This window comes from Nocardiopsis endophytica, assembly GCF_027706725.1.
Lineage (GTDB): Bacteria > Actinomycetota > Actinomycetes > Streptosporangiales > Streptosporangiaceae > Nocardiopsis_A > Nocardiopsis_A endophytica.
Genome location: NZ_JAQFWQ010000021.1, coordinates 1 through 57,671, shown reverse-complemented (window position 1 = coordinate 57,671; position 57,671 = coordinate 1). Strand labels below are relative to the sequence as shown.

The following is a 57,671-nucleotide window of genomic DNA, read 5'->3' as shown; positions in this document are numbered from 1 at the left end:
GCGGGCTGCGCCGTGGGCCGCGGCCGGCGCGCTCGCGGGTCTGGTGGCCTGGCGCTCGGTGGCATCGTGGCGGCGGCCCGACCGGGGGCTGCGCACCGCGCCGGCCGATTCCCCCGGTGCCGACGCGACCGGGCGGGGGCTCGTCGTCGTGGTCAACGCGGGCGCGGGCGGCGGTCCGGCCTCGGCCCTGGTCGGCCCCTCACCGGTCGACCGGATCCGCGAGCTCCTGCCCGCCGCCGAGATCCTCCGGCCCGAGACGATGGACGGCCTGGACGACCTGCTGGAGGAGGCCGCCGGGCGGTGCCGGGTGCTGGGCGTGTTCGGGGGAGACGGCACCGTTCGGGCCGGGGCTGCCGCCGCGCTCCGGCACAGCCGTCCGCTGCTCCCGCTGCCGGGCGGGACGCTGAACAACTTCGCCGCCACCCTCGGCCTGGTGACCGTGGACGACGCCGTGCGCGCCTACCGGCGGCAACGGGTGGGCGGGGTGGACATCGGGGAGGTGGACGGCCGGATCTTCCTGAACACGGCCTCGTTCGGTGTCCAGGCCCGCCTCTTCGACCTGCGTGAACAGCTCCGCCCCCGGTTGGGCAGGTGGCTGTCGATGGCGGTGGCCGCCTGGCGCGCGATGCACGAGGCCGAACCCGTGGACATCGCCGTCGACGGGCGCACGTACCACGCCTGGTGGGTGTTCGTCGGCAACGGGCGCCACCGCACCCACGCGCTGCTGCCGACACGCCGCGAACGGCTGGACGACGGCGTCCTCGACGTGCGCGTCCTGCGCGCGCGGCGCCCGTTCCGGCGGCTGCGCGGCGGGCTCGCCCTCGTCCTCGGCGACTGGGGGCCGACGAGCGGATACAAGCACTGGCGCACCCCCCGGATCACCATCACCGCCGATACCGCCGAACTGCGGGTGGCCTGCGACGGGGAGACCGCGCCCGCCCCGGCCGTGCTCCTCTTCCACAAGCACCGCCGCCGCCTGGCCGTCTTCCACACCCGCGATGCCCCTGCCCCCCGCCCCACCGCCCGGCGGCGGGCCTGATGCCGGGCCGTCCTCGCTCCGCCTGCCCGGGAGCGACGTTTCCCTGCAGGGCGTGCGGGTAGCCGGAGGCCATGTCCGCTCAGCGCGCGCCCATTCTCGACCAGACTGCGATGCTGCTGGTCAAGGGATATGCCTGGCTTCCGGACCTGCGCCGGAAGGCGCCGGGGCCGCTGGCCCGCACACGGCTCTTCGGCCGGCAGGCCGTGGGGATGTGCGGCCCCGAGGCGGTCCGCTTCCTCTACGACGAGGGAAAGGTCCGCAGGAGGGGCACGGCGCCCGAGCCGATCGTGTCCACGCTCTTCGGCCACGGGTCCGTCCACGGTCTGGACGGGGAACGGCACCGCGCCCGCAAGGAGCTGTTCTCCGCGACCGCCCGTCCGCCCGAGGCGGTGGCGGCCTTGACCGAGTCGGTCGTCTCCGCCTGGGACGAGGCCGCTGCGACGTGGGCCGACCGGTCTCCCGTGGTGCTGTTCCGCGAGGCGGCGAACGCCATCGCGTCCGGCGTCGCGCGCTGGGCGGGCATCCCCCTCTCCTCGGCCGATACGGACCGGCTGGCCTCCGACATGGTGGCCCTGGTCGACGGTTTCGGGACGCCGGGCCCACGCCACTGGCGGGCGAGGATCGCGCGCGTGGCGTGGGAGGGGCGGCTGGCGCGGCTGGTCAAGGAGGTGCGGTCGGGCTCGGCCGGCGTCCCCCAGTGGTCGGTGGTCGACACGGTCGCCCGCCACCGTGAGGACGGTGAACCGCTCCACCCCCGCGTCGCCGCGGTAGAGATCCTGAACATCGTCCGCCCGACCACCGCCGCGTGCTGGCTCGTCGCCTTCGCCGCGCACGCCTTCTCCCTCTGGCCGGACCAGAAGGCCCGCGTACGGGAGGGCGAGGAGGAGGCGCGCTCCTTCGCCCAGGAGGTCCGGCGCTTCTACCCCTTCGCGCCGTTCGTCGGGGGCACGGTGCGCGCGGACACCGAGTGGAAGGGCGAGCCCGTCCCCGGCGGGGCGCTCGTCCTGGTGGACATCTACGGCCAGCACCACTCGCCGGAGCTGTGGAAGGCGCCCTATATCTTCGACCCGACGCGCTTCACCGGGCCGCCGGTGGAGGAGGGCGTTTTCATCCCTCAGGGAGGCGGCGACGTCGCCGAGGGGCACCGCTGCCCGGGTGAGGATGTCGTGCTGTCGGTCCTGACCGCGCTGTCCCGGCGTCTCGCCGAGCTGGACTACACGACCCCGGCGCAGGACTGGACGATCCCGCTGGGCCGCATCCCCACACACCCGAAGGACGGCGCGGTCATCGACGCCTCCGGGCCGCGCAGGGGGTCGGGCTCGGGCCCGTGAGGGGTGCGGGCTCAGCCCTGCGCCTCCGGGGTCCGCACCGCGGTGAACAGGAGCGGGGTGCGCACGCCGAGCCCGGCCGAGATGTCCGCGACGGCCTCGGCGAGCCAGCCGACCGCCTCGACCGACCATTCGGCGAGCCCGCCCCGCAGGGCGATGCCGTGGAGGGGCGGTCCGTTCCAGAACCCGTCGTCGAACGGCGGGGCGGGAACGGCCTCCTGCCCGACGGCCTCTGAGGAGCGGCACAGGAACACGTCCTGGTCCAACCTCCCGATGCGCTCGGCCAGCTCTCCTCCGGCCTCCACGATCGACCGGTCCCGCCCGGCGCTGACGACGACCTCGGCCTCCACCCTGGAGCCCGGAGCGCGCGCGGCGAACCATCCGGCCGTCACCGCCGCCGGGACCCGGGCACGGGCGGGCCGGGCCGACGCGTCGATCCCCTGCACCGGCAGCAGGACCTGGACGGCCGACAGGACCGCCCTCCCGGCCCGGGCCGTCGCGTCCCCGGCGCAGCGCAGGAACGGCTGCACCGGGAGCGGCCGGTCCGCGGCGACCGGGCCCGCCTCGACCTGGAACCAGGAGACGAGCCCGGCGCCGGGGGCCGCCAGGGGGTGCTCCCATCCGGCGTCGTTCATGGCCCACAGGCCGGGTGCGCTCGGGGCGCGGTCCGAGGGGCCGCCCACGGCACCGGCCGACGTGTCGTCCATCCACCCCATGGCGAGCGAGCGGTCGCGGAACAGGGCGTAAGCGTCCTGTTCGGCCTCCGGCCCGTGCCAGGGGTGCCAGGCCAGCTCTCCGTAGAGGGCGGCGAACATGGTGCCCGCGGTCTCCGGGCCGGCGGGCACCGTGCCCGGCCGCGCCGCCGTGGTGTCGTCCGGCACGCCAGAGCCTCCCTGATCGCCTGTCGGCCGCCGCGTCGTCCGTGCGGCCCCGCCCTCGGAGCGCTACCCGGCGGGAGCCCTAGAACACTCGGCAGTCCACGTTGGCCTGCCGGTGCGGCCATTCGCCGGTGTCCCACTCGTCGACGACGTCGACGTCCACGTGGTTGCGCCAGGAGGTGCGGGCGGTGTTGTCGCAGTCGTGGCGCGCCACCGTCCGGTTGGCGCTGCCGCCGCCCGGCTTGAGCCGCTCGGTGGACGAGCACGCCTTCTGCCGCCAGCTGTTGTCCGTGTACCACTCGTAGAGGCAGTTGTACACGTCGGCGCGGTCATTGCTGCAGTCCCCCTTGTTCCACCACCCGTGGCCGGAGACCACGACGCCGGTGCTGGACCGGTGGGGGTTGTCCCGTCCGCTGTCGGGCGTGCAGGGGAACTGCCTCGTCTGGGCCCCGTCGCCGGTCTCCGAGGGTTCGGGCCCCTCGGGCATGGGGATCTCACGGCCTTCGCCGTCCAGGTAGACGGCGCTGTCCTCGGCCTCGGGGGGAGCGACGCCCGGAACGGCCTCCTCCGGCGAGGCGAAGCCGTCGGAGGGGGACGACGCGGCGGCCGGTCCGCCCGCCATCCCGGTCGCGCCCACGGCGAGCACCAGGGCCGCACCTACGAGAAGGAACCGATTCGCCTTCATGTTCCCGCGACACCTCTTTTCGATCACATCGTCTTTCCTCTTTCACACTCAGGGGCCGACCGTTTCCGTCCGGAGGGGCGAGCCGACCGGAACCATCGTAGGCAGCTGTCCGCGAATGGCCGATGGCCCGACGGCGGCCGATTGCACCCGGTGGCCGCATCCGGTCATCGCACCTGGTAGATGCGATCGCATTCACTGGAACTCTCCGCAGCGCACGGCATCGCGCTTTCCATCTCGGCCATTGTTCCGGGCGCTTTGCGACAAATACGGAATACATGGCGAATACCTCGTTCCGGATCTCCTCCGGTTCGCGAGGGACATCCGGATACCGCCCGGCGTCCGCGCCCCTGGGCCGGGGGAGCCGGCGGCCGGGGCGACCGGGCCGCGCCTCGGCCGCGCGCGCCCCGCGCCGCTCCTACGATTGGCCCATGCCCCGCACCTCTCCCGAGCACCTGGAAGCGCGCCGACGGCAGATCCTCGACGCCGCCCGCCGCTGCTTCACCAGGGACGGCTTCCACGCGACCTCGATGCAGCACCTCTTCGCCGAGGCGGGGCTGTCCCCCGGGGCGGTCTACCGCTACTTCGACGGCAAGGACGCCATCGTCGCCGCGATCGCCGCCGAGGCCCTGTCCGAGGTGTCGGCCGCGTTCGCGGAGCACGGCGACGGGGAGCCCCCCGGCCTGGACGGCATCCTGGACCTCGTCCTCCGGGCGGACCGGCCGCCGCTGTCCGGCAGCCGCGAGTCGGCGGCGCTGCTCGTGCAGATCTGGGCCGAGGCGCTCCGCTCCCCCGCGCTCGCCGAGCACCTGGCGCAGGTGCGCGACGGCGCCCGGGAGGTCCTCGCCGGCCTGGTGGAACGCCACCGGGAACGCGGGACCCTGCCGCCCGGCGCCTCCGCCGCGCAGGTCGCCGACGTCCTGTTCGCCCTGGTCGACGGCTACCTCGTGCAGCGGGCCGTCTACGGCGACCCCGACCCGGGGGCGTTCCGGGCCGGGGTCCGCGCGCTGATGGCGGGCCCCGCCGCGCAGGGCTGACCCGGCGGCGGGGGCGCCGCCCCGGAGCACGCCGACGGGGATCGGACGGAGATCAGACAGAGAACGCCGCGTTCCCTCTTGACGCCGCGCGGCCCACATGGTCCCCTTAAAAAGAACGAACGTTCGCTTTCTTTACTGACCGGAGACGAGGAGACCCCATGCCGCGCACGTCCGAGACCCCCGACCTTCCGCAGGCGCTCACCGGGATCGGCGGGACCGCCCTGGGCGTGGCGCTCCTGCGCGCCCAGGAGAGCAGGCGCCCGGACCGCCTCTTCGACGACCCCTTCGCCGAGCGCTTCCTCGCCGCGGTGCCCGACGGCGGCTCCCCGTGGGCCGCCGACCGCACCTCCGGCGCGTCCTCCCCCTTCACCGCGTTCCACCGCCTCGTCGCCGACCAGGTCGCCGTCCGCACACGCTTCCTGGACGACGCCCTCCTGGCCGCCGCCCGGGACGGGCGCACCCAGGTGGTGCTCCTGGCCTCGGGCATGGACACCCGCGCCTACCGCCTCGACTGGCCCGCCGGGACCACCGTGTACGAGCTGGACTCCGCCGACGTCCTCACCTTCAAGCGGACCGTCCTGACCGAGCAGGGGGCCGCACCGCGGTGCAGGTGCGTCGAGGTTTCGGCGGACCTCAGACAGGACTGGCCGGAGGCCCTCGCGGGGGCGGGCTTCGACCCCGGGCGTCCGACGGCGTGGCTGGCCGAAGGACTGCTCTACGCGCTCCCCTCCGAGGGCGCGGACCTGCTCCTGGAGCGCATCACCGCGAACTCCGCCCCCGGCGGCTTCCTGGCCTTCGACCACGCCGAGGACACCGACGCCCTCCGGGCCGCGAGGGCACAGGTGGCCCCGGAACTGGTGGCGCTGTGGCAGGGCGGCCCCGGAGAGCCGGGGCCCTGGCTCGCGGAGCACGGGTGGGCGCCCGAGGTCGAGGACGTCGCCGAGGCGGCGCGGGGGTTCGGCCGCCCCGCGCCCCCGGCCTTCGACCCCGACCGCCCCGGGAGCGCCCGCGGCTGGCTGTGCACGGCCCGCCTCACGGCCTGAACGCCCCTCGGTGCCACCGGCCCCGGTGCCGCCTCCCCAGGGGCGACCGGCCCCGCGTCAGGTGGTGTTCCGCCGGATGGTGCGGCTTCCGCCGGTCGTGACCGCCCTCGGCGGGCGGCCGGAGGCCTCCGAGCGGAAGGGAGGTCACGGCCCAATGCCGCGAAGACGGGGCGGCGCGCCCCAGGGCCGTCACCAGCGGGCCGACCCGGGCGGATGGAAGTCACACCGCTCCAAGCGGAACGGCCCCGCGTCAGGCCCCGCGCCGCGGCGCGGGGCCGGTCGACTCGCGCCAGACCACCCGGTTGAGCGGCTCGTCCTCCTCCACCTCGGGGTCGGTCCCGCGCACCGCGGCGATCAGGCGCTCCATGGCGCGGGTGCCGAGCCGCTCCAGGTCGACGGCCACCGTCGTCAGGGCCGGGGACAGGTAGGCGGCCACCGGGGCGTCGTCCCAGCCGGTCACGCTGAGGTCGCCGGGCACGCTCCAGCCGCGCTCCAGGGCTCCGCGCACCGCGCCAGCGGCGACCGCGTCGTTGCCCGCGATGACGGCGGTGACGCCGGAGTCCTCGGGCAGGTCCAGCACCGCCGCGCGCCCGGACTCGGCCGACCAGTCGCCGTCGGCCACGCCGTGCGACTCCAGGCCCAGCCGCTCGACGATCTCCAGGTAGGCCCGCCTGCGCCCGCGCGCCGAGGCGTACCCCCGGTCCCCCGCCACGTGCAGGAACCGCCGGTGGCCGCCGGCCGCGAGCCCCGCCACCAGGTCGGCCACCGGCGACCCGTCGGCCAGCTCCCCGATGCCCCGCATGCGGTCGTCGTAGCCCGCGGAGACGACCACGGCCGCCTCCGCGTCCGGCGGCGGGCCGTCGCCGAGCTCGGCCGGGGCCAGCGACAGGACGCCCTCGACCTGCCCGGACCCGGCCAGGTCGGCCAGGCGCCCGGCCCGCTCCCGCGCGCCGCCCTCCACGCTGAGCACCTCGACCGCGTACCCGGCCGCGCGGGCGGCGCCGATGGCGCCGACCAGCGTCCGGCCCGGGCTGGCGTCGCCCACGCTGGGCAGCAGGATCGCCAGGCGCCCGGTGCGGCGGGTGCGCATCGAGCGCGCGATGAGGTTGGGCCGGTAGCCCAGCTCCCTGATCGCGGCGTCCACGCGCTCCCGGGTGGAGGCCTTGAGCCCCTCCCCCGCGAAGCGCAGGTGGCGCGAGACGGTCTGGTGGGAGACACCGGCCGCGCGGGCCACCTCCTTCATGGTCGGCCTGCGGTGCGGTGCGCCGGACGCGCCCATCGAGCCCCCCGATCCCGGTGCGGACCCCGCCTTGACGGGTTTTGTGAACGATCACTATCGTAGCGGCGACACTCGATGGTGAACGTTCACCTTTTTCGGCCGACCCTCCGAGGAGGCCCCCGTGTCCCGACCCCGTCCACCGATCCGCGCGGCCGTCGTCGGGTGCGGCGCCATCGCCCGCGGACGGCACCTGCCCGCACTCGCCTCGCTGTCCGGCCGGGTGGAGGCGGTGGCCCTCGTCGAGCCGGACGAGGAGCTGCTGGCCGCCACCGCCGCCGAGTGGGGCGTCCCCGGGCGCTACGCCGCCCTGGAGGCCATGCTCGCCGCCGAGGCCCCCGACATCGTCCTGGTCTGCACCCCGCCCGCCGCGCACCGGGAGGCGGCCGCCGCGAGCCTGGACGCCGGCGCCTGGGTGTGGTGCGAGAAGCCGCCCGCGCTCTCCCTCGCCGAGTACGACGAGGTGATGCGGCACGAGGGCGCCGACGGCCCGTTCGCCGCCTACGTGTTCCAGCACCGGTTCGGCTCGGGCGCCGAGCACCTGCGGCGGCACATCGCCGACGGCACCCTCGGCCGCCCCCTGGTGGGGGTGTGCAACACGCTCTGGTACCGCTCCCCCGACTACTTCGAGAAGCCGTGGCGCGGCCGGTGGGAGACCGAGGGCGGCGGCCCGACCATGGGCCACGGCATCCACCAGATGGACCTGGCGCTGTCCCTGCTCGGGGACTGGACGGAGGTGACGGCGGTGATGTCCACCTCGGCGCGGGCGACCCGGACCGAGGACGTGGCGATGGCGATCGTCCGGTGCGCGTCCGGCGCGACGCTCTCGGTCGTCAACAGCCTGCTCTCCCCCCGGGAGACGAGCTATCTGCGCTTCGACTTCGAGCACGCCACGGTGGAGCTGGAGCACCTGTACGGCTACGGCAACGGGCACTGGCGGTGGACGCCCGCGCCCCGGCCCGGAGGGGCGGCGCCCGCGCCCTGGCCGCCGGAGGAGGACGTGCCCAGCTCGCACCGGGCGCAGCTGGAGTCGCTGCTGGACGCGATGGAGCGCGGGGAGCGGCCCCGCGCCAGCGGCCGGGACGGGCGGCGGGTCCTGGAGCTGATCGCCGGGATGTACTGGTCGGCGCTGGGCGGCGGCACGGTCCGCCGTTCGCAGGTCGGCCCTGAAAGCGCTTTCTACCACGCGATGCACGGAGGCGACCCCGCCGCGGCCGCCTCCGCACTGGAGGTGCGCCACGGTGTCTGAGCAGCCGACGGTCGCCCGGGACGGCGACGCCCTGTCCGTCACCGCCGCGGGGACCGAGATCGCCCGCTACGTACTCGCCCCCGGCGCTCCGGCCGAGGAGGCGCCCAAGCCCTACCTGCACCCGCTGCGCACCCTGGGCGGCGCCCCGGTCACGGCGGTGCGCCCCTGGGACCACCGCTGGCACAAGGGCCTGCAGATGACCTGGTCGCACGTGTCGGGGCAGAACTTCTGGGGCGGCCCGACGTACGTGCACGGCCAGGGCTACGTGTGGCTCGACAACCTCGGCACCATCGCCCACGACCGGTTCGAGGAGATCGGAGAGGGCGGGGGCGAGGCGGCGTTCACCGAGCACCTGTCCTGGACCGCCGCGACCGGTCGGCGGTGGATCGAGGAGGTGCGCACGCACCGCTTCCACGGCGTGGACCCGGAGCGCGGGACGTGGGCGCTGGACTTCTCGACGACACTGGCCAACGTCCGGGGCGCGGCGCTGGAACTGGGCAGCCCCACCACGCACGGCCGCAAGGCCGCCGGCTACACGGGCCTGTTCTGGCGCGGGCCGCGTGCCTGGACCGGGTGCAAGGTGTACAGCGAGGCGGGGCACCGCGGGGACGCGGTGATGGGGACCCGTTCGGAATGGATCGCCTTCGCCGGGCGCCACGACGAGACCGACGGCGGCGCCACCGTCCTCGCCTACGCCGGGACGACGAGCGGGGCGGTCCCGATCACCTGGTTCGCGCGCTCGGAGGCCTTCCCGGCGTTCTGCCCCTCCCCCGCCTTCGACGAGCCGCTGTGGCTGGAGCCGGGAGGAACCCTGGAGCTGTGGCACCGGATCGTCGTCGCCGACCGGGAGTGCGGCGCCGAGGAGGCCCATCGGCTCGCCGAGGAGTACGCGCCATGAGCACGCCGTCGTTCCCCGGGGCGGTCGCCGCCAGCATGCTGGAGGTCTACGACTGGCAGGCGGAGGACGGGCTGCACGGGGGCACGCCCCACGTGCACACCGCCTCCTCGGAGGCCTATGTCGTCGTCGCGGGACGCGGGGAGGTGCACACGCTCACCCCTGAGGGCGCGCGGGTCGACGCCTTGGAGCCCGGAACCCTGCTGTGGTTCACCCCGGGGACCGTGCACCGGCTGGTGAACTCCGGCGGCCTGGAGATCGTCGTCCTCATGCAGAACTCGGGGCTGCCCGAGGCCGGAGACGCGGTGTTCACGTTCCCCGCCCGAATCCTGGCCGATCGCGACGCCTACGACGCGGCGGCGCGGCTGTCCCAGGACACCCCTGCGGAGGAGCGCGCCGCCACCGCCAGGGCGCGCAGGGACCTCGCCGTGGAGGGCTACCTGGAACTGCGCGCTGCGGTGCGCCGGGAGGGCGGGGAGGCGCTGCGCCGGTTCCACCGACTGGCCGCGGACCTGGTGCGGCCCCGGGTGGCCGAGTGGGAGCGGATCTGGCACGAGGGCGCGGAGCGCGAGGCCGAGCGGACACGGCGCCAGTTGGCGTCCCTCGCCGAGGGCGACCCCGGGCTCATGGAGGACGCGACCGTGGTGCGCACCGAGCCGCTGCCCGGACCCCGCCACTTCGGAATGTGCGGGAGGCTGCACAAATGGCGTCCGAGGCGGGACGAGGGATAGGGCCAGGCCCCTTCCTCCGCCGTGGCGTGCGTGCTCTGTAGGCGTCCGGCTCCGCGGGTGGGTTCTCGTTTGCGCTGCAACACTGTCCTTCGAAAGCGGTGCAACGTGCCGGGCAAGCGGCTGACGATCACAGGGCGCGAGGAGATCACGATCCTGCTCGAACAGGGGGGAGACCGACGCCCGGATCGCCGAGCGCCTGGGCCGCGACCGCACTCCGGCCGGGGCCCTCAACGACCTCCTCGTTGCAACAACCGATCGACACCGCCGCGGCGGTGCGGCCTCGCGCCCGAATCGCCCGATTCGGCTCGGTCTTCGCCGTTCGGTATAACCGGAGGTGAAGCCCCCCGAACAAGGAAGACCGGCGCATGCCCGACGCACCCCCCGCACGAATCGCGCCGCTGAAGGCCGACGACCCCGCCGCGATCGGGGCCTTCCGCCTCATGGGGCGGCTCGGCGCGGGCGGCATGGGCGTCGTCTACATGGGCCGCGACCGCTCCGGGCTCCCGGCCGCCGTCAAGACGGTGCGGGCCGAGTACGCGGCCGACCCCGGCTACCGCTCCCGCTTCGCGCGCGAGGTCGCCCTCGCCCGGCGGGTCCGCGGCCGCTGCGTCGCTCCGCTGCTGGACGCCGACACCGACGCCGCGACGCCCTGGCTCGCCGTCTCCTACGTCTCCGGCCCCACGCTGCGCACCTACCTGGCCGAGCACGGCCCGCTGGCCGGCGGCGCCCTGGTCGCGTTCGCCGCCGGACTGGCCGAGGCGCTGGCCGCGATCCACCGCGAGGGCATCGTCCACCGCGACCTCAAGCCGGACAACATCATCCTCGCCCCGGACGGGCCCAAGGTCCTCGACTTCGGCATCGCCCAGGCCCTCGACGAGTCCTCCATGACCCACACCGACATGGTCGTGGGCACCCCGGGCTGGATCAGCCCCGAGCGGTACGACGGCGAGCGCGCCGGGCCCGAGTCCGACATGTTCTGCTGGGGCGAACTGGTCGCCTATGCCGCGAGCGGCCGCCCGCCCTACGGGGCGGGGCCGGTCGAGGTACTGCGCTACCGCACCGTGAACGAGGAGCCCGACGGCGCGGCCGACGAGCTGCCGGACGTACTCGCCGGGCCGGTGGCCGCCGCGCTGAGCCGGGACCCGTCCGCGCGCCCCGGCGCGCTCGCCGTGCTGGCCGCCGTCACCGGCGAGGAGCGCGTCCCCGGCGACGGGGACGGTGAGGACGGCGCCCGGGAGCACGCCACCCGGCTGGCCACCCGGGTCATCGACGCCGACTGGTCGGTCCCGGTCGCCGACGATTCCGCCCACCTGCCCAGCTCCCCGCTGCGCACCACGGGCGGCATCCGCCCCATCTCCTTCGCCGGCGAGGCCGTGCACGCCCCCGCCGACCTGGCCGCCCTGTTCGTCCGGCACCCCGACCGCGCCGAGGACTGGCTGCGCCGCGACGGGGCGGCCCGGCTGCGGGCGTGGCTGGAGGAGACCGGCGACACCGCCTACGACCGCGACCACCTCACCGGCATCCTCAGCGCCGAGCAGGCCGCCGTCGCCGCCACTGCGTTCGCCGCCGCCTTCCGCCCCGACGAGGGCCCCGTCCACCGGGGCCGCGACGCGAGCATCGAGGGCCTGCGCGCCCTGGCCGCCGGAGGGCCGGAGGGCCACGGGCGGCTCGCCGAGATCGTCATCAATGAGATCTCCCTGATCACCGCCGCCCACCGGTGCGGCCACGACGGGTGCGGGCGGCGCTGCGCCCGCCTGGAGAACGTCGGCCTGCGGGCCCGCGCCGTCATCGACCGCGCGCTGCTCAAGGCCGACGCCCTGGGCATGGCCGCCGGACCGGCCGAGCGCAACCGCGCCGTGGCCCTGGCCGTGTGCGCCATCGACGACTCCGCACGGGCCGACGCCCCCGCGGACCTGCGGGCCGATGTGCGCCGCGAGGCGCTGCGCGGCTGGTCCGGCCTGGTCCTGCCGTGGTGGAGGGGGCTGCTGGCCGAGGCGGCGGCCGCCGACCCCGGCAGCGACGAGGGGCTGGCGCTGCTGGTCGCGGTCCGGCTGCTGGCCCCGGCCGCGCGCCGCACCGCGGGCGCCGAATGGCGCCGCCGCGCCGACCCGCGTCCGGTGCTGCGCGAGCGCCTGCGCAGCGGTGCCGTGCGGGCGTTCCTCCAGGTGCTGGTCTTCTGGTGGCTGATGCTGGCCCTGCAGGCCGTTGTGCACGGCCTCACCGCGGACGAGCCCGCCGCCGCGCCCCCCGTGGAGGCGGAGACGGCGTTCGGCGGGGCCTTCTCCCTCCAGCTGCAGGTCTGGACGGTGGCCGCCGCTGCCGCCCTGGTGGTCGCCCTGGCTCCGCCCTGGCGGCGGCTGGGCGCGTTCTTCTTCGGGACCGCCCTTGTGACCCTGGTGCACATCGCCACGGTGTTCCTGGACGGGTTCCCGGTACCGCCGCCGCCCGTGGTATCCGAGCCGCTGGTCGCGGCGGCCGACGAGGCGGGCGCCTTCCCCACCGCCCTGGGCGCCGTGGTCCTCCTGGGCGGGGCGGCCGCGCTGGCCCTCTTCATCTGGACCCTGGTGGCCCTGGCGGCCTCACGCCCCTGGACCGTCCCGGTCCCGCTCCTGCCCAACGCCCGCCCTGGCGTGCGCACCGCCGCGGCCGTGGCCGGTCTGACCGCGCTCGTGTGGCTGGGGACGTGGTCGCTCTACCTGCTCGTCGCCGGGTGGTCGGTGGCCGTGGGCGACGCCCGCCCGTCCGAGTTCCGCATGCCGGACGCCATGGCGCTGTTCACGCTGCTGCCGTTCGCCGCGGCGGCGGTGGCCGGGCTCGCCTACGCGCTATGGCGGTGGACCGGCGGCCACCTGCTCTGGATCGGCGCCACGGCGGCGGTACTGGTCCTGCCCGAGGCGCTCCCCCTTGAGGACATGCCCGCCTTCCCGTGGGCCGGGTCCCTGACCGGGCACCTCGTCTCCACCGACCCCGAGGGCGGGGCGTGGACGTCGATGCTGGTGCTGTTCCCCGTCGTCTATGTCGCGGGGACCTGGCTCAGCGAGCGCCTGCGCCATCGCCGGGCCCGCCCCGGCGGGTACGCGGCGCCCCACCCTCAGGGCGGCCACCCGCCGCACACCTGGCACGGGACCGGGCCGGTCCCGGCGGGGCCGGTCGGCCACCCGGCGGGGCCGCCGGCGGGCTTCGCGGGACACCCCATGGGCCCGACGGCGGGGGCGCCCGCGGGGCCGCCCTCCGGGCCGCCGCCGATGGGCGCCGCCTACGGCCCGCCCCCGACCCGCGTCGGCCCGCCCGCGTACACGGGACCCTTCGCAGGACCGCCGACGCACGGTGGGCCGCCGACTCCCGGTGGACCGCCTCAGGGAGTGCCGCCGACCCGGGTGGCGCCCCCTGGCGCCCCCGGTGCCGCGACCGGTGGCCCCCTGCCCGGCGGCGTGGCGCCGACGCGCCTGGAAGGGACCCGTGTGGAGGAGACCCGCGCGGCACCGCCCACGGGCGCGGAGGGGCCCACACAGGTGGCGCCGCCGACCGGTGGACGGCCGGAGGGGAACGCGCCCTCCCCGTCCGACGAGGCGGCGACAGAGGTGGCGCCCCGGCCCACGCAGGGCCCACAGACCCCACAGGACCCACGGAGCTGACCCGGTGACGGGGTGCGGCGCCTACCGCCGGAGTTCCGGTCCGCCGCCGTCGCCCGGAGCGGCCCGCCCCCGGCCCCGGCCCGCATGCCCTCGGCGATCGAGCCGTTCGACCGGTGATCCAATGAATCACCTCTGACCAGGTGCGATGGCGACACGCTCCGGTTACCCGGCGCTGCAATCCCCCTTTCGACAACCTATTGTGATCAACCGGACGCATTGCGTAGGGTTCCGATGTCCTCGGTGACCGCGACCCGCTCTGAGCGGCCGCCCTCCCCCACCGCGGCCGGGTGCCCCCGGCCGCGCACGCAAAGGAGCGGATCACCCCATGCACACGAGGAACCGCCGACCCCGCGCCCTGCGCCGCACCGCCGCCGTCACCACGGCCGCCGCTGCCGCGCTCGCCCTGCTCGCCCCGCCCGCCGCGGCCGAGGGCCCCGACGAGCGGAGCGGGGCCCGCTCCGGCGAGGGCGCCTCCGCCCAGCAGGCCTGGCTCTACGACCCGGCGGTCGTGCCCAACCCGCGGACGTCGCTGGCCTACAGCTTCAGCCGGGGAACGGCCCAGATCCGGTTCGGCACCTACAACGGCACCCAGTACGGGTGGGGCCGCGCGCTCAACGCCAACGGGAACCACTGGATCCGGTTCGAGGTCGACAACAACGGCGACCGGAGGTGGGACCTGTACAACGCCTGGCGGGTCGGGGCGCGCATCTACACGCGCGGCTACCCGACGTCGTCCTCCTCGGCGCGCGCTTTCCGCGCCTGCATCGTGGTGAACCCGGGCGACGGCTGCGTCAGCGGCGGCAACGGCACCTATTGGTGGTGAGGCCCCGCCGCGCGCCGGGCCCCAGGGGTCCCGGCGCGCGGCGGCGCGCAGTGACGCGCGATAGGCGGGTGCACTCGGCGTTGATCTCGGGAGAAACGACGCTTCCGGGCCGCTTTTAGGGGCGCATTTCCCGAGATCAACGACGCGGGGGCGGGCGTTGCGGGGCGCGCGCCCCGCAACGGCCGTCCGATTCCGCGTCAGACCTCCACGTACCAGTACCTGACCGGCTGCTCGCCGTTCACCGTTCCGGGGCCGGTGACCTCGACGATGGCGGGCCCCTCGAACCCCTTGGGCGTCTCGAAGCCGACCATGCCGTCCCACTCCTGGCCCGCAGTGATCCGCTGGGGGGCGGGAGGGGCGTCGTCCGGGGTGAAGAGGTCGGCCTCCTTCATGTCGTCGCCGTAGAAGACGCGGAACCCGGCTTCGGCGAACTCCCAGGACCGGGCCTTGTAGGGGCTCTCGACCTTGTAGTCGACCACGAACGCGTCGGTGTCATCCGTGCTGGCGTCGTTGTTCCAGGTGGGGGTGCCGATTCCCATCACCAGGGGCGTCCCGTGCAGGGCGAGCATGCGTCCGCTCGGGGACACGGCCCGCCAGACATCGGTGGCCTCGATCAGCCCGTCGATGTCGTCGGCGCCGTTCGCCTCGCGTCCGGGAACGTCGTCGCCCAGTGGGCCCGTGACGGTGTCCGAGGTCAAAGTGAGGAGCCAGTAGCCGTAGAAGCCAGGGAACTCCTCGTCGTTGCGGAAGTCGTCCGGTCCCGGACCGGTCCCGGGGCCGCGTACTTCGAGGACGGCGGCCTCGTAGTCGTAGGCGGTGGGCACCGCGTAGGTGCGCCGGATCTCGGCCGACGAACCGGGATCGAGACTGGTCGGCCACAGGTCCGAGGACTCGTCCAGAAGCGGGATCTCGGTCATCAGATCGCCCGCTCCCGCCTTGTCCGACATGTGGATCAGGTCGAGCTCCCGGTCGGTGGTGTTGGAGAGCTTGAACGTGAGGGCATAGGCGGTGAATCCGTCCTCCAGTCCCGGGTGAGTGGCGTACATGTCCGGAGTGACGGCCGAGGAGTCCAGCGCGAGGGGCTCGACCGCTTGGACCTCCACCGTGAGGTCGCCGTCCAGGAACTCATGGGCGTCCCCGGGCGTGCGAAGGTCGGCGGCCTCGCTGCTCTCCATTGACGACAGGGTGTAGTCCCCGCCGTTCCAGTCGGGGGAGACACCGAAGTCGGCGACGCTCCTGGGGCCTTCCAAGGTGCCGCCGCCACCGCGGGGTACGGCGCCGGGGATGCCCATCCGGAAGGGGATATCGGTGAAGAACCAGACCCCGGCGGCGCCGCCGACCAGCACGAGGACCAGCGGGACGGCGATCAGCGTGACGATGAGCCCGCCGGACCCCTTCTTCTTTTTCGGGCCGCCGTGCGGTGGGCCGCCGGGAGGGCCGGGCGGCGGGCCACCGGGGCCGCCGGGCGCACCTGGGGGCGGGCCGCCCGCCGCGGATCCCTGGGGGCCGCCGTAGGGAGCGCCGTCGTGCGGAGGGCCGTACGGGCCGCCCTGCGCAGGCCCGCCGGGGCCGGGCACGCCTGGTGGACCGGGTGGGCCGGGCGGCGGATGGGGGCCGCCGGGCGGAGGCCCCGGCGGCGCTCCGGGTCCGGCCCCGGGCGGCGGCGCGTGACCGGGAGAAGGGTTCGGAGGCGACTGCTCGGGGGACGGTTGAGGCGGCGGGGGCGGATCTCCTGGCGGTGGCTGCTGGCCGCGCTGGCCGGGCTGCGGCCCGGACGGCGGCCCCGGCGGCTGGTGTGGACCGGTCGGGTGCACGTGGCCTTCTCTCATCGTGATGGGGGTAGGGGCGTCACGGCGTCCCTGAACAGCGAATTCTCACCGGCCGCGCGACCGCGCCTCAACTCGCTTCGACCCAGATGGAAATTCGCAGGTGGGAACGTACACCGCCGACGCACGGCCCCGGCGATCACGGGCCCCGATGGCCTGTCCCCGCGCCCTCTCCCCGGCCCCCGGATCCGCGCCTCACACGAAACCGTCGCCGAGGGGGCTGCGCGCCCAGAACAGAGCGTGCGCCGATTCCCCTTCGGGGACGATTCGCCGGTCCGTCACCGTCAACCCCGCCTCGGCGATCCATTCGGCGTAGGTGTCGGAGTCGGCGTGGCTCCACCACATGGGCGCGGGGCCGCCGAGCCAGCCGTCCTCGGTGCCCGTCCAGGCCTGTTGGCCGACGGTGGCGAGCAGGCGCCCTCCCGGCCGCAGCCAGCGGGCGATGCGGAGGAGGAGGCGCCGCTGGTCCCGCAGCGGCATGTGGATGAGCGAGTAGAGGCAGACGACCGCGTCGAATCCGCGGTCGGGGAAGGCGACCCGCGCCGCGTCCGCCCGGATGAAGTAGGCGCCGGGGACCAGGCTGCGGGCGCGGTCGATCTGGACGTCGCTGATGTCGACCCCGGTGACCGCGTGCCCGGCCCTGTCCAGCGCGCGGGCGACGGGGACCCCGCAGCCGCAGCCCAGGTCCAACACGGTCGCGCGGCGTGGAAGGCGGGCGTCGAGGTCGGCGATCCAGTCGGCGTAGACGTGGTCCTCGTCCGCGCGGCGGTAGAGCATCGAGACGGCGTTGTAGCCGTGCCGCACGACGTCCTTGGGATCAGGGGGAAGCGGCGGATCGTGTCGTTCCATGCAGGGGAGCATCGCCGCCGCACCGGGACCGGTGCCACTGGTTTTCCGGCCCGAACGGCACATGCCCCGAGGGCGGGTGTCCGGCTACGTTTCCTGCATGCGGCTCGCTCCGATCGATGTCGGCGACGTCGCGGCGGCCGTCGCCGCCGCCGTGGCGCTCGCCGCGCTCGCGATCAGCTGGTGGAACGCGGCCAGCGCCGGCGGATCGCGGCGGGCCGCCGAGGCCTCCGCGAAGCACGCGGCCCGGGCGGCCCAGGCCGCGGACGTCTCCGCCGAAGCGGCCCGGCGCACCGCCCGGGCCGATGAGACCATGGCCCGGCTCGCGCAGGAGGAGGCGGACCGCTACGTGGTGCCGTGGCGCATCGAGCACGACCAGGGATCCCGCTACCGGCTGGTCCACGACGACGACACCGGCACGGCCCTGGATGTCAGCGTCGAGGGCGAATGCGTGCACGGGGAGTCGAGGGAGGCCCTGGGGCCGCGGGAGACGATGACGTTCCGGTTCGTACCCACCATGGGCGGGAGCCGCGACGTGATCATCCGATGGCGGCGGCCCTCAGACGATGACGGAGAGCTACGCGCCCACGCCACCCAGCCGCCCGCACCGCGATGATGGGGCCCGCGCGGTGGACTCCGCTCGACGCTCGATAGCCCGGTAAGGAGGACCTGCGGACTCTTCTCTTGCTCCAGCATTTTCGCTGGTCAAGAGCGGGGCGACACGCGAGATTGGTATGTCACGCACCCGACTAGCCCAGTGCGATCGCGCATGTTCTTCTCTGGCTATCCGGCCCCGCAGCGGACATCATGCCATAGGCCGTCCAATGGCTCCATTCAGTGTGTTCGCGCCTCGCCTCCGAGGGTGCGGAAGGTGCGGTCGGCATAGACCAGCGGCCTGGCCGGGCGGTTCCGGTGGGCCTCGTGCACCTCTACGGTCGCGATCAGGCTCGAACCCGCCTCTACCAAGCCCAGGAGCGACCCGCTCAGCCAGGAAACCGTACCGCTCAGCACCGGCTCGCCCGTGGGAAGCTCCCGCCAGGGACACCCGGCGAACCGATCGGCGCCGTGGGCGGCGAACCGCCGGGCCAGCTCCGCCTGGTCCTCGGCCAGCAGGTTCACCGCGACGCGGGGCACGGTCCGCACCAGCGCGTGGGCGGACGTGCCGCTCGCCACCGAGAAGGCGAGCACCGGCGGGTCCGCCGACACCGAGATCACCGACGTGGCCGTGAAGCCCGCCGGTCCTGCCCGGGTGCGGAAGGTGACCACCGCCACGCCCGCCGGGTGATGCCGGAACACGCGCTTGAACCGGTCGGCGTCCGCCTTCCCGCCTCCATTCGGCCGGGCATCCGGACCCTGGCCCGGCAGCGCTGTGGTCTGCGGCGGTGCCGTCCACGTCCGTTCGCTCATCCGCTCGCCTCCGTTCCGGGTCCAAAGGCACCCTGGAGCCCCGTCCCGCCCGCCGCCCGGTCCGCCGATGCTGGGGCCCCTTCCAGGACCAGGCGGAGCGCCTCCCCCATGTCCGGCCCGAACTCGGCGGGGAAGGCGTGCCCGAGCCCCGGACGGTGCCACATCCGTACGTCGACGCCGCGGCCGCGTGCCCAGTCCGCGTAGCCGTCGATCCCGGCCTGCGAGCCGTCCTCTCCGTCGCCGAGGACCAGGACCCGCGGCGCGGGCCGCGAGGCGTCCGCCTCGGCGTCCGGGTACGGCCCCTGCGCGGGCAGGACCGGGGCGACCGCCACCGCACCGGCGACCGCTCCGGAGCGCCGCACGGCGACCCGGCTTGCGAGCCCCGCACCCGCGCCGAGCCCGACCACCGCCAGGGGCGCCTGCGGCACCGCGCCGCGTGCCTCGTCCACGCCTTCGGACACCGTGCGCACCGCCTCCTCCCCGCCGCGCCACACGGCCACGTCCGGCGCGATGAGGGCGCCCGACCGCACGGCGAGGACGGCGACGCCGGGCAGCTCCCGCCATAGCCGGGCCAGGAGGCCGATGGGCAGGGGGCCGTTGCCGTGCAGGGCGACGACGGCGGCCTGCGGCCGTTCGGGCCGCTGAAGCCAGACGCGGCGCGGCCTCGCCGCCGCGGCGACCGGCGCGTACCGCCGCGCCACGCGTTCGCGCAGCTCCGGCGCGCCGGGCAGCTCCCATACCGGGCGCAGGGAGGCATCGTCCAGCAGGGCGTCGGCCCACCAGCCACCGTCCTGCTCGCTGCGGTCCAACATCGCCAGCGCCGCCTGCGGGTCGCCCTCCAGACTGCGACAGCCCGCAGCGACGTAGTCGCACCAGCCCTGCACCTCGGGCGCCGCTTCGGCCAGGCGGGCGGCCAGCCGCGCGGCCGCGCCGGTCCGGCCTGCGGTGGTCGCGCTCCTGATCCGGCAGACCAGCACGTCCGGACGGCCGCTCGGGCGGTGCGCGGGACCGTGTCCCCGGCTCGTCCCGGGGGCGCTCGACCCGTTCACGGCCGCATCGCCATCCCCCGGAAAACCCCGTCGGGGTCGTGCCGCCGCAGGATCGCGTCGATCCGGTCGGTCGCGCCGTAGGCGTCGGCCCGCCGGGCGGCGAAGCCCTCCAGGTCGGCGCAGAAGTTGCCGTAGACGCCCGTGGCCCCTTCGCTGCGCACGGAGCGCTCCAGTGCCTCGCACCAGGCGGTGCACGCCTCGTCGTCACGGGGATCGTCCCACTCCGCCTGGGCGGTGAGGAGGAAGCGCGCGCGCCGGTGGGCGAAGGCGGTGGCGTCGTCGTCGGCCTCGGCCGCGGCCCCACCCATGCTGCGCAGGGTCACGGACGCCCCTGGCGGGCGGCCCCCGCCGAAGGCGGCGGCAATGGTGCGCACCGTCGCCGGGCCGAGCGCGTCGAGGAACGCCCCGAAGGAGTGGGCGCGCAGGGTGCTGCGCCACGGCTGGGCGGGTTCCTGGACCGGGTGGTCGCCACTGAGGTCGGCCACGGGTTCGCCCAGGCGCCGGAACGGCTCCAGGACGGGGCCGGCCTCGTGGGGCGGCCCGGCGTAGGCCGCTCCGACGGCCACCAGCCACCGCCCGCGCAGGGCGGGCGGGAGGCCGGCTGAGTCGGGGAGACGGCGGAGGGTGGCCTGCGGGCTCACCTGGTCGGGGCTCGCCCCCACGGCGCGGGCGAAGGCTTCGAGCACGTCGACGGCGTCCGAGAGCGGGTAGAAGGCCTGGGCGGTGGCGATCTCGGGGGCGACGGGGCGGGTGTCGAACTCGATCTCGGTCACCACCCCGATGCCGCGCCCGGCCCCGCGGGCGAGCCAGAACAGGTCAGGGTCCCGGTCGGGGCCCACGTCGCGGCGGCGCCCCTCGGGGTCCACCAGCCCGACCCGCACCACCCGGTCGCAGGTGAGCCCCCAGGCCCGGGTGAACACGCCGATGCCGCCGCCGAGCGCGACGCCCACTACGCCCGTCGAAGGCGCGTTGCCGGTCGGGACGGCCCGTCCGTACGGGACGGTGGCCGCCGCGACGTCGCGCCAGGTGGCCCCGGCGCCAGCGGTGACCCGGCCGGTGCCCGGGTCCAGCACGACCCGGTCGAGGCCGCGCATGTCGACGACCACGCCGTCGGTGCGGACCGCGCCGCCCGCGACGTGGTGGCCGCCGCCGCGGACGGAGGGCTCCAGGCCCGCCTCGCGCGCCGCCAGCACGGCGCGGGCGGCCTCATCGGCCGTGGCGGGGCGCACCACCGCGGCGGGCTCGGCGGCGGTCCGGGTGTTCCACAGCCGCAGGGCATCCCGATAGGCGGGGTCGCCAGGGCGGTGGACCCGGTCGGCGAGCGGTGCGAGGAGCCGCGCCGCCGCGCGGCCGTCCAGCCCGTCACGGCCGCCGGAGGCGCCGCGGGCGGCTGGTGCGGCGGTGGGGGCGGGTGCGGTGTGGGCCCGGCCCGCAGGGGAGGCTGCTCCGGTCATCTGCCGCCCCGCCTACCGGCGCACCGACAGCGCCAGGCCGGACGCCCAGTCCACCATGACGGTGGCGAGCCGCTCGTCCTCATGGATGGTGCTGCGGAACTCCCCCACCAGCCGCGGGTGCTCGTCCACCCACTTGGGCTGAGGCAGCAGGTCGTCGGCGAGGAGGATGCCGCCGGGGGCGAGGAGTCCGACGGTCAGGTCCCGCTCGTAGAACTTGGGGTGCCCGGCGTCGGCGAAGATGAGGTCGTACCCGGCGCCGGCATTGGCGCGCATCCACTCCCGGGTGTCGGCGCAGTGCACCTCGACGCGTTCGTCTCCGGCCAGGATGCCGCTGGCGAACGCGCACGCCTCCTCGTGGACCTCCACGGTGTCCAGACGGGCGTCGGGGGTCATGCCGTCGAGGATCCACGCGGCGCCGACGCCCACACCGGTACCCAGTTCCAGGATGCGGCCGCCGGGCTTGCTCGCGGCGAGCACCCGCAGCAGCGCCCCGGTCTCGCGGGAACTGGACAGCTCGTAGTCCTCGCGCCGGGCGCACTCCTCGGCCTCGATCACCCGGGGCGGAACGATCCCGGCCATGTCGCTGTGCACTGCCTGTGTCACGAGATCACGCCTTCCATCCAGTGCAGCATCGCGGGGTAGACAGCGCGAGCGGCGCTGTCGGTGTGGATCCCGTGGCCCTCGCCCGGCAGGCGGAGGAGGTCCGCGCCGTCGTGGTGGCGGTAGTGCTCCAGGGACGCGACGGGGATCCTGTCGTCCTTCTCTCCGTGGGCGATGAAGTGGGGGGTGCCGAGGCGGCGCGGACGGTCACCGAGCCGCTCCCCGAAGGCGAACGCGGCGAACTCGCGGACGGGGCCGTAGCGGCTGTCGGCGACGTCGCAGGGGCTGACGAACCCGGCCAGCACCACGGCGCCGACGGCCTCGGGCAGCGTTCCGGCGCAGGCCGAGGCGATCGACCCGCCGTAGCTCATGCCCAGGGAGACCACCGGCCCGGCGGCGAGCGCGCGGGCGGCGGCGCAGGCGTCGGCGACGTCGTCGACGCCGTACCGGAAGGCGGAGCGGGGCCGGAAGCGCGCCTCGCGCAGCCCGCTGGAGCGCACGTTCACCTTGACCACCCGCCACCCTGCGGCGGACAGCACGTCCACCAGCGGGGCGTACTCGGACCACACCGGCTCGTGCGGCCCGCCGGGGAACACCAGGCAGGTCGCCCGCGGAGCAGTCGGCGGGTCGTGCACCACACAGGGCACGGGCTGGCCCGCGTTGTCCACGACCTCGGTGCGCACCTGGGCCCGTTCGGGGTCGGCGCCGGGGGCGGGTGCGTCAAGGGGAAAGAGGTTGCGAGGCACCCACGGGGTGGAGGCGGCGTAGGCGACGTCCCCGTCGGGGGAGGCGGCGAGCGAGCGGACGGTGCCCAGCGCACCCGCCTCCCACACCGGCTCGCACTCCCCGGTCGCCCAGTTCCACACGACAGGCTCCAGGCGGGGCCACCGCTCGCGCACGAGGACGGCCCGGTGCTCATCGATCCAGGCCGCGACGGGCTGCAGCACCTCGCGTAGGGAGTGCGGTCCCGCGCTCGTGCCGTCGGCGGTGCGGAAGACGTGCGTCTGGAAGTCGGAGCGGTTGCGGACCACGACCAGCGCGTGCGCGCGGCCGGGCGAGCAGGAGATGAGGCTGACGGTGCAGCCGGGCGGCAGGGGCACCGACCACCGTCCGGCACCGGTGCCGCCGCGCAGCCGCCCGTCGGCCACGGACAGCAAGGCCCCGTTCGGGCCGAGGGCCGAGGCGTGCCGGTGGACGGGGTCGTGCACGGCCAGGTCGGCTCCGTTCCAGTCGGCGACGGTGCCCAGCTCCACTCCGCCGCGCAGCGTGGACCACCCGTCGGGGCCCAGGGCGATCTGCTCGCCGCCGTCCTCGGACGGATCGTGGAGCAGGCAACTCAGTGCGTCGCCAGAGTCGCCGGTCATAGGGCGGCGGGCCCAGCCCGGGGGTGCGGCCACGGTCTCCCAGGCCCCGCCGGGCACGGCGGCGGCCAGGTCACGGCCGCCCCACGCGGTGGCCGAGACGACCCAGCGGCCGCGCCACCAGGCCACCGAGTTCGGGGGGTGGTCGATGAGGGCTTCGGTGAAGGGCCGGGGCAGGCCCTCCACCACGGCCCCGGAGCGCCGGGGCAGGCGGGCGAACCCCTGGTGGTGCTCGGGGGCCGGATGCAGCGTGGTCATTCGTCGCCTCCTCGTGTCGGGTCGCCGGTCCGCCCGTCCTGGGAACGGGCCCGCGGTTCCAGGCCGCCGTCGTCCCCTCCGCCGGCCGCCTCGCGCAGGGCCGCGCGGGCGGCGCCGCCGGGGCGCAGGCCCAGCGCGATGAACGCCAGGGCCGCGAACTGCAGAGCGGCCAGGAGCACGAACGCCCAGCCGGCGGCGGCGCGTTCGGCGATCAGGTCCCAGGCCTGCGGCAGGAAGGGCATCAGTACCTGCCCGAGGACCATCGCCGACACCACGACCCCGCCGAGGCGGGCGTCGGCGAACCGCCGTTGGAGCAGGGTCGTGCGCGCCACTGCGGCCGCTCCGGCGCACGCCCCCGCCGCCAGGGCGGCGGACAGCACCACGGCCGGGTGCGCGGACAGCGCGAAGGCGGCCAGGGAGCCGCCGAGGGCGGCGGTCGCGCCGGCGAGCGCGGCGTACTGGGCGGCGGGGCGCTCGGCGCGGGACGCCAGGCGTGCCCCCACGATCGATCCCACCGCGAGGGCGCTCAGGGTGATGCCGACCTCCGCGGGGTCCACCACCTGGGGGACGGCGACCGAGAAGGTGAAGATCGCCCCCTGCCCGGCGGCCCCGGACACGACGACGGCGCGCGCCACCGCGTCGCCCCGGATCGCGCGGAACCCCGCGGTGAAGCGGTTCCAGAAGGGGTCGGGCGGGGAGGCTGACTCGGGGCCCGCGTCGGCCGGGTAGGCCCGCTCGTAGCGCCCGAGCAGGGCGAACGCGGCGAGCAGCAGGGCCACCGCCACCGCGACCACGACGGACACCCCCGTCGCCTGCAGCACCCAGACCACGGCCGGGGGCACCAGGATCTGCAGCGTGTTCCACTGGACGACCAGCATCGCGTTCGCCCGCCCCAGGACGCCCGGCTCCTCCGCGTCCTCCAGGATCCGCGGCAGGGTCGCCCGGGTGGCCGACAGGTAGGCGGTATCCAGCGCGGAGACGGCTCCGACGAGCACGTACAGGATCCACGAGGGCGCTCCGGGCAGCAGCAGCACGGCCGCGAACAGGCCGATTCCGACGGCCCGGGCCGGGACGGTGAGGCGGGCGAAGCGGGCCCGGCGCTCGGGTCTGCGGTCGAGCGCGGCCGTCAGGGCGGGCGCGAGGAGCATCGGGGCGATCCGCAGCGCGAACCCCAGCGCGCCCACCGACAGCACCGCGCCGTAGGCGGCGGTGGTCAGCATCAGGACGAGGACTTCGAACGTCTCGGTCCCGGTCAGCGCGAACCCCGCGCCCCACCAGGCCGACCGCAGGGCGGGGTGGCGGCGGCGCAGCTCACGGGCGGTAGGGGCGGCCGGGCCCGACGCGTCGGCGCCCGACGCCGCCTTGCGCAGCGGGGACCTCATGGCGCCTCGGGGTCCAGCTCGCGCGCCCGCTGGCGCCAGGCCCCGGCCTCGCCGCCGCGGCCCAGCTCCTCCAGGGCGCCTGCGGCGCGGTGCGCGGCGTAGGCGCCCGCCAGGGTTCCGGCGGCGGCGGCGCGGGTGAAGCACCGGACGGCGCGCCCGTCGTCGCCCAGGGCCCAGAAGGTGTCGCCCGCGACGAGGTTGGCGTAGGGGTCGGCGGGGTCGATGGCCGCGATCCTGTCGGCGGTCTCCTCCGCCTCCGCGGCGCGTTCGACGGTGCGCCCGTAGAGGAAGGCCTTGAGCGCGGCCTCCAGAACGAGCCGTTCGGCGTGCAGGGCCGCCAGGTGCCAGGCCGGGGTGGCGGCGACGGCTTGGAGCTCGGCGGCGATCCGGCGGGCGGTGTCCAGGCGGTCGTGGGCGGCGTCGCGTTCGCCGCGCATCCAGTCGTGGAGGGCGACGGCGCGGTCCAGGTGGCTCCGGTAGAGGTTCCACTCGAAGGTGTCCTCGCCGGACTCGCGCAGTACCCGTTCTCCGAAGTCCACCCACCGGGTGCGGGACTCGGCGTCCTTGGTGCTGCGGCTGTAGTGGGCGATGAGGCGGACGGCGGCGCCGAGGCGGAACAGCGGGGGCCAGGCACCGCTGTCGGCGACCTTGGCGAAGTGCGCCGCCGCCTCCTCGGAGCTGCGGGAGGCGCTGTAGGCGGCCCGCAGCACCTCGATGTACAGGAGGCGGTCGCGGCGTTCGCGCGCGGTCGCGCCGAGCCGCCGCACGACCGTGCGGTAGCGCGACTGCAGGTTGAGGGAGGTCGCGGCGAGAACGAGCTCGTCGGTCGCGGCCTCGGAGGCGCGGTCGAGGGCGCCCGTGAGGCCGCCGGGCGCGTCACCGTCGCCGCCGTCCGCCGCCGCGGAGGGGGCGTCGGCCAGGCCGCACCCGGCGGCCACCTGCTCCCGGAACCCCGCCGGGTAGAAGGATCCGGGGACCAGCCGCTGCACCGGCGTGACGCCCGCGGCCATGTCCTCGACGACCGCCAGCCAGCGGGTGGCCATCGGCACCGTCTGCGGGGAGGGGGACAGGTCCCCCAGGTAGTAGGCCCAGACCGCGCGGCGGTGCTTGGCGTCCCCGGCGAACCGGTCACCGGCGCGGACGGCGCGCAGCGGGGTGGCGGGGTCGCGCTCGTACCGGGGCAGGGGGCCGCGCGGTGCGTGCAGTGTTCGGGTCATCGTGGTGCCCCTCGTACGTGGTCTTACTCGATGTAGCCGGGCGAGAGGGCGTAGCGGCTCTCGCTGTCCGCGGGAAGGAGAAACTCCGGGTGGGGGATGACCACGCGGACGACCGGCGGTCCCTCACGGGGGGACAGGTCGGCGGCGACGGGGTCGGCGCCGAAGCGCCGCGCCACCGCCGCCCCCAGGTCGGCGGTGGCGGCGGGGTCCGCGGGGTGGGCGACCGGCACCTCCATGGCGGAGAGGTGGTCCAGGAAGTCGTTCTGGCGGCGGGCCATCTCCCGGGGCCGGGCGACCTCGGCGGGGTCCGACGAGGCGTTGGCGAGGGCCGCGCGCACGCTCACCGCCTCGCACACGGCGTGCCGGACCGCCGGGCGCAGGTCCGCGGCCCGCCGGGCGCAGGCGCCGAAGGTAATCTGCTCCTTGTCCCGGCGCAGCACGGCGGCCAGGACGGCGCTTACCGGCAGGTCGTCGTGGATGCGCCACACGCGCACGGCCAGGCCGGCGCGGTCGAGCTCGGCGCGGACGCCTTCGGGGAGCGCCGGCTCCAGGTGCGCGTCAACCGCTTCCAGCCGCGCGGTCCCGTGCCACACCCGCCGTACGGCGTGCCGTTCGAGGGTCTCCAGCAGGGCGGTCTCAGCGGCGACGGCGGGGTCGGGGTGGGCCGCGGTGCCGACCGAGGACTGTTTCCACCGCAGCGGGCGGCCGTCGGTCCACTTCAGCAGGGAGGTGATGGCGGGGACCGCGGCGGGGCGCGGGGGCCCGGCGCCGCCGAGGGCGGTTCCGGGCAGCCACCATTCCTCGTCGTCAAGGGCGGGGACGGGCGCGATGGTGGGCACGCCGCCACCGAGGAGGTCCGCGCGCCGTCGAAGGAGGCCGGGACCGTTCTCGATCAGCGCGGTGCGCTCGGTGTACTCGGCCTCGGCGCGTGCGGCGGCCCGCTCGGGGTCGGTGTCGCAGGCGCCGCCCACGGCCGTCTCGGCGGGGCCGCGGTGGGTGGCGAGGAAAAGTGTGCCTGCTAGGATCGGCCAGGTCTTCACATCGACTCTCCGGGCATGCGCGATTCTGGATGTGTCGGTGCGGGGACGGGGTGGGAGCCGGAGGCGTGGTACCAGCACGCCGCCCAGCCCCCACCTGTTCACCGAGGGGCCGGCCGCTGTGCGCTAGGCGTGGTGCGTCGGCCCCGTCCGACCGGCCTTAGGCCATGTAGTCGGTGCACAGCAGCACCGGGTAGTCCTGGTCGTCCTCCTGAACGCCCAGGTCCCAGTCGAACTCCATGGTGCTCTCAACGGTCTCCTGCATCGCGGTTCACCTCATTCGATTCGTGTGGATTCTCTTCGTCCGGCCGGATGCACGGGTCCAGCGCCGGGACGCCCCCGGTGAATGACAGAGTCGATCCCAGGAGAATTCAGCCGCCCCGATCCGGGCCGCGCATTCAGCCCACACCTCCGCCGGGAATGCGAACCCAATTCGCTTTCCCTGTGAGGCGCATGGACAAGCTAGCCGCGCCCGTAATGGCGCGTCAACGACGGTGACCGATTCGGGACAGCCCGGCACGGACCATTCCACTATTCGGACCAACGGCCGACCCCCCTCCGTGACATCACGATCGCCGAGCGCGAGAAACTCCTGGCAAAGCTGGGTGCGAACGCAGGAAGCAGGGAATGGCCGACCAGACCTCCGACCATACGCACCATCCAGGATCCATTACGATGCGTCACGATCTCCCCCTCCCCTGCACAATTCGATCCTCACTTGAATCCATTGCGAAAAGCGAGGCCGAGAGATACCTCCCGACCCGGCCAAGATCACTTCCCAGCGAACCCGAATACCTGAAAAGGTTTCCTCATTTACTTCCACGCGCCACCCACCCGCCCCCACCTGGCACATTCTTGAAAAATATGAATTCCGGATAGGCTGCATTCACTCCTCCGGTCCGCGCGGGGCGGGGCGCCGTTCCACGGTCGCCCTCCGCTCCGAAGGGGATGCCGCCCGATCCCGGTCAGCCCTGCAATCGGTCCGGCGGGGCGTGGTGCAGGATCGTGTCGAGCCAGCGCTCCGGGGAGCCGCGCACCCCGCCCTGCCAGGCGATGTGGCCGTCAGGGCGGACCAGGACGAGGCGGTCGGCGGGCTGGTCGGCAACAACGAGGACGGTGAGGCGCCCGGCTCCGAGGCGCAGGCGGAGTCCGTCCGCGCCGGCCACCGCCCGACGGGGGTCTCCGGTGAGCAGCGCCCACGCTCCGCCGAGCTCCGCGTACAGCCGGGTGTCCCCGGCCCCGTCGGCGCGGCGGCAGCTCCGGTCGGGCATCCGGTCGCCAGGCCTCCGGCCGCCGACCCGGCCACCGGCGCCCCGCGCGAGCGGACCCTTGCGATAGCTGATGCCGAGCTGGGACGCGGTCCGCCACACACGGCGTTGCACTGCGGGCCTGTTCACCAGCGGGTAGAGCACGTGCTCACGTAGGAACGCGATCGCGGGGTGGGTGCTCAGCAGCAGCCGGTCGACGCCGCCAACCGACCGAACCACCTTCTCGGCGACCGGTCGGCGCTCGGCCTCGTAGGTGTCGAGCAGGTCCGTGGAGGCCTGTCCCTGCGCCACCAGGGCAAGCTTCCAGGCGAGGTTCTCCGCGTCGCCGAGTCCGGTGTTCATGCCCTGGCCGCCCACGGGGCTGTTGATGTGCGCGGCGTCCCCGGCCAGGAGGACGCGGTGCCGCCGGTAGGAGTCACTGAGTCGGCGGTGTATGCGGAACGACGATGTCCACAGGACGTCGTCTCCGGAGGGGAGCACCATTCCGGTCCGTCGGCGCAGCATGCCGTCGAGCAGTCCGGCGATCCGTTCGGCGGGCGGGTCATCGGGCTCGTTCTCAGGGAGCGGCGCCATCAGCCTCCACAGGTCGTCGCCGGGCAACGGGATCGCGGCCAGGGAACCGCCTTCGGCGGCCCACATGGACGCGAAGCCCGGTTCGACCGGGAGGGCGACACGCACATCGGCCAGGAGGAAGCGTTCGGGGGCGGTCTCCCCGAGCAGGGGGATGCCGACGGCGTGTCGGACCCGGCTGCCCGCGCCGTCGCAGGCCGCGACCCAGTCGGCGTGGGTGGTGAGGCCGTCGGCGAACGCCACGCGCGCGGCGTTGGTGTCCTGCACGATGCCGGTGACGGCGCGGCCCCATTCAATGTGCCCGCCCAGCTGGGTGACTCGTTCGCGCAACCGGGCCTCGATCTCGGACTGGGGGATGACCAGCGCGCTGCGACCGCCCAGCACGACGCCGGCCGGGACCGCGAGGCGCAGCTTCTCCTTGCCGTGGACGTGGACGATGGTCCCGGCCATGTGAACCGAGCGCTCGGGGAGGTCGCCCAGGGCGCCCAGGCGGTCCAGCACCTCGACGCCGCGGGGTTGCAGCCCGAGGGCGCGGGAGGTGGTGGCGGGGGCGTCGGCGGCGTCGACGATCCGAACGTCCACACCGGCGACGAGCAGACCACAGGCGAGAGCGAGCCCTGTGGGCCCGGCCCCGACAATCAGTACTGAGGACACCGGCTCCCCCTCGCCCGCAGTCTCCCCTTACGGGGAGGGTAACGAGGAGGGTGGAGCCGTCGGCATCGCGTGGTCATGCAGAGGCGATTCATCCCCGCCTGCGCGGGGAGCAGGCTCGCTGAACTGGGGCGATTTCTCGAGCAACTGCTTGTTTCAAACCACTCCGCTTCCTCGAACACACACCTACAACCAATCGTGCTCGCGTGCATAGCGGGCCGCCTCGTGGCGGGTGCGGGTCTGGGTCTTCTGCATCGCGTTCGACAGGTAGTTCCGCACCGTCCCCTCGGCCAGGTGGAGTCTCGCCGCCGTGTCCGCCGCCGAGTAGCCGTCCCGCGTCTCCCTCAGCACGTCGATCTCCCGGTCCGTCAGCGGGCAGTCGTCGATCACCGCCAGCGCCGACACATCCGGGTCGATCCACCGCTTCCCCTCATGCAGGGCGCCGATCACCGTCGCGATGTGCCCCGGTTCCGCCGACTTGCTCACGAACCCCTGCACGCCCAGCTTCAGCGCCTTGCGGAGCACCCCCGGCCGCGCGTGCCTCGTCAGCATCAGCACCGCCTGTTCGGGCAGCTCCCTGCGCACCGCCGACACGGCACCCAATCCGTCCGTCCCGGGCATCTCCAGGTCGATCACGAGCACGTCCGGCCGGTGCCTCAGCGTCGCCGCGACCGCCTCCTCCCCGTCCTCCGCCTCGGCCAGCACGGTGATCCCGCCGTCCATCGGGAGCAGGGCGGCCAGCGCCTTCCGGAGGAGCGCCTCGTCGTCGGCCAGCACCACGGTGATCATCGGTCGGTCGTCCTCCCCTGTGCGAGAGCTCCCGGAAACGCCGCGGCCGTCCGGAACACCCCGTCCTCCTGCTCCACCGTCAGTTCTCCCCCTTCGGCGGCCAGGCGATCGCGCAGGACGGCGAGCCCGCCCAGTGCCGCCGTCCCCCCGCCGTCCACCCCGTCATTGGCGACCGTGAGCCCCGCCTCCGAGACGGTGATCCATACGTGTCCGGCCTCCGCATGGCGCAGGATGTTGGTGGTCGCCTCCCTGAGGACCTGTCCCAGCATCTCCCCCGCGCGCGCACCGACCTCCCCCGTCCGCTCCACCTCGACCCGGATGCCCGCCGCCTCGAAGAGGTTCTTCGCGTTCTCCAGCTCCGCGGAGAAGTTCAGCCGCCGCTGTGCGTAGGCGAGCTCCTTGGTCCGCGCGATCGTGTCCCCGACGAGCCCGTGCACCTCGTCCAGCTCCTCCCCGGCGCGCGCCGGGTCGCCGTGGCCGTCCTCCAGCAGCCTCTTCGCCAGGGCGACCTTCAGCCTGACCACGTGCAGCGTGTGCCCCTGGATGTCGTGCAGGTCCCCGGCGAAGCGCACCCGCTCCCGCATGACCGCCAGCTCGGCGTCGCGCTCCTGCGCGCGCTCGAGCTCCCCGATCACTTCGTGGACGGCGTAGGCCAGGACCGTGAGGACGACGCCGGGCGTGGCGATGCACAGCGCGACGACGCCATGGCGAAGGAGCACATCCACCGCGTCGTCGCCCATCACCGCCGGTCTCACCGCGACGATGGCGGCGATCGATGCGGCCGTGCCCGCGACCAGTGCCCACCGGAGGCGCGGCACCTCGAAGGCGATGACGGTCGCCACGACGGCGAAGGCGTAGATCCCCGTCGGCGCGTCCGCCGCGATCGCCGCGGCCGGCCACACGGCCGCCGTCACGGCCAGGGCGAGGAGCGCGAGCGGCGAGTAGCGGCCCACGGCCCACCGCTTGGCCACCAGCAGGGCCGTCACCAGACCGGCGGCGAGGAGCACCGCGACCTGCCACGACCCGGCGTCTATCGCCACGAGCAGCGCGCCGACCGCGGATATCGAGCCCATGACGGTCCTCAGGCTGAGCAGGCGCAGCCTGCTCCCGGTCTCGCCGGTCCGCCCGTCCCCCACTCGGTCCCCCTCCACCACCGGATCCCGTCTGGCCCGCCCCTGCGCCGCCCGGGCCCAGGCCAGGGCTGCGGGGCGCACCCGATCAGTCTCCCGCCGGGCCACCGCCGCCGCCAGTGACGCCATGTCATGGGTGCACCCATGACGAACATCAGGGAGAAGAGCTGACGAAATCGCACTGCACAGCGACCGCCCCGATGGGCGACTGTGGCTCTGCACGCGGCGCCGCCCCGGTACCGCGTCCCCGACTCGGCGCCGTGCGGCCGCTTTCGGCGGCCGGACGCGCACCCCAGCGAATGAGAGAGGCGCCACCGATGTACGCAGAGCTCCAGGCCTTCACCGACTCCCTCCCGCCCGCGGTGCAGTGGATCGCGGTGATCGGACTGGGCGTGATCCCCTTCATCGAGTCGTACACGGGCTCGGTGATCGGCGTCGTGGCCGGCCTCCCGCCGGTGGTCGCCATCCCTGCGGCCATCCTCGGGAACGTGGCCTCGATGCTGGTGGCGGTCTACACGTCCCACGGGATCCGCTCCCGGGTGCGCGGTTCCCGCCCCGACCGGCCGCTCTCGCCCCGCCGCGCGAAGCTCAAGCAGCGCTTCGACCGCTTCGGCGTCGCCGGGGTGGCCCTTCTGGGCCCGCTGGCCCTGCCGAGCCAGATCACCTCGGCGGCCACCGTCTCCTTCGGCGCGTCCCGCAACGCGGTGATCTTCTGGCAGACGGTCTCGATCATCCTCTGGGGAGTCGCGCTGGGCGGCCTCGCCGCCGTCGGCGTCACGTTCGCCGGCTGAGCCCCGACGTGCGCGGCGAGGGCCGCCGGGGCCGGTCACCCGAAGGCGGCCAGCGCGGCCGCCGTCAGCGCGAGCGCGGCGTAGACCGCGGCCGCCGCCCGCAGGCCGAAGCGCAGCAGGTCGTGCTCGCGGACCGCGTCCCTCCCGCCGTCCGGCCCGTCTCCCCGCCCTTCGGCCCGCTCCCCCGCCACCGCGAGGACCAGCATGATCATCGGCAGCGCCGTGAACACCGCGTGGCCCGCCGCGCTGTTCTGCAGGGCCGCGCCCCAGGCCTCCAGGCCGGGCACCCCCTGGGCCAGGCGCTCCTGCAGCGGCATCATCAGCGCGTTCCCGCCGACGTTCGACCCCGTGACGAAGCCGCTGAGCATGCCGAGCGCCGGGACGGCGAGCACGACGGCGGGCGCGGGCGCTCCGGCGACCGCACTGCCCAGGGCGCCGGCCATGCCGCTGTCGGCCATCACCCTGCTGAGCACGACGAATCCGGACAGCGCAGCCAGGGGCCGCCCGACGCGCACCAGCGCGGCCCGGGCGTCCGCGCGGTGCGGCCTCCCCCGGTCCAAGAGCAGGGCGCCCAGCAGCAGCGGCGGCCCCGGCGACGACAGGAGCGCGAACTCCACGCCTCCCACCTGGAGGGCGAGGGGCGGCACTCCGGCGGCCGTCGCCGCCCGCGCGAGGGCGATGCCGCCGAGGACGAGCCCGTAGGCGTACACGACGTCGCGCGGCGGCAGCAGGGCCGCGGCCCCTTCGCCACCGCCGGTCCGGAGCCGGAGCGCGGCGCACACGGCGAGCCCGGCGGCCGTGGTCGCCAGCCCGGCCAGCACCCCCGCCGGCTGGACCACCCCGAGGTGGTTGAGCACCAGCAGCGCCCCCGACAGCGTCGCACCGGCCGCCGCCGCGACCGCCGCGGCGCGCACGCGCCGCCGGGGGCGGGCCAGCAGCGCCGCCCACACGGTGACCAGCGGGAAGACCAGGGCGCTGGTGACCGCCGAGGCGGCCCCCAGGGTGGACGCCGGTTCCCCGACCAGGGCGGCGCCGATGACGGTGGCCAGGCCCAGCGTCCCCCACGGCATGATGTTCATGCCGAGCATGGCCTGGCGCAGCGCGGTCGGCGGCGGCGCCAGGGCGAGCAGCACGGGCACGGTGACCAGCAGGGACACCCCGAACCCGGTGAGCGCTTCGACGGTGGGCGCGATCCCGGCCACGACCAGGGCGGCCTTCGCCGGTCCCGGGAGGGGGAGGGCTCTCACCCACGCCTGCAGCGACCGGTGCACCCCGCGCCGGGTGAGCACCTGGCTCAGGTACACCCCTGGCACCATGACCGCGGCCGCGTTGAGGACGAGGAGTGCGGCCTCGGCGGCGCTGGTCCCCAGCGTGCCGGCGGGCAGCGCGAAGTCCGGCACCGCCCACACGGCCGCCGCGGCCACCGCGACGCCCGCGGCCGCCGCCCAGTGCGCGGGGCGGCGCAGCCAGGTGATGGTTCCCAGCGCCACGGCCAGCGGGGCCACCGCCAACGCCCACAGCATCGCTCCGCCGCCTCCCGTCCATCGGTGCTCTCGGCCGTGTCCGCCCCTCCGGCTCCTGGGGGGCACGCCCGCCGAGCATGGTGGCGGAGCCGGGCGTCACCGGTCTTGAACGAAAGTCGCGACGAAGGGGGCATCGGGGCCCGGACGGCCCCCCCTACGTCTTCGCTTTGAGAAGGCGCGGATATACGGAGGTGCTCCGCGTTGACGCTTCTATGTCAAGCGGCCAACGAGAGTGCTTGTTGCTCGCGGGCCGTGCGCGCGGCCTTGTCGGCGCGCATGGCCCGGAACACCTGCCGCACCAGCTTGCGCTTGAGCACCCGGTAGGCCCCCCGGCGGCCCTTGACGGCCTCCCGGGAGCGCACGAACTCCCTCACCTCGGCGTCCGGGCCGGTCTGAAGTTCTGCGTTTTTGGCGTGAGAGCGGGCGGCTGGGCAGGTACCCCGCTTCAGGGCCCCGGCCGGGCGGCGGGTGGCCGGGGTGCGGGGCGGCGACGGCCAGAGCCTGGCGGTTCCCCGGCCCTGCCTGCCGTCCGTCCGGCCCCTCGCGGTCCGGGTGGGCGGCGCGGCCGGGTGGGTGCGTGGTCGCCCGCGCTCGTTGCGGCCGTCGGCCCGGTATGCCCCTGCGCGGCGATGATCTCGACAAGGGTGCTGTCAAAACCGCCGGAATGGCAGCACTTCTGTCGAGATCATCGCCGAGGGGGGCGGCCCGGCCCTCCTCAGGCGCGCATGGCGCCGGGGGTGACGCCGAAGTAGCGCTTGCACACCCGTGTCAGGTGCGCCTGGTCGGAGAAGCCCGTCGCGGCGGCGACCTCGGCCGGGCGGTGGCCGGACAGCAGCAGGCGGCGGGCGCGGTTGGCGCGCAGCCGCAGCAGGTAGGCGTGCGGCGGCAGGCCGTACGCCTCGCGGAACGCGGCGATGAGCGAGGCGCGGGGCATCCCCGCCGCCGCGCTCAGTTCGGCGACGGTGACGGACTCGGTCCACCGGTCGTGCAGGACCTGGCGGGCCAGGTCCGGGCCGCGCCGCACGTCCCGGCCCGGGGCGCCCCCGTGTGCCCGGCCGCTGCGCGCGTGGCGGCGCAGCACCGCCTCCAGGCCGCCGAGCAGCAGCGATTCGGCGGTCAGGGCGTCGGCGGCCCGCTCCTGCCCGCGGTGGACGCGGCGCAGCCGGGCGAACAGCCCGGGATCGGAGACGGCCGTCTCGGGGAACCAGACGTCGCCGGTCCCCAGGTGCTCTCGGGCCAGCTCCTCGACCATGCCGGTATCGAAGTAGAACATCCGGTACCGCCAGCCTGCGTCGCCCGCCGCGAAGCCGGTGTGCACCTGGCCGGGGTTGAGGACCACGAGCTGCCCCGCCGGGATGACGACCGTGCCGCCGGACATGTGCAGCCCTTCGGCGCCCTGCTCGATGACGCCGACGGAGAGCTGTTCATGGCTGTGCCGGTCGAAGGCGAAGCGCCGGAACCGGGCGGCGAGGAGTTCGACCTGCCCGCTCCCGGCGGCGGTCCACAGCCGCGCGTGCTCGCCTCCCGTCTCCACGGTCGCATGTTCGCAGACGGCTCCCAGGGGGACCACGGGAGACCCCGCGGTTCCGATGGTCTGACGGGCCGACACGCCGAACCCCCGGGGGGACGCCCGCCGGTCAGCGCGCCAGGACCGCCGCGAGCTCGTCGGGGTTCTGCAGGGCGATCATGTGGGGCGCCCCGGGGATGACCGTGTACTCGGCCCCGGGGATGTCGTCGGCGATGGTCCGCACCTCGTCGGCCGGGACGGACAGGTCAGCTCCGCCCGCCACGACACGGGTCGGCGCGGTGATCTCCGCCAGACGGGCGCGGGTGTCCACGGTGGCCAGCGCGCGCAGGTTCGCGGCCCAGTCCGCCGGTGCCATGCGCGCGATCCGGTCGCGTGCGTACCGGACGGCCCAGGGGTTCTCCGCCAGCGTCTCCGGGGTGAACCAGCGCGCCAGGGTCGGGGCGATCTGCGCGGCCATGCCGTCGGCCTCGCCGCTGCGGGCCCGCCCTTCGAACGCCTCCTTCGGGTCGGCGACGGCGGCCAGCAGGTCCAGGCGCGCCACCCGCCCCGGGTGGTCGAGGGCGAACGTCTGGGCGACGGCCCCGCCCAGCGACAGCCCGGCCACCTGGGCGGCGGGCACCTCCAGCCGGTCGAGCAGGGCGGCCAGGTCGCCGGCGTGGCCGTGGAGGGTGGAGGGCGGCGGGGCGTCGGCGGCCCTGCCGTGGCCCCGCAGGTCGGGGACGATGACGCGGCGGTCGGCGGGCAGCAGGTCCAGGACGCGGCTCCACATCCGCCGGTCGAGGGCGAGCGCGTGCAGCAGGACGAGGGGCTCGCGCCGCTCCGCCCCTTCGGCCGGGCGGTCGGTGACGCGGGTGGTGTGGTCGCCGAGGTCGACGTCGTGCTCGGGCGGCACACGGGTCAGGCCCATCGCCCCGACCGCCTGGAGGACCCGGGGGAAGCCGACGTAGGGCACCAGGTGGTGCACGAGCAGGGCGATCTCGGAGTCGTCGACGCCGGCGTTGCGCGCGGCGGCGGTGTGCACGGCGAGCTGCGGCCCGGTGTCGCCGAGGGCGATCAGGGCGGCGAGGGTGGCGATCTCGCGTTCGGCGCGCCCCAGGCCGCTCTCGCTGAGGACGTCGGCGAACCCGGCGGCCATGGCGTCGGCGGTGCGGGGTGCGACCGCGTCCAGGGCGTCCAGGGCCTCGGGGCGCCCTCCCAGCAGGGCGGCCATCTCGCGGGCGGCGCGGGCGGGGATCTCAGCGGGCATGCTCGGTCTCCTAGCGATCGCGGGCCGCCTGGACGGTGTCGGGACCGTTCCGGCTGACAGCTCGGAGACTAGTGCACGGGGCCGCGGGCGGACCGGGTCGACACCGGGGGCACGGCCCTGTCGCTCCTCAGGCGTGCAGGCGCCGCCGCACGGCCTTCGGGTACCGGACGGTGAAGACGACCGGGACCGCGAAGGCGGCCGCCTTGATGGCGATGACGAGCGCCGTCGCGTACGGGTCGAGGTAGAGCACGACGGCCAGGGCGGCCGCGGCGGCGGTGAAGCACACCGCCCAGAATCGGGTGATCACCGTGTTCAGGGCGCGGAAGGCGGCGGTGCCGTGGACCTCCTCGGGCGCCATGGTCCGGGCGATGCCGAGCGTGAAGGGGGTGCGCAGGGCCAGCGACCCCCAGGCCATGAGCGCCAGGGCCGCGTTCAGCAGGGCGGGCCCGTAGCGGGGCAGCTCGGAGTCGGGCCACAGGAGCGAGTAGAGGACGACGAGGGAGAAGAAGACGGCGGCCGTGGTCTCGACCAGGGTCTCGTCCCACCCCCGGCCCTGGGCCCGGTCCCAGGCGATGAGGACCAGGGCGGCCCCGAGGCCGACGAGCCCGCCCCACCGCCACTCGTCGCCGGTGGCGACGAAGCCGTAGGCGATCCACGGCAGGAATCCGATCAGTCCGCGCATTCCCCACACTCCTCTGACGGCACCCCGGAAAAATAGACCGTCCACTGTGACATGTCAAAATGGAGTGTGGGGCGTACGGGGAACCGCGGTCGCACCGCCCGTGGGACGACGTCCCCGCGGGGACCATCCGAGTCATCCGGCCGGGAACGCCCGCCGTTCGTCGGCCCCGCACCGTGGTACGCACGGCGCGGCCCGGCGCCGCGCCTCTCGGCTCAGCCCTCTCCGGGGACCAGGACGGCGGCTCCAGTGACCGCCCCCGCGGCCAAGGCCTCCAGCGCCTCGTCCGCCCGCGACATCGGGTACCGCTCGGTCTCCACCCGGATGCCGTTGGCAATCGCGAAGTCCAGGAACGCCCTGCCGTCCGCCCTCGTGTTCGCCGTGACGCTCCGCAGCGTCCGCTCCTGGAACAGGTGCCCCTGGTAGTTGAGCGCCGGGACGTCCGACAGGTGGATCCCCGCCACCGCCAGCGTCCCCCCGCGGTCCAGCGACTCCAGCGCCTTGGGCACCAGCTCCCCCGCGGGCGCGAACAGGACTGCCGAGTCCAGCAGCTCGGGCGGCCCCTCGTCCGGGGGCGACGCCGACGCGCACCCCAGCTCCGCGGCCAGCCGCCGCGCGCGTGCGGACCGGGTCACGACGTGCACCGCCGCCCCTTTGGCGACCGCCACCTGCGCGGCCAGGTGGGCCGACGCGCCGAAGCCGTAGATCCCCACGCGCGCGCCGTCGGGCGGCTCGGACCGCTCCAGCGCGCGGTAGCCGATGATGCCCGCGCACAGCAGCGGCGCCAGCGCCACCGGGTCGGCGTCGCCGGGCAGCCGGTAGGCGTACCGGTCGTCGACCACCGCGTACTCGGCGTACCCGCCGTCGGCGTCCCAGCCGGTGTACCGCGACGACGGGCAGAGGTTCTCCGCCCCGCGCGCGCAGTACCGGCACCGCCCGCACGTCCCGCGCAGCCAGGCGATGCCGACCCGCTCCCCTTCTTCGCGCGGCCGGGCGTGCGGCCCCCACGCGGCCACCCGGCCCACCGCCTCGTGCCCGGGGACCGTGCTGGGGCGGCGCGGCAGCAGGTCGCCCTCGGCCAGGTGCAGGTCGGTCCGGCACACCGCGCACGCCTCGATGCGCACCAGCAACTCGCGGCCGACCGGCTCGGGCACCGGCAGCCGCGCGGGGTGCAGGGGCCGCTGGGAGAGGGGACCCGGCCGGTCGACCACCCAGGCGTCCATGGTGTCGGGAATCGTCGGCGCCATCGCGCTGCCCCCGTTCCTGGTCCCGTGCCCGCCACCGGGCCTGACTCCCACTGTCGGGCAGGCGGGGACGGTGTGTCGAGGGCGGGCGCGGGTGGACGCCTGTGGGCCGCCGCGCGCGGCGGCGGGAGGCCGACGGCTGGTCAGCCGTTGAAGGCCTTCTGCAGCTCCGCGATGTCGAGCCTCTTCATCTTCATCATCGCGTCGGTGACGCGCTGCACGCGCGCGGTGTCCGGGTCGCCCATCATCTCCAGGAACGCCTTGGGGATGACCTGCCAGGAGACGCCGAACCTGTCCTTGAGCCAGCCGCAGGGGCCCTCTTCGCCGCCGTCGGCGGTCAGCCGGTCCCAGTAGTAGTCGACCTCGTCCTGGTCGTCGCAGTGGATCTGGAAGGACACCGCCTCGTTGAAGGTGAACTCCGGGCCGCCGTTCAGGGCGACGAACTTCTCGCCCCTGATCGTGAAGTCGACGAGCAGCTCGTCGGCGGGCGGCGAGGGCAGCCCCTCCGGCTGGGCGATGGCCGACCCGATGGAGGAGTCGGGGAAGACCGAGGTGTAGAACTCCGCCGCTTCTCGTGCCCGCCCGTTGAACCACAGGCAGGTGGTGAGTCCGTCGCTGGACATACCGTCCCCCTCAAGGGCCGGTGCGCACCCTGTGTGCGCGCTCAGGGATAGGACCCGGCCGGGCGCCGGAACTCATCGGTCCGGCGCCCGGCCGATCGGCACCGGTCCGCCGCGGATCACTCCTCGGCGGGCAGGACGCTCCCGGTCACCTCGCCGAACCCGATGACCGTCCCGTCCGGGCCCGGCGCCGTCGCGCTGATGGCGACCGTGTCCCCGTCCTCCAGGAACGCGCGCTCGGACCCGTCGGGCAGCTTCAAGGGCTCCTTCCCGCCCCACGTCAGCTCCAGCAGGCACCCGCGCTGCCCCCGCACGGGGCCGCTGACGGTGCCCGAGGCGAACATGTCGCCCGTGCGCACCGAGGCGCCGTTGACGGTCATGTGCGCGAGCTGCTGGGCGGCGGTCCAGTACATCTCGGCGAACGGCGGGCGGGAGACCACGTGCCCGTTGATCCGCACCTCCAGCGCCAGGTCCAGCCCCCACGGCTCGTCCTTGGCGTCGCGCAGGTACTCCAGCGGCTCCGGGTCGCGCTCGGGGGGCTCGACGCGCGCCGCCTCCAGCGCCTGCAGCGGCACCACCCACGGGGAGACCGAGGTGGCGAACGACTTGCCCAGGAACGGCCCCAGCGGGACGTACTCCCAGGCCTGCAGGTCGCGCGCGGACCAGTCGTTGACCAGGAACACCCCGAACACGTGGTCGGCGAAGCCGCCGACGGGCACGCGCGCGCCGCGCCGGCTCGGGGCGCCGACCACGAACCCCACCTCGGCCTCGATGTCCAGGCGCCGCGAGGGACCGAAGACGGGGGCGGGGTCGTCCGGCCCCTTGCGCTGGCCGCACGGGCGCACGACGGGCGCCCCCGAGGGGACGACCGTCCCGGCGCGCCCGTGGTATCCGATGGGCAGGTGCTTCCAGTTGGGGGTCAGGGGCTCGGAGTCGGGCCGGAAGATGCGCCCGACGTTGGTGGCGTGGTGCTCGGAGGAGTAGAAGTCGACGTAGTCGCCGACGGTGAAGGGCATGTGCATGCGCACGCGGTCGCGCCCGATGAGGTGGGGGCGGACGTCCGCCTCGCGCGCGGGGTCGGTGAGCCAGCGCAGCACGGTGGCGCGCACCTGCTCCCACACGGGCCGCCCGGCGGCCAGCAGGCCGTCCAGGGAGGGGCCGGAGACCGCGTCGGCGAACGGGGACCCGGCCGCCCGGGCCGCCGCCCCCAGGTCGAGCACGTGCGTGCCGACGGCCACCCCCGCCCGCGGGCCGGGGCCGCCGGGTTCGCTGAACACCCCGTAGGGCAGGTTGTGCAGGCCGAACGGTGAGTCCGGCGCGATGTCGAGCCAGCTTTGGGGCACCTCGTGGTCCTCCTGGTGTCGTCGGGTCGGGGCGGCGCCCGCCGGACCGGGGGTCGTCGGGTCGGGGCGCCGCCCGGGTCAGGCGTCGTCGGCCGGGGTGCCGGGCGGCAGTCCCAGCGCTTCCAGGTCCTCCAGGGGCTCGTCCACGCTGCAGGTGCCGAACCCGGTGAAGGCGGCGCGCACCGCCCGCGACCGGTGTTCGTCGGCCAGGACCGTGCGCGCCTCTCGGGCGAGGGTCTTCCCGTCGCGCTCGCCGAGCACTCCCTCGGCGCCGGTGATGTGTGCTCCGCGCAGCAGTGCGTCCGCGGCGAGCAGCACGTTCAGGAAGCCGTGGTGCTCGAATCCGGTGCCGGCGCCGGTGTGGCGGACGGCGTTGTGCAGTCCGGCCGTGCACTTGAAGGGGACCTGCGCGTCGACGGCGGCGGCGATGCGCGCGGCCAGCTCGGCCTCCGAGGGGAAGGCGTCGGCGGCGGTTCCGCCGGTGCGGAACTTGGCGCGGTGTCCGGCCCCGGCCAGGGCCGCCATCGCCGGTGCAGGGTCGGCCCCGCGCGGCACCTCCACGTACCCGAGGGCCCCTTCGGGCAGGTGCTCGGTGAGCGCCTGGGCGGCCGTGCGCACGGCCGCCACCGGGTCCGCGCCTCCGGCGGGGGCGCTCGCCGGGACGGCGGCCGCTTCGGCCCCGACGACGCGCACCCCCGGCATCCGCCGCGCGCGCTGCAGGGCGGGGCCGACGGCCGCCGGACCCCCGGGGACCGTGATGGTGATCTCCAGCGCCTCGGCGGGCCCGGCCCGGCCCGCCGACTCCCCCGCCTCTTCTGCGAGCACGGCCTCCAGGTCTCCGAGCCAGGCGTCGGCGACGATGAACGGCCCCACGTAGTCGGCGCTGGGCCCCTGCCGAAGCGCGCGGTGGCGCGGCACCGCGCGCTCCATGGGGGCGTTGCCGGGCGGGAACAGCGCGGCGTCGTCGAGCATGCGGGCGAACAGCGGGGGCGCGCTCATCCCCGCGGCCCCCGGCCGGCCCATGTCCAGGCGTAGGAGGGGTCCTCAGCGGCGGTCCCGCCCTCGCCCAGGTCCAGCGGGCGGAAGGTGTCGACCATGACCGCCAGCTCGTCGAAGGCCTGCACGCCGACGCTGCGCTCGTAGGCGCCGGGCTGGGGGCCGTGCGAGTGGCCGCCGGGGTGCAGCGACACCGACCCCTGGCCGATGCCCGAGCCCTTGCGGGCCTCGTAGTCCCCGCCGCAGTAGAACATCACCTCGTCGGAGTCGACGTTGGAGTGGTAGTAGGGCACCGGGACCGACTCGGGGTGGTAGTCGACCTTGCGCGGCACGAAGTTGCAGACCACGAAGTTGTGGCCCTCGAAGACCTGGTGGACGGGCGGCGGCTGGTGGACGCGGCCGGTGATGGGCTGGAAGTCGGCGACGTTGAAGGCGTAGGGGTACAGGCAGCCGTCCCACCCGACGACGTCGAAGGGGTGCTGCGGGTAGGTGTAGCGGGTCCCCGCGATGCCGCCGGGCCCGTTGCCGCGGTGCTTGATGAGCACGTCCACGTCGGTGCCTTCGAGGAGCAGTGGGCCCTCGGGGCCGCGCAGGTCGCGTTCGCAGTAGGGCGCGTGCTCAAGGAACTGGCCGTAGCGCGACAGGTAGCGCTTGGGCGGCGCGATGTGGCTGTTGGCCTCGATGGCGTAGGCCCGCAGCGGCTCCTCGCCCTCGGGGAGCCAGCGGTGCGTGGTCCCCCGGGGGATGACGATGTAGTCGCCTTGGGCCGCCTGGAGTTCGCCGAAGACGGTCTGCACGGTGGCGCGCCCCGACTCCACGTACACGCACTCGTCCCCGATGGAGTTGCGGTACAGCTCGGAGGGGGCCCCGGCGGCCACGTAGGAGATGCGCACGTCGTCGTTGCCCAGGACGAGCCTGCGGCCGGTGACGGTGTCGGTGTTCTTCCACTCGTCGCCGAACAGGTCGTGCAGTTTCAGGTGGCGCGGGGCCAGAGGGGCGTTGGAGGTGCGCGTCTGGTCGGGCACCTCCCACACCCGGGCGTCGACGATGGCCGACGGGATGTTGCGGTGGTACAGCAGCGAGGAGTCGGAGGAGAAGCCCTCCTCGCCCATCAGCTCCTCGTAGTACAGGCCTCCGTCGGGGTTGGGGTGCCGCGTGTGCCGCGTGCGCGGCACCTCACCCGCTCGCCGGTAGTACGCCATCGGTGGTCTCCTCTCTGAGTGCGTGGGGGGCGGCCGCGCCTGCGCGGCCGCCCAGGGCGGTGCGCACGGCGGCGGCGATCGCCGCGGGGTCGGAGGCGTCGGCCACGGCCGCGATGTGGGCGTCGGGCCGCAGCAGCCAGGCCTCGCCCGGGCGCGGCTCCAGTGCGCGTTCCAGGGCGCCGTCGGTGTCGATGTCGGTGATGCGGTAGGCCGCCGCGGGGGCGGGCGCGGCGGCCCGGGCGGCGGCGAGGACGGCCCCGGGGTCGGCGGCGGCGCCGAGCAGGAGGGTGAGGCCTTCGCGCGCCAGGGGGCGCAGCCGTTCGATGTCGGGGCGGCCGGGGACGGTGACCGGCGCGTCGGGGACGAGCACCCCCGGGCAGGGCTCGGGCGCGCTCCCCCGGGGCGGGCGTCCGCCGAAGACGCGCTCGGGGTGGGGGGTGGTGAGCGGTGAGTCGGTGTACCAGAAGGGCTCGGCCAGGCGGCCGGAGTCGACCTCCTCGCGGGCGTGCGGATCGGTGAGGGCGCGCCGCAGCACGCTCTCGCGGTGCGCCGCCTCCGCGGGGCCGGGCGGGACCAGGAACCGCATGGTGGCGGAGGTGACGTCGGCGTTCTCCCTGGCCGCGGCGCCGCGCTCGCGGACGTAGCTGTCCAGCAGCGCCTCCTCCTCGCCCCAGCCGCGCAGGGCGAAGGCGATCTTCCAGGCGGCGTTCTCGGCGTCCTGCACGCCGGAGTTGAGCCCGCGGGCGCCGAAGGGGGCCACCAGGTGGGCGCTGTCCCCGGCCAGCAGCACCCGGCCGGCGCGCATGCGGTCGGCCACCCGGGTGTGGAACCGGTAGACAGAGCGCCACACGACCTCGTAGGGGCGGTCGCCGATGATCTGCCGCACGCGCCGGTCCAGCCCGCCGTCGGCCTCCTCGCGCTCCAGGTCGAAGTCGGGCGGCACCTGCCAGTCGATCCGGTAGACCGATCCGGGGCAGGGGTGGATGAGCACCTGGCGGCCGGGGTTCCATGCGGGGTCGAAGTAGAAGCGGCGCTCGCGCTCCCAGCCGGGCAGGTCGGCGCGGATGTCGCAGATGAGGAAGCGGTCCTCGAAGCTGCTGCCGCGCAGGTCGGCGCCGAGGGCGCGGCGCACCGCGGTGCCGTGGGCGCCGGTGCAGGCCACCGCGTAGGAGCCGCGCAGCCGCACCGTGCCCTCGGGGGTCGCGCACACGGCGGTGACCCCGTCCGCGTCCTGCTCGACGGCGGTGACGTCGTGGCCCCAGCGCACCGGGACGCCCGCGCGCTCCAGGGCGCCGTCGAGGATCTCCTCGGTACGGGCCTGGGAGATGTTGACGAACGGCGGCAGCGGGCTGGCGCCGCGGTCGCGCAGGCGCACCGCGAACAGTTCGTCGCTCCGGTAGAAGGTGCGGGCGGTGTCCCAGGTCAGGCCCTCGTCGGCGACGGCTCCGGCGCCCGCGGTCTCCCAGATGTCCAGGACGTCGCGCTGCTGGACGATGGCCTTGGAGCCGACCGGGTCGCGTTCGGGGCGCCGGTCGAGCAGGACCGCCTCCAGGCCCCAGTGGGCCAGCAGGAGCGCGGCGGTCTGCCCGACGGGTCCGGCGCCGAGGACGAGCACGGGCGCGCCCGTGCACGGGGGGTGGTGTCGGTTCGGCATGGGGGGCCGCCTCCGGATGCTCCTCGGGTGTCAGTCCTGCAGCTGGGCCCAGACCTCGCGGTCCCGCTCGGCGGTCCAGACGACCGGCCGCTCGATCCCGGAGAGCTCGTCCCACAGCCGGGAGACGTCGAAGGGCAGGCAGTGCTCGAAGATGGGCCAGTGGCCGTAGTCGGGGGCCAGGGCGGCGTGGGCGGCCTCGAAGGCCTCCTTGAGGGTGCCCCCGCGCGCGTGCACCGCGCCGACCCGGTCGAGCATGGTGGTGAGGAAGGCGCGGGTCTGCCCGACGGCGGCGTCGACGGCCGCGCGGCCCCGGGTGACCGGGCCGCGTCCGCCGATGAGCATCTCGGCGCCGTAGGCGACGACGCGGTCGAGGGTGGCTCCCGCCCAGTCGCGGTGGAAGGCGTCGCCGGTGTACAGGGCCGCCTCGGCCTCGACCAGGTCGCCCGCGTACAGGATGCGGTGGCGGGGCAGCCAGGCGACGATGTCGCCCTCGGTGTGGCCGCGCCCGACGTGCTCCAGGACGAGCTCGCCGCGGTCGCCGCCCAGGTCGATGGTCATCCGGTCGGCGAAGGTGACGGTGGGCCAGGTGAGTCCGGGGACCGACCCGGGGTCCTTGGCCAGGCGCGGCATGCGGGCGAACTCGCTGGCCCAGTCCTCCTTGCCGCGCTCGGCGATGAGGTGGCGGGTCTTCTCGTGGGCGACGATGGCGTCGGCGCCGAAGGCGCTCGCGCCGAGCACGCGCACCGCGTGGTAGTGCGAGAGCACGAGGTAGCGGATGGGCTTGTCGGTGTGCTCGCGCAGCCGGGCCAGCCATTCCCTGGCCGCGGTGGGGGTGGCCATCGCCTCGAAGCAGACGAGGAAGTCCTCGCCCTCGATCGCGCCGATGTTGGGGTCGCCCTGGGCGGTGAGCGCGTAGACGCCGTCGGCGAGGACCTCGAGGGTCTGCTCCTTGTCCTCCAGGTCGGCCGATGACGCGAACGGCTTGGCCATTGCGGGTCCTCCTGTCCGGGGCCGCGTTCTGTGCGGCCGGGGTCGCGGCGGTGGGGCGCGGATCACGCCTGCGACCCAAGGTGGCACCCGTCACACCCATAGGTAAAGCACAAGAACCCGAGGTGCATCATTGGCCCGCCTTATGTAGCGGGGTCCGGGCCGCGGCCGGTGCGACCGGCCGCGACGAGGCGATTCGGGCACGCGACGCGGGGATTGCGGCCGCGCCGCCGCTTCGAACGGACCACCACTCTGTGCGAGCATCACACCACTTTCAGCGACGAATGGGAAGGGGCGGGCATGGCCACGGCGATCACGGGGGCGACGGGCTTCCTCGGACTGCACCTGCTGGAGCACATCGCGGCCGACGGAGGGGGCAGGGGCTCCGGGGAGGTGCTGCTGCTCACGCGCCGCTCCCGCGAGGACGCGCTCGGCCTCGTCTCCCGGCACCTGGAGGCCCGGGGGTTCGACACGCCGGCGATCGGGCGCGCACTGGGGCGGATGGAGGCGGTGCACGCGGACGTCACCCTGCCGCGCCTGGGGCTCACGGACGACGATCACGCGGAGCTGGCCGACCGCATCGACGAGATGTGGCACTGCGCGGGCGACACGACGCTCTCCGACGACGCCGATCACGTGCACGGCATCAATGTGGAGGGAACGCGCAACGTCCTCGCCCTTCTGGACCGCAGCGCGCGCACACCGGCCCTGCGCCACGCGAGCACGGTGGCGGTGGCGGGCGCCAGGGGCGAAGGGGTGATCGGGGACGACGACCTCGACGACTCCTACGGGTTCCACACCCCCTACGAGCGGTCCAAGTACGACGCCGAGGTGCTGGTGCGCGAGTGGGCCGCACGCACCGGAGGGTCGGCGGTCGTGTTCCGGCCGAGCATCCTGGTGACGGATCGGCCCGCCTACCCGGGGCGGCCGGTGAACATGCTGGAGCAGCTTCAGCACACCATCGGCACGGTGCACGCCACCCTCGCCGGCTCCCTGCGCGGGCGGGAGGTCCCCGTGGCCGTGGCGACCACCGTGCACATGGTCCCGGTGGAGGACGCTGCGCACGCCATGGCGGCGGCCGCCCCGCGCCTCACCGGGACGGGCGTGCGCTCCTGCAATGTGGTGACGCGCAGGGGCACGAGCCTGTTCGAGGCGGCGGGCGTGCTCGCCGAGCCCTTCGGGATCCGCGTGGTGCCCGGCGACTCCAGCATCCCCGCCGACGTGGCCGGGGCGGTCGCGGACAAGTTCCGGGGGCTGGTCGGCCATGAGAACCACACCCGGCGCTTCAGCGACGCGGCACTGCACGCGCTCGGCCTGCGACTGCCGTCCTCACGGCGCGTGGACACCGCCTATCTCCGGCGCGCTCTCCTGAACGGCGTGAAGGGCGCCCCTGCCTGACAGCCGGTCCGACGCACCCGACCGCCGCGATCGGCCCGGACCGCGCCCCGGGATTCGGACACGGCACATGAGCGATTGCGGTCTCTCCTCGCTTTTTCCGCTTAATTACTCTGTGCAATTCTTCCGTCGCTATGCGCGACGACGCCGTGCGCCGTCGCCGCCCCCGAGTGACGAGGAACAAGACGTGAGCGTGACCGGATACGCCGGACAGGCGGTCGCGGTGGTCGGCGCGGGATGCCGGCTGCCGGGCGGCATCGACGGGCTCGACGCCCTGTGGCAGGCCCTGGAGGACGGACGCGACCTGGTGGGCCGTGTCCCCGAGGACCGGTTCGACACCGCCCGCTTCGTGGACGAGTCGGCGCCCCGGCCGGGCAAGAGCTACACCGCCGCCGGGGCCTTCCTGGACGACATCGCCTCCTTCGACGCCGACTACTTCGGCATCTCCCCCCGGGAGGCCGCCCCCATGGACCCGCAGCACCGGCTGCTGCTGGAGATGACGGCCGAGGCCCTGGACGACGCGGCGATCGCCCCCTCCCGGCTGGCGGGCACGGACACCGGGGTGTTCATCGGGATCTCCGACTCCTCCTACGGCGCCCTGCAGATGTCGTCGAACCAGCGGATCGGGCCCTACACCGCGCCCGGCGGCGCCCACTCGATCGCCGCCAACCGCGTGTCCCACGCCTTCGACCTGCACGGGCCCAGCATGGCCGTGGACACGGCCTGCTCGTCCTCGCTGATCGCCCTGGAGCGCGCGTGCCGCCAGGTGGCGGCGGAGGGCGGCACCGCCCTGGCGGGTGGGGTGAACCTGCTCCTGAGCCCGCACGTGTTCGTGGCCTTCTCCCAGGCGTCCATGCTCTCCCCTGCGGGGCGGTGCGCCGCCTTCTCGGCGAACGCCGACGGCTTCGTGCGGGCCGAGGGCGGCGGGATGGTCGTCCTGAAGCGCCTGGAGGACGCGCGCGCCGACGGCGACCGGGTGCACGCCGTCCTGGTCGGCTGGGGCGCCAACAGCGACGGCCACACCGCCGGGCTGGCGCTGCCCAGTCCGGAGGCCCAGGAGGAGCTGCTCCGCTCCGTCTACGACCGCTCCGGGACCGATCCCGCCGGCCTGGTCTACATGGAGGCGCACGGGACCGGAACACCCGTCGGCGACCCCTCGGAGTGCGCGGCGATCGGCCGCGCGCTGGGGCGGAGCCGCCCCCGTCCCCTGCCCATCGGCTCGGTCAAGTCCAACCTGGGCCACCTGGAGCCCGCCTCAGGCATGGCGGGGCTGTTCAAGGCCATGCTGGTGCTGCGGCACCGTCGTATCCCCGCGTCCCTGCACGCATCCCCGCTCAACCCCGACATCGACTTCCAGGGGCTCGGCCTGGCGCCCGCGGTGGAGCCGCTGGACGTGGCCGTGCCGGACGGCGGGCCCGCGCTGGCGGGGGTGAACTCCTTCGGGTTCGGCGGCGCTAACGCCCACGTCGTGGTCGCCGAGCCGCCCTCCGCCACCGTCTCCCGCACGCCTGTGCGCGCGGCCACCGGCCACACCGCTTCCGCCTCCCCCATCGCCGAAGCGGGCGCCGTCCCGGAGAGCGCCGACGAGCACGGTGCCGCCGAGCCCTCCGCGCCGCTCCCCGTGGTCGTCTCCGCCCGGACGCCCGAGGCGCTCGCCGAGGCCGTCGAGCGCACGGCCCAACGGCTGGAGTCGGCCGACCCCGCCGAGTTCTACGACCTCGCCTACACCTCCGCCGTGCGCAGGGGCGCCCACCCGTTCCGTGTCGCCGTCCGAGCAGAGGAGCCGCGCCGGGCCGCCCGGCTGCTCCGCGCGGCCGACACCGCCGCCGCGTCCCCCGCCGCCGACGACGGCAGGGTCGCCTTCGTCTTCTGCGGCAACGGCTCGCAGTGGGCCGGGATGGGCGCCGACCTCCTCCACCGCGACCCCGTGTTCACCGAGGCGGTCCACGAGGCGGACGCCGCCCTGGCCCCCCACCTGGAGTGGTCGGTCGCAAAGGAGATGGCCCTACCGCCGGACCAGTGGCGGCTGGAGCGCACCGAGGTCGCCCAGCCCCTCCTCTTCGCCGTGCAGGTGGGCCTGGACCGCATGCTCCGCGCCCAGGGGATCCGCCCCTCCGCCGTGGTCGGGCACAGCGTGGGCGAGGTCGCCGCCGCCTGGGCGTGCGGCGCCCTGACGCTGGAGCAGGCGGCGCGCGTGGTCGCCGCCCGGGGCCTGGCCCAGGCGCCCACCGCCGGTTCCGGCCGCATGGCCGCGGCCGCCCTCTCCCCCGACCAGGCGGAGGAAGTTCTGGCCGGGCGGCCCGGGCTGGAGGTCGCCGGGATCAACAGCGCCGGGGACGTCACCCTCGCGGGCGACGCGGCCCGCCTGGCCGAGCTCGGCGAGGAGTTGGAGCGCCGCGGCGTCTTCTTCCGCATGCTCGACCTCGATTACGCCTTCCACAGCTCGGCCATGGACACCGCGCGTGAGCCCCTGCTCGCCGCGTTGGAGGGCCTCGCGCCGTTCGCCCCCGAGATCCCCTTGGCCTCCACGGTCACCGGCGCCCTGGTCGAGGACGCCGCGACGGACGCCGGTCACTGGTGGCGAGGCGTGCGGGACCCGGTCCTTTTCGGCCCGGCCACCGAGCGGCTGCGCGACACCGGCATCGGGGTCTTCGTCGAGGTCGGCCCGCACCCGGTGCTGCGCTCCTACCTGCGCCGCACCCTGAACGGCGACCGGACCCGCCGCGCCGTCCGCGCCACCCTCGACCGGGACGTGCCCGGCCCACAGGCCATGGAGGCGGCCGTCGGCGGGATCATCGCCGCCGGTGCCGACGTGGACCGGCGTGCGCACTTCCCCCGGCCGGGCCGGGTGGCCGACCTGCCCGCCTACCCGTGGCAGCGGGCACGGCACTGGCAGGGCGGGCGCGACCAGTGGGCCGCCGTCCCGGCGGGCCCGGTCGAGCACCCGCTGCTGGGCCAGCGCCTGCCCGCCGCCGCCCCGGCCTGGGAGGGGCCGATCGAGCCCGCGATGGCGCCCTGGATCGGCGACCACCGGCTCGGCGGGACCGTGGTCTTCCCCGGGGCGGGGTACATCGAGATGGGCCTGGCGGCCGGGAAGGGCGCGCTCGGCGGGCCGGTGGAGGCCGACGGGTGGGAGTTCACGCGGGCCCTGCCCATCGACTGGGCCCGGGCCGGCGACGTCCACGTGCAGACGTCGCTGTCGCTGCGCGACGGAACCGTCGACATCACGAGCACCGACCGCCCGGGCGGCGAGCCCCGGCTGCACGCGCGCGGACGCGTGCGCCGCCTGGTCGGGTGGGCGCCCGAGCCGATGGACCTGGAGGCGGCCCGGGAGCGGTGCCCGAACGCATCCGGCCCTGAGGAGGTGTACCGGCGGTTCACGGCGATCGGCCTGAACTACGGGCCCGCGTTCCGGCCGCTGACCGGGACCTGGATCGGGCCGGGAGAGGTCCTGGCCTCCTACAGCACCGGCTCCTCCCTGGACGGGCTGGTGCTCCCTCCGGTGATCCTCGACGCCTGCCTGCAGGCCGGGCTCCCCATGGCGGAGGGTCTGTTGGAGCACGATGCCCTCTTCCTGCCGGTGAAGATGGCCTCGGTCAAGGTCTGGCGCGCCCCGGAGGCCCAGGGCTGGGTCCACGTCCTGCACCGGACGCGGAGCGCCGAGGAGCCGTGCTGGGACATGCTCGTGACCGACTCCGAGGGGCGGGTCTGCGCCGAGATCGAGGGCGCCCGGCTGCGGAGGCTCTCCGGCCACGGCCCACGGCAGCTGAGCGTTCAGCGCACGGTGCTCAAGGCCGCTCCCCTGCCGGATGCTCCGCACGGCGCCGACGGGTCCCCGCGCTCACCACTGCCGTCCCCGACGCAGGCGCTCGCGCACGCGGAGGACCGGCTCAGGCAGGTGCGCGAGGACTGGCCTCGGTGGGGGCACCCGCGCTTCACCGAGGACATGCAGGTGTTCCTGTCCCACGCGGTGGCCCGGTGGCTCACCGAGCTGGCGCCCGGGATTGCCGACGGCGGCGCGACCGCCGCCGAACTGGAGGCCGCCGGGGTGCGGGGCCACTTCCGCCGTTTCCTGGACCTGTGCCTGCCGACGGCGGAGGGCCGGGGGACCCTCTCCCGCACGGAGGATGGGCGCCTCAGGGCGCACACCTCGCCCGAGCGGTTCGACGCCGCGTTCCGCACCCTCGTCGAAGAGCATCCGGCCTACGCGAGCGCCGCGATGCTCGTCCAGCGCAACGCCGACGAGCTGGCGCCCATGGCGCGTGGCGAGACCGACCCCCTGGAGGTGTTCGCCGACGCCGGTGGCGGCGAGCTCGTGCGCCAGTTCTTCTCCACCAACCCGCCCATCGTGTTCTGCTACCGGCTGGCCCAGGCCCTGCTCGGCGGGGTCCTGGCCGGGCTTCCGCAGGACCGGCCCCTGCGGGTGCTCGAGATCGGCGCGGGCACCGCCGGTCTCACCGGGGCCCTGCTCCCCCTGCTCCCTGCGGGCCGCACCCTGTACACCGTCACCGACGCCTCGCCCTACTTCTTCGCCGCGGCCCAGAAGCAGTTGGCGGGGTACGACGGCGTCGATTACCGGGTCCTGGACCTGGACACCGACCCCGCCGAGCAGGGGTTCACGCCCGGCGCATACGACCTGGTGGTCGCGGGCAACGCGCTGCACACCGCCGAGGACATGGCCGCGGCCCTGCCCCGGGTGGCGTCGCTGCTGGCCCCGGACGGCCGGCTGCTGGCGGTCGAACAGCACGACGCGCTGGCACCCGCGCTGGGCTTCGCCGTCCTGGAGTCGTTCTGGGAGTCCGCCGACACCGGGCTGCGCCCCGACGGCGCGTTCCTCTCCCGCGGGCAGTGGGAGCCGCTGCTGCGCGAGGCCGGTTTCACCGACGTCGTGCAGGTCGGCGACGACGAGGGCCCCGATTCCGAGGCCTTCTCGGTGATCCTGGCGGCACGGGGAGCGGACGCGCCCGCCGCCGCGGCGCCGCCCGCCGCCCCGGCCCCCGAGGGCGTGCACGTGGTCGTCGCCGAGGCGGCCGACGAGCTGCCGACGGCCGAAGCGCTCGCCGGGATGTGCCCCCGGGGCCGTGCGGCGACGGCGCCCGCCGACGAGGAGGGGTGGTGGGCCCTGCTGGGCGGGGACGCGGCGGAGGCGACCGTCACCGTCCTGCTGTCGGCCCCCTCCCGCACCGGCGGCGGAGCGGACGGCGGGACGGAGAGCGGGGCACCCGATCCGGTCGCGTCCGCCGACCGCCGGGGCGCGCTGCTGCGCGGCCTGGTCGCGGCGCTGCCCGAGAGCACCGCCGACCGGGCTCTGGTCCTGGTCACCCGGCCCAGCGGAGTGCACCCCGCCCCGGAACGGTGCGACGAGCCGGCCGACGCCGCCGTGTGGGGGATGGCGCGCACGCTGTCCAATGAGCGGCCGGACCTGTCCGTCACCCGCATCAGCCTGGAGCGCGGCGGGGACCCCGGTGGCGACGCCCGCTGCCTGGGCGCCGAGCTGGCCGGACGTTCGGCGGAGGACGAGGTGGTCCTCACCCGGCAGGGGCGCTTCGTCCCCCGCGTCGTCGAGGACGCCCCGACCGTCCCCGCAGAGGACGCCGGGCCGGTCGCGCTCGCGCTGCGCGACATCGGGCTCAACTACCGGCTGGAGTGGGCCCGGACGGGCGGCACGGCCGTTCCCTCGGACCTGGCCCCGGGAACCGTCGCCATCGACGTCCGCGCCGGCGCGCTGAACTACCGGGACATCATGCGGGCCAGCGGCCTGCTCCCCGCCGAACTGGTGGAGGGCACCCACACCGAGCACGGCCTCGGCCTGGAGTGCGCCGGCACGGTCGCCGCGGTGGGGCCCGGCGTTCGGTCGGTCGCGCCCGGGGACCGCGTCATGGCGGTCGCCCCGCACAGCCTGGCCTCGCAGGTCGTCACCGTCGACCACGCGCTGTGCCCGATCCCCGAGGGAGTGTCCTTCGCCGAGGCGGCCACCATGCCGGTGGTGTACTGCACCGTCGACCACGCCCTGGGCGAGGTGGCGCGCCTGGGCGAGGGGGAGACGCTGCTCGTCCACGGGGGCGCGGGCGGCGTCGGGCTGGCGGCGATCCGGTACGCCCGCCTGTGCGGCGCCGAGGTGATCGCCACGGCGGGCTCGGAGGCCAAGCGGTCGCTGCTGCGCCGCCTGGGCGTGCGCCACGTGCTGGACTCGCGCAGTCTGGACTTCGCGCCGCAGGTGAGGGAGCTGACCGGCGGACGCGGCGTCGACGTGGTCCTGAACTCCCTGGCGGGTGAGGCGCTGCAGCGCAGCCTGGAGGTCGTGGCGCCGTTCGGGCGCTTCGTGGAGCTGGGCAAGCGCGACTTCGTGGAGAACAGTCCGCTGCCGATGCGGCCGCTGAGCGACAACGTCGCCTTCTTCGGGGTCGACCTGACCGGGCTGATCAACGATCCCCAGCGGTGCCGCCGGATGTTCGAACGGGTGGGGCGGCGCATCCACGACGGGGACTACCGGCCGCTGCCGCACACCGCCTACCCGGCCGCGCGGGCGCGGGAGGCGTTCACGCTGCTCCAGCACTCGCGCCATGTCGGCAAGGTGGTCGTCACCCACGACCCCCTCGACCCGCTGGGAGCGGTGCGGGACCACGCCGGGGCGCCCGCCGTCCTGCGGCCCGACGGGGCCTACCTGATCACCGGCGGGCTGGAGGGGCTCGGCGCGGCCACCGCCCGGCGGCTGGCCGTGCGCGGGGTGCGCCGCCTGGCTCTGGTCTCGCGCAGGGGCGCGTCGGCGCCGGGCGCCGACGCCCTCATCGAGGAGCTGGCCGGGCTGGGGGCGCGGGCCACCGCCCACGCCGCCGACTGTTCCGACGCCGCGGCCATGCGGGCGGTGCTGGAGGAGGTCGAGGCGGACGGGGCCGAGCTGCGCGGGGTGGTGCACGCGGCCATGTGCCTGGACGACGACGAGTTCGGCGAGCTCGGCGGCGGGCGGTTCGCCACCGCGCTGGTCCCCAAGATCGGTGGGGCGCGCGTGCTCGATGACCTCACCCGTGGGCGGGACCTCGACCTGTTCTGCGTCTACTCGTCGGAGGCGAGCCTGTTCGGGAGCATCCGGCAGGCGTCCTACAACGCCGCGAACGCTTATCTGGAGGCACTCGTCCGCGCCCGTCGCGCGCGCGGGGAGGCGGGGACCGCCGTCCAATGGGGGCAGATCTCGGACACCGGGTACGTCGCGCGCCACGGGCTGTCCCTCGTGTTGAGCAGGTTCGGGCTCGACCCGATCACCTCGGACGAGGCGTTCGGCGCCCTGGAGCGCCGGCACGGACACGACGTGTTCGGGGTGGCGCGGCTCAACACAGGCGAGCTCCGCCTGTCGATGCCGAAGGTGACCGGGTCGCCGCGGATGAGCGCGCTGGCCGGCGCGGCGAGTAAGGACGCCGCCTCGCTCCAGCAGCAGATCCTCGACCGGCTGGCCGGTCTGGACCCTGAACAGGCGCACCGGGCGCTCTCGGACCACCTGGCCAAGGTCCTGGGCGGGGTGATGCAGGTCGACCCCGAGCGGCTGGACCACCACCGCCGCTTGGACGAGTACGGCATGGACTCGCTGATGGCCACCGAGCTGTTGGCGACCTTCAACCATGAGTACGGGCTGGAGATCCCGCCGTTGGAGCTGCTGCGCAGCGGCGGGACCATCGCCGATCTGAGCCAGCTGATCCTGCTCCGGCTCGGACTCGCGGCGAAGGACCCGGACGCGGGCGCCGTGGCACAGAACGCGGACGCAGGCGGCGCGAACGGCGCTGACGCGGGCGGCGCGGACGACGACGGCGCGGAGGATGCAGCGGAGCGGGCCGAGACCACCGGACCGAACGCGAGCACCGAGCCCAGCGCGGTCGCGTCCGCCGGAACGGCGTAACCTCCGCCCACCGACGGCGGCACCGCTCCAGCTCGCACCATCCGGTCACGGCCCACGACGGCCACCGCGGGCGCGCACGACTGATAACATTCGGTCACTAGTTCATGACTTTATGTGCTGACCGAAAGGGGGCACCGTCGTGCCCGCCTCCGCTTCCCCGGCGGGCGGCGCGCCGTCCGCCGGGAGGACCGGCTGGGGGCGGTTCGCCGTCGTCCTTCTCGCCGCCCTCACCGCTGCCGCCGCCATGGCGTTCTGGACCGCCCGCGGGGGCGTCGCCGCGTCGCTCGCCGTCTCGGGGCACGTGTTCAAGGTGCGGGCCGACCGCCTGGAGGGCACCGGGTTCGCCCAGTACCCCGACACCGCCGCCACCGCCGACGGGGAGGTCCACCCCGTCGCCCTCACCGTGATCGACAGCGCCGAGCTGGAGGACCTGTGCCAGTCGGCGCTCGTCGACACCCCCGTCGGGCAGGCGACCTTCCTGGTCCGCGCGGGCGGGGACGGGAGGCCGGTGGAGGCCGAGCACATGGTGGTGGACATGCACCAGCTCACCGGGGACGCCGAGTTCGGTGACATCGAGATCGGCCGGGACGCCTCGACCCTGGTCAACGACTCGGGGCGGACCGGGGATCCCGGCGGGTTCGCGCTGCAGGGCCGCACCGTGAAGATCACCGGCCTGCGCCAGCGGGCGTACTCGGTCAACGCCGGGACCTTCACGCTGACCGGCCTCGAACTCGACCTGAAGCGCGGCGACCACGAGTGCTTCTGACCCCGGTATCCGCCCCGGCCCGCGCGCGACGGCGGCGCGGCCCCGACCGACCTCCCGGAGCGCGACGATGACCACCGGCGCCGACACGCGCGGCCGCACCGAGCGCCCCGGCCGGGGCCGCTTCCGCCGCTGGCGCCGGTCGCGTCCGTTCTGGGGCGGGCTGCTGGTGATGGCGGGCGGCACCGTGGTGGCGCTGGCCCCGCTCGCGCCCCTCCCGCTCATCTTCCAGCAGGGTGTCGCGGGGGTGTCGGGGTACACCGTGGGCCTGCTGATGGCGGCGGTCGGCGTGTTGAGCTGGGCGCAGCCGACACAGCGGGTGTTCTTCGGCCTCACGGCGGTGCTGCTGTCGCTGTTCTCGTTCCCCGCCTCCAACTTCGGCGGGTTCGGCGTCGGCATGCTGCTCGGCCTGACCGGCGGCGCGCTGCTCGCAGCGTGGATCCCGGGCCGGGGCGCCGACCACCCCGACTGACCGGCCCGGGGGCGTCAGGACGGTGTCCCTTTGAGGACACCGTCGGCGAATACCGCAGGTTCGCCGGACGGCGTCGGAGGCCGACGGAGCGGAGGCCCAGGCCCCAGTGCCATGGGAGCACCCGGGAAGTGACCGCCCCCGGAGGGCGGCCGGAGGCCGCCTCGCCGACGGACGGGTCGCTGGCCACGGCCTCGAAGGTGGGCCGCGCCGCGCCGGGACCCCTTCGCCTGCCTGGGCGGGGTCGCCCCGCTCCCGGCCTCCTCGGGCAACACCGTGCGCCACCGGCTCGACAGGCATTAAGGGAGTCACCGCTCCCAGGGGCACGACTCAGGGCTCCCGCCTGCGTGCGCGGAAGGCCGCGGCCTTGGTCCTGTTCTGGCAGGCCGTGGAGCAGAAGCGGCGCGTGCCGTTGCGCGAGGTGTCGGCGAACACGCGGTCGCACCGCTGCGCCGAGCACAGCCCCAGGCGCTCGGCCGAGGCACTGCCCAGGACGACGGCCAGCCCCGTCGCCATGGCGGCGGCCCAGCCCACCGCCCAGGGCGCGTCGATGGCGTGGAAGTGCAGGTGCCAGGGCTCGTCGCTGTGCCGGGCCAGCACCGGCATCGCGCCGGTGTCGGACATCAGGGCGTTGGCGGCCTCACAGGCCGCGTCCATGTCCCCGGCCTCCACCTCGGCGAAGACCCGGTACATGCGGCGGGCGAGGCCGCGCAGCTCCTCGACCTCCTCGGGGGCGGGGCGCTCGTGGGCGTACTGCCGTCCGGCCACGGCGAGCGCCCCGGCGAGTTCGGCCGCCTCGGCGGACCCGTCGTGGGGGCGGCCGCCGCGCTCCCCCGGGACCAGCAGGTTCACGGCGCGCACGGCCGCCTCCACCACACCGCTCATGTGACTGTCGAAATCCACTTGACCGGTCACTCCTCCGCACCGTACGTTCGTCACTGGCGAAAACGATATCGATGGTTATGGAGGACCCGTGACCGCAACCGACCAGAGCGCCCGCATCCCGGCCGACGCGGCTGCCGAGTGGATCGCGCGCTGGGACGCCCAGCAGGAGCGCTACATCCCCTTCCGCGAGGAGCGCTTCGCCGTGCACGCCGACGCCGTCGCCGCCGCGCTGGAGGGCGTGCGCGAACCCGTCGTCGTCGACCTGGGGTGCGGCCCGGGGTCGCTGACCGCGCGGCTCGCCGCCCGCCTCCCGGGCGCCTCGTTCATCGGCGTCGACGCCGACCCCCTGCTGCTGGGCCTCGCCGAGGCGCACTACGGGGACACCGCGCGCTGGGTCCGCGCCGACCTGGCCGACCCGTCCTGGATCGAGGCGCTGCCCCCGGTGGTGCACGCGGCCGTGTCCACCACGGCGCTGCACTGGATGGGGCGCGACGCCCTGGCCGCCCTGTACCGCTCGCTCGCCGAGCGCACCGCCCCCGGCGGCGTGTTCGCCAACGCCGACCACATGCCCCTGCCCGACGACCGCATGAACGCGCTCGCCGAGGCGGTGGCGCGCGGGCGCACCGGACGCGCCGGGGTCGGGGACCGTGAGGAGTGGGGGCAGTGGTGGGACGCCGCTCTCGCCGACGAGCGGCTCGCCCCAATCCGGGCAGACGAGCGGCCCACCCCGCAGACCACCGAGGACGCGCCCACGGGTGCCGCCGAGCACCACCACGGCAGCAACCTGCTGTCGGCCGCCGACCATGCGGAGCTGCTGCGCGAGGCCGGGTTCTCCTCGGCCGCGGTGCTGTGGCAGGCGGGCGACGACCACCTGGTGGCGGCGGTCCGCTGACACCGCCGCCCCCTCCTCGATGATCTCGACGAAAGTGCTGCCGAATCCGCCGGCGGTGTCAACTGGTGAGTGCAACTACGGGCCGGGCGCCGGGTCCGGGGCCAC

At 75.2% G+C, this 57,671-nt stretch carries 45 protein-coding genes; 16 read left to right on the top strand and 29 right to left on the bottom strand.

Going from position 1 to position 57,671, the window contains the following annotated elements; genetic code table 11:
* The first annotated feature begins 58 nt into the window (after positions 1 to 58).
* Complete coding sequence (locus O4J56_RS09845) at positions 59 to 1,039, top strand: diacylglycerol/lipid kinase family protein (protein WP_270685346.1); 981 nt, start codon at positions 59 to 61, stop codon at positions 1,037 to 1,039.
* Positions 1,040 to 1,110: 71 nt separating this feature from the next.
* Entirely contained in the window at positions 1,111 to 2,370 is a 1,260-nt protein-coding gene (locus O4J56_RS09840; RefSeq protein ID WP_270685344.1) for a cytochrome P450, read from the top strand.
* Between the two features lie 11 nt (positions 2,371 to 2,381).
* Here O4J56_RS09840 and O4J56_RS09835 read toward each other — a convergent pair whose 3' ends face one another.
* Together O4J56_RS09835 and O4J56_RS09830 are read right to left on the bottom strand one after the other, a co-directional pair.
* On the bottom strand, positions 2,382 to 3,248 hold the full coding sequence (locus tag O4J56_RS09835; protein WP_270685343.1) for a hypothetical protein: 867 nt from the start codon (positions 3,246 to 3,248) through the stop codon (positions 2,382 to 2,384).
* Between the two features lie 79 nt (positions 3,249 to 3,327).
* Positions 3,328 to 3,930 (bottom strand): hypothetical protein, encoded by a 603-nt coding sequence (locus O4J56_RS09830; RefSeq protein ID WP_270685341.1) that lies wholly within the window; start codon positions 3,928 to 3,930, stop codon positions 3,328 to 3,330.
* A gap of 428 nt (positions 3,931 to 4,358) precedes the next feature.
* Here O4J56_RS09830 and O4J56_RS09825 point away from each other — a divergent pair, with 428 nt between their 5' ends.
* Positions 4,359 to 4,964 (top strand): TetR/AcrR family transcriptional regulator, encoded by a 606-nt coding sequence (locus O4J56_RS09825; RefSeq protein ID WP_270685340.1) that lies wholly within the window; start codon positions 4,359 to 4,361, stop codon positions 4,962 to 4,964.
* Positions 4,965 to 5,122: 158 nt separating this feature from the next.
* Positions 5,123 to 6,007 carry an SAM-dependent methyltransferase gene (locus tag O4J56_RS09820; RefSeq protein WP_270685339.1) on the top strand — a complete coding sequence of 295 codons (885 nt, stop codon included), beginning with the start codon at positions 5,123 to 5,125 and terminating at the stop codon, positions 6,005 to 6,007.
* A 250-nt stretch (positions 6,008 to 6,257) separates the two neighbouring features.
* Here O4J56_RS09820 and O4J56_RS09815 read toward each other — a convergent pair whose 3' ends face one another.
* Complete coding sequence (locus tag O4J56_RS09815) at positions 6,258 to 7,250, bottom strand: LacI family DNA-binding transcriptional regulator (protein WP_270685337.1); 993 nt, start codon at positions 7,248 to 7,250, stop codon at positions 6,258 to 6,260.
* A 157-nt stretch (positions 7,251 to 7,407) separates the two neighbouring features.
* On the opposite strand from O4J56_RS09815, the gene O4J56_RS09810 reads away from it, so the two are divergent.
* From O4J56_RS09810 to O4J56_RS09790, 5 genes are all read left to right on the top strand, one after another.
* Positions 7,408 to 8,532, top strand: a complete 1,125-nt coding sequence (locus tag O4J56_RS09810) for a Gfo/Idh/MocA family protein (protein ID WP_270685336.1) — start codon at positions 7,408 to 7,410, stop codon at positions 8,530 to 8,532.
* Positions 8,525 to 9,430: a DUF6807 domain-containing protein gene (locus O4J56_RS09805; protein WP_270685335.1), complete on the top strand. Its 906-nt coding sequence runs from the start codon at positions 8,525 to 8,527 to the stop codon at positions 9,428 to 9,430. Before O4J56_RS09810 ends, O4J56_RS09805 begins: the two co-directional genes overlap by 8 nt.
* Positions 9,427 to 10,158 carry a cupin domain-containing protein gene (locus O4J56_RS09800; RefSeq protein WP_270685333.1) on the top strand — a complete coding sequence of 244 codons (732 nt, stop codon included), beginning with the start codon at positions 9,427 to 9,429 and terminating at the stop codon, positions 10,156 to 10,158. Before O4J56_RS09805 ends, O4J56_RS09800 begins: the two co-directional genes overlap by 4 nt.
* A gap of 365 nt (positions 10,159 to 10,523) precedes the next feature.
* Positions 10,524 to 13,793 carry a serine/threonine-protein kinase gene (locus O4J56_RS09795; RefSeq protein WP_270685332.1) on the top strand — a complete coding sequence of 1,090 codons (3,270 nt, stop codon included), beginning with the start codon at positions 10,524 to 10,526 and terminating at the stop codon, positions 13,791 to 13,793.
* A 325-nt stretch (positions 13,794 to 14,118) separates the two neighbouring features.
* The gene (locus O4J56_RS09790; protein WP_270685331.1) at positions 14,119 to 14,616 is read left to right on the top strand and encodes a hypothetical protein; all 498 of its coding nucleotides are present in this window, start codon (positions 14,119 to 14,121) and stop codon (positions 14,614 to 14,616) included.
* Positions 14,617 to 14,813: 197 nt separating this feature from the next.
* Here the strand turns inward: O4J56_RS09790 and O4J56_RS09785 are convergent, their stop codons facing one another.
* Positions 14,814 to 16,193 carry a hypothetical protein gene (locus tag O4J56_RS09785; RefSeq protein ID WP_270685330.1) on the bottom strand — a complete coding sequence of 460 codons (1,380 nt, stop codon included), beginning with the start codon at positions 16,191 to 16,193 and terminating at the stop codon, positions 14,814 to 14,816.
* A gap of 444 nt (positions 16,194 to 16,637) precedes the next feature.
* On the bottom strand, positions 16,638 to 17,291 hold the full coding sequence (locus O4J56_RS09780) for a class I SAM-dependent methyltransferase (RefSeq protein ID WP_270685328.1): 654 nt from the start codon (positions 17,289 to 17,291) through the stop codon (positions 16,638 to 16,640).
* Between the two features lie 97 nt (positions 17,292 to 17,388).
* Here O4J56_RS09780 and O4J56_RS09775 point away from each other — a divergent pair, with 97 nt between their 5' ends.
* A complete protein-coding gene (locus tag O4J56_RS09775; RefSeq protein WP_270685325.1) occupies positions 17,389 to 17,904 on the top strand; it encodes a hypothetical protein in 516 nt (171 codons plus the stop codon).
* 218 nt (positions 17,905 to 18,122) lie between these two features.
* Here the strand turns inward: O4J56_RS09775 and O4J56_RS09770 are convergent, their stop codons facing one another.
* From O4J56_RS09770 to O4J56_RS09720, 11 genes are all read right to left on the bottom strand, one after another.
* A complete protein-coding gene (locus tag O4J56_RS09770) occupies positions 18,123 to 18,695 on the bottom strand; it encodes a flavin reductase family protein (protein ID WP_270685324.1) in 573 nt (190 codons plus the stop codon).
* The gene (locus tag O4J56_RS09765; RefSeq protein ID WP_270685323.1) at positions 18,692 to 19,744 is read right to left on the bottom strand and encodes a hypothetical protein; all 1,053 of its coding nucleotides are present in this window, start codon (positions 19,742 to 19,744) and stop codon (positions 18,692 to 18,694) included. The genes O4J56_RS09770 and O4J56_RS09765 overlap by 4 nt, the downstream gene beginning before the upstream one ends.
* Positions 19,741 to 21,198, bottom strand: a complete 1,458-nt coding sequence (locus O4J56_RS09760) for an FAD-binding oxidoreductase (RefSeq protein WP_270685321.1) — start codon at positions 21,196 to 21,198, stop codon at positions 19,741 to 19,743. Before O4J56_RS09760 ends, O4J56_RS09765 begins: the two co-directional genes overlap by 4 nt.
* Positions 21,199 to 21,210: 12 nt before the next feature.
* Entirely contained in the window at positions 21,211 to 21,801 is a 591-nt protein-coding gene (locus O4J56_RS09755; protein ID WP_270685320.1) for an O-methyltransferase, read from the bottom strand.
* Positions 21,798 to 23,417 (bottom strand): alpha/beta hydrolase, encoded by a 1,620-nt coding sequence (locus tag O4J56_RS09750; RefSeq protein ID WP_270685318.1) that lies wholly within the window; start codon positions 23,415 to 23,417, stop codon positions 21,798 to 21,800. Before O4J56_RS09750 ends, O4J56_RS09755 begins: the two co-directional genes overlap by 4 nt.
* Entirely contained in the window at positions 23,414 to 24,799 is a 1,386-nt protein-coding gene (locus O4J56_RS09745; protein WP_270685317.1) for an MFS transporter, read from the bottom strand. Before O4J56_RS09745 ends, O4J56_RS09750 begins: the two co-directional genes overlap by 4 nt.
* Positions 24,796 to 26,016, bottom strand: coding sequence for a hypothetical protein (locus O4J56_RS09740; protein ID WP_270685315.1), 1,221 nt, complete (start codon positions 26,014 to 26,016; stop codon positions 24,796 to 24,798). The genes O4J56_RS09745 and O4J56_RS09740 overlap by 4 nt, the downstream gene beginning before the upstream one ends.
* Positions 26,017 to 26,039: 23 nt before the next feature.
* The gene (locus O4J56_RS09735) at positions 26,040 to 27,056 is read right to left on the bottom strand and encodes a YcaO-like family protein (RefSeq protein WP_270685313.1); all 1,017 of its coding nucleotides are present in this window, start codon (positions 27,054 to 27,056) and stop codon (positions 26,040 to 26,042) included.
* 962 nt (positions 27,057 to 28,018) lie between these two features.
* Positions 28,019 to 29,545, bottom strand: a complete 1,527-nt coding sequence (locus O4J56_RS09730; RefSeq protein WP_270685311.1) for an FAD-dependent monooxygenase — start codon at positions 29,543 to 29,545, stop codon at positions 28,019 to 28,021.
* A 183-nt stretch (positions 29,546 to 29,728) separates the two neighbouring features.
* Positions 29,729 to 30,331, bottom strand: coding sequence for a response regulator transcription factor (locus tag O4J56_RS09725; RefSeq protein WP_270685310.1), 603 nt, complete (start codon positions 30,329 to 30,331; stop codon positions 29,729 to 29,731).
* Positions 30,328 to 31,545: a sensor histidine kinase gene (locus O4J56_RS09720; protein WP_408639100.1), complete on the bottom strand. Its 1,218-nt coding sequence runs from the start codon at positions 31,543 to 31,545 to the stop codon at positions 30,328 to 30,330. The genes O4J56_RS09725 and O4J56_RS09720 overlap by 4 nt, the downstream gene beginning before the upstream one ends.
* A 233-nt stretch (positions 31,546 to 31,778) precedes the next feature.
* Here O4J56_RS09720 and O4J56_RS09715 point away from each other — a divergent pair, with 233 nt between their 5' ends.
* Entirely contained in the window at positions 31,779 to 32,252 is a 474-nt protein-coding gene (locus tag O4J56_RS09715) for a hypothetical protein (RefSeq protein ID WP_270685308.1), read from the top strand.
* Between the two features lie 35 nt (positions 32,253 to 32,287).
* On the opposite strand, the gene O4J56_RS09710 is transcribed toward O4J56_RS09715, so the two are convergent.
* From O4J56_RS09710 to O4J56_RS09655, 12 genes are all read right to left on the bottom strand, one after another.
* The gene (locus tag O4J56_RS09710; RefSeq protein WP_270685306.1) at positions 32,288 to 33,775 is read right to left on the bottom strand and encodes an L-lactate permease; all 1,488 of its coding nucleotides are present in this window, start codon (positions 33,773 to 33,775) and stop codon (positions 32,288 to 32,290) included.
* A 215-nt stretch (positions 33,776 to 33,990) separates the two neighbouring features.
* Positions 33,991 to 34,149, bottom strand: a complete 159-nt coding sequence (locus tag O4J56_RS09705; protein ID WP_270685304.1) for a hypothetical protein — start codon at positions 34,147 to 34,149, stop codon at positions 33,991 to 33,993.
* A gap of 341 nt (positions 34,150 to 34,490) precedes the next feature.
* Entirely contained in the window at positions 34,491 to 35,309 is an 819-nt protein-coding gene (locus tag O4J56_RS09700; protein ID WP_270685303.1) for an AraC family transcriptional regulator, read from the bottom strand.
* Between the two features lie 103 nt (positions 35,310 to 35,412).
* Positions 35,413 to 36,549, bottom strand: a complete 1,137-nt coding sequence (locus tag O4J56_RS09695; RefSeq protein WP_270685302.1) for an alpha/beta fold hydrolase — start codon at positions 36,547 to 36,549, stop codon at positions 35,413 to 35,415.
* Between the two features lie 127 nt (positions 36,550 to 36,676).
* Entirely contained in the window at positions 36,677 to 37,231 is a 555-nt protein-coding gene (locus O4J56_RS09690) for a hypothetical protein (protein ID WP_270685300.1), read from the bottom strand.
* Between the two features lie 212 nt (positions 37,232 to 37,443).
* Positions 37,444 to 38,475 carry a zinc-binding alcohol dehydrogenase family protein gene (locus O4J56_RS09685; protein ID WP_270685298.1) on the bottom strand — a complete coding sequence of 344 codons (1,032 nt, stop codon included), beginning with the start codon at positions 38,473 to 38,475 and terminating at the stop codon, positions 37,444 to 37,446.
* Between the two features lie 140 nt (positions 38,476 to 38,615).
* Entirely contained in the window at positions 38,616 to 39,095 is a 480-nt protein-coding gene (locus O4J56_RS09680) for a VOC family protein (protein WP_270685296.1), read from the bottom strand.
* Positions 39,096 to 39,211: 116 nt separating this feature from the next.
* On the bottom strand, positions 39,212 to 40,435 hold the full coding sequence (gene fahA, locus O4J56_RS09675; RefSeq protein WP_270685294.1) for a fumarylacetoacetase: 1,224 nt from the start codon (positions 40,433 to 40,435) through the stop codon (positions 39,212 to 39,214).
* A 78-nt stretch (positions 40,436 to 40,513) separates the two neighbouring features.
* Positions 40,514 to 41,434 carry a hypothetical protein gene (locus tag O4J56_RS09670; protein ID WP_270685292.1) on the bottom strand — a complete coding sequence of 307 codons (921 nt, stop codon included), beginning with the start codon at positions 41,432 to 41,434 and terminating at the stop codon, positions 40,514 to 40,516.
* The gene (locus O4J56_RS09665) at positions 41,431 to 42,633 is read right to left on the bottom strand and encodes a homogentisate 1,2-dioxygenase (RefSeq protein ID WP_270685290.1); all 1,203 of its coding nucleotides are present in this window, start codon (positions 42,631 to 42,633) and stop codon (positions 41,431 to 41,433) included. The genes O4J56_RS09670 and O4J56_RS09665 overlap by 4 nt, the downstream gene beginning before the upstream one ends.
* The gene (locus O4J56_RS09660; RefSeq protein WP_270685288.1) at positions 42,608 to 44,287 is read right to left on the bottom strand and encodes an FAD-dependent monooxygenase; all 1,680 of its coding nucleotides are present in this window, start codon (positions 44,285 to 44,287) and stop codon (positions 42,608 to 42,610) included. The genes O4J56_RS09665 and O4J56_RS09660 overlap by 26 nt, the downstream gene beginning before the upstream one ends.
* A 30-nt stretch (positions 44,288 to 44,317) precedes the next feature.
* Complete coding sequence (locus tag O4J56_RS09655) at positions 44,318 to 45,277, bottom strand: MBL fold metallo-hydrolase (protein ID WP_270685286.1); 960 nt, start codon at positions 45,275 to 45,277, stop codon at positions 44,318 to 44,320.
* A gap of 297 nt (positions 45,278 to 45,574) precedes the next feature.
* Between O4J56_RS09655 and O4J56_RS09650 the strand changes: the two genes are divergently transcribed.
* From O4J56_RS09650 to O4J56_RS09635, 4 genes are all read left to right on the top strand, one after another.
* On the top strand, positions 45,575 to 46,672 hold the full coding sequence (locus tag O4J56_RS09650) for an SDR family oxidoreductase (protein ID WP_270685284.1): 1,098 nt from the start codon (positions 45,575 to 45,577) through the stop codon (positions 46,670 to 46,672).
* A gap of 184 nt (positions 46,673 to 46,856) precedes the next feature.
* The gene (locus O4J56_RS09645; RefSeq protein ID WP_270685283.1) at positions 46,857 to 54,557 is read left to right on the top strand and encodes a type I polyketide synthase; all 7,701 of its coding nucleotides are present in this window, start codon (positions 46,857 to 46,859) and stop codon (positions 54,555 to 54,557) included.
* 139 nt (positions 54,558 to 54,696) lie between these two features.
* Positions 54,697 to 55,323, top strand: a complete 627-nt coding sequence (locus tag O4J56_RS09640) for a DUF6230 family protein (protein WP_270685281.1) — start codon at positions 54,697 to 54,699, stop codon at positions 55,321 to 55,323.
* 67 nt (positions 55,324 to 55,390) lie between these two features.
* Positions 55,391 to 55,792, top strand: coding sequence for a DUF6114 domain-containing protein (locus O4J56_RS09635; protein WP_270685279.1), 402 nt, complete (start codon positions 55,391 to 55,393; stop codon positions 55,790 to 55,792).
* 327 nt (positions 55,793 to 56,119) lie between these two features.
* Here O4J56_RS09635 and O4J56_RS09630 read toward each other — a convergent pair whose 3' ends face one another.
* Positions 56,120 to 56,692, bottom strand: a complete 573-nt coding sequence (locus tag O4J56_RS09630) for a CGNR zinc finger domain-containing protein (protein ID WP_333563791.1) — start codon at positions 56,690 to 56,692, stop codon at positions 56,120 to 56,122.
* Between the two features lie 70 nt (positions 56,693 to 56,762).
* Between O4J56_RS09630 and O4J56_RS09625 the strand changes: the two genes are divergently transcribed.
* The gene (locus O4J56_RS09625) at positions 56,763 to 57,566 is read left to right on the top strand and encodes a class I SAM-dependent methyltransferase (RefSeq protein ID WP_270685277.1); all 804 of its coding nucleotides are present in this window, start codon (positions 56,763 to 56,765) and stop codon (positions 57,564 to 57,566) included.
* The last annotated feature ends 105 nt before the right edge of the window (positions 57,567 to 57,671 follow it).

Coding starts and splice junctions, on each gene's coding strand:
- O4J56_RS09840 (WP_270685344.1), top strand. CDS start 1,111: ATGTCCGCTCAGCGCGCGCCCATTCTCGACCAGACTGCGATGCTGCTG.
- O4J56_RS09830 (WP_270685341.1), bottom strand. CDS start 3,930: ATGAAGGCGAATCGGTTCCTTCTCGTAGGTGCGGCCCTGGTGCTCGCC.
- O4J56_RS09825 (WP_270685340.1), top strand. CDS start 4,359: ATGCCCCGCACCTCTCCCGAGCACCTGGAAGCGCGCCGACGGCAGATC.
- O4J56_RS09820 (WP_270685339.1), top strand. CDS start 5,123: ATGCCGCGCACGTCCGAGACCCCCGACCTTCCGCAGGCGCTCACCGGG.
- O4J56_RS09815 (WP_270685337.1), bottom strand. CDS start 7,250: ATGAAGGAGGTGGCCCGCGCGGCCGGTGTCTCCCACCAGACCGTCTCG.
- O4J56_RS09800 (WP_270685333.1), top strand. CDS start 9,427: ATGAGCACGCCGTCGTTCCCCGGGGCGGTCGCCGCCAGCATGCTGGAG.
- O4J56_RS09795 (WP_270685332.1), top strand. CDS start 10,524: ATGCCCGACGCACCCCCCGCACGAATCGCGCCGCTGAAGGCCGACGAC.
- O4J56_RS09790 (WP_270685331.1), top strand. CDS start 14,119: ATGCACACGAGGAACCGCCGACCCCGCGCCCTGCGCCGCACCGCCGCC.
- O4J56_RS09780 (WP_270685328.1), bottom strand. CDS start 17,291: ATGGAACGACACGATCCGCCGCTTCCCCCTGATCCCAAGGACGTCGTG.
- O4J56_RS09775 (WP_270685325.1), top strand. CDS start 17,389: ATGCGGCTCGCTCCGATCGATGTCGGCGACGTCGCGGCGGCCGTCGCC.
- O4J56_RS09770 (WP_270685324.1), bottom strand. CDS start 18,695: ATGAGCGAACGGACGTGGACGGCACCGCCGCAGACCACAGCGCTGCCG.
- O4J56_RS09760 (WP_270685321.1), bottom strand. CDS start 21,198: ATGACCGGAGCAGCCTCCCCTGCGGGCCGGGCCCACACCGCACCCGCC.
- O4J56_RS09750 (WP_270685318.1), bottom strand. CDS start 23,417: ATGACCACGCTGCATCCGGCCCCCGAGCACCACCAGGGGTTCGCCCGC.
- O4J56_RS09745 (WP_270685317.1), bottom strand. CDS start 24,799: ATGAGGTCCCCGCTGCGCAAGGCGGCGTCGGGCGCCGACGCGTCGGGC.
- O4J56_RS09740 (WP_270685315.1), bottom strand. CDS start 26,016: ATGACCCGAACACTGCACGCACCGCGCGGCCCCCTGCCCCGGTACGAG.
- O4J56_RS09725 (WP_270685310.1), bottom strand. CDS start 30,331: ATGATCACCGTGGTGCTGGCCGACGACGAGGCGCTCCTCCGGAAGGCG.
- O4J56_RS09715 (WP_270685308.1), top strand. CDS start 31,779: ATGTACGCAGAGCTCCAGGCCTTCACCGACTCCCTCCCGCCCGCGGTG.
- O4J56_RS09710 (WP_270685306.1), bottom strand. CDS start 33,775: ATGCTGTGGGCGTTGGCGGTGGCCCCGCTGGCCGTGGCGCTGGGAACC.
- O4J56_RS09695 (WP_270685302.1), bottom strand. CDS start 36,549: ATGCCCGCTGAGATCCCCGCCCGCGCCGCCCGCGAGATGGCCGCCCTG.
- O4J56_RS09690 (WP_270685300.1), bottom strand. CDS start 37,231: ATGCGCGGACTGATCGGATTCCTGCCGTGGATCGCCTACGGCTTCGTC.
- O4J56_RS09685 (WP_270685298.1), bottom strand. CDS start 38,475: ATGGCGCCGACGATTCCCGACACCATGGACGCCTGGGTGGTCGACCGG.
- O4J56_RS09680 (WP_270685296.1), bottom strand. CDS start 39,095: ATGTCCAGCGACGGACTCACCACCTGCCTGTGGTTCAACGGGCGGGCA.
- O4J56_RS09670 (WP_270685292.1), bottom strand. CDS start 41,434: ATGAGCGCGCCCCCGCTGTTCGCCCGCATGCTCGACGACGCCGCGCTG.
- O4J56_RS09665 (WP_270685290.1), bottom strand. CDS start 42,633: ATGGCGTACTACCGGCGAGCGGGTGAGGTGCCGCGCACGCGGCACACG.
- O4J56_RS09660 (WP_270685288.1), bottom strand. CDS start 44,287: ATGCCGAACCGACACCACCCCCCGTGCACGGGCGCGCCCGTGCTCGTC.
- O4J56_RS09655 (WP_270685286.1), bottom strand. CDS start 45,277: ATGGCCAAGCCGTTCGCGTCATCGGCCGACCTGGAGGACAAGGAGCAG.
- O4J56_RS09650 (WP_270685284.1), top strand. CDS start 45,575: ATGGCCACGGCGATCACGGGGGCGACGGGCTTCCTCGGACTGCACCTG.
- O4J56_RS09635 (WP_270685279.1), top strand. CDS start 55,391: ATGACCACCGGCGCCGACACGCGCGGCCGCACCGAGCGCCCCGGCCGG.